Source organism: Bradyrhizobium jicamae, assembly GCF_018130215.1.
Lineage (GTDB): Bacteria > Pseudomonadota > Alphaproteobacteria > Rhizobiales > Xanthobacteraceae > Bradyrhizobium > Bradyrhizobium jicamae_A.
In genome coordinates, this window is sequence record NZ_JAFCKQ010000037.1 from 1 (window position 1) to 57,671 (window position 57,671).

At 65.2% G+C, this 57,671-nt stretch carries 43 protein-coding genes and 1 pseudogene; 23 read left to right on the plus strand and 21 right to left on the minus strand.

What is annotated here, in order from left to right; all coding sequences use genetic code 11:
* Positions 1-313: 313 nt before the first annotated feature.
* The gene (locus JQ586_RS29440; protein WP_212398134.1) at positions 314-1,549 is read right to left on the minus strand and encodes an ABC transporter substrate-binding protein; all 1,236 of its coding nucleotides are present in this window, start codon (positions 1,547-1,549) and stop codon (positions 314-316) included.
* A gap of 158 nt (positions 1,550-1,707) precedes the next feature.
* On the opposite strand from JQ586_RS29440, the gene JQ586_RS29445 reads away from it, so the two are divergent.
* Positions 1,708-3,861 carry a carbamoyltransferase C-terminal domain-containing protein gene (locus JQ586_RS29445; protein ID WP_212398135.1) on the plus strand — a complete coding sequence of 718 codons (2,154 nt, stop codon included), beginning with the start codon at positions 1,708-1,710 and terminating at the stop codon, positions 3,859-3,861.
* Here the strand turns inward: JQ586_RS29445 and JQ586_RS29450 are convergent.
* The 6 genes from JQ586_RS29450 to JQ586_RS41630 all read right to left on the minus strand — a co-directional run bounded on the left by JQ586_RS29450 (position 3,821) and on the right by JQ586_RS41630 (position 12,319).
* The gene (locus JQ586_RS29450; protein ID WP_212398136.1) at positions 3,821-4,756 is read right to left on the minus strand and encodes a DMT family transporter; all 936 of its coding nucleotides are present in this window, start codon (positions 4,754-4,756) and stop codon (positions 3,821-3,823) included. The genes JQ586_RS29445 and JQ586_RS29450 overlap by 41 nt on opposite strands.
* Positions 4,757-4,840: 84 nt before the next feature.
* Positions 4,841-5,710, minus strand: coding sequence for an NAD(P)-dependent oxidoreductase (locus JQ586_RS29455; protein WP_212398137.1), 870 nt, complete (start codon positions 5,708-5,710; stop codon positions 4,841-4,843).
* 3 nt (positions 5,711-5,713) lie between these two features.
* Positions 5,714-6,845, minus strand: a protein-coding gene (gene prfB / locus JQ586_RS29460) for a peptide chain release factor 2 (RefSeq protein WP_212398138.1) whose coding sequence is annotated in 2 segments (ribosomal slippage) — positions 5,714-6,775 and positions 6,777-6,845 — 1,131 coding nt in all. Because the reading frame shifts where the segments join, the coding sequence is not laid out codon by codon here.
* Positions 6,846-6,951: 106 nt separating this feature from the next.
* Entirely contained in the window at positions 6,952-9,435 is a 2,484-nt protein-coding gene (locus JQ586_RS29465; protein WP_212398139.1) for a penicillin-binding protein 1A, read from the minus strand.
* A 243-nt stretch (positions 9,436-9,678) separates the two neighbouring features.
* A complete protein-coding gene (locus JQ586_RS29470) occupies positions 9,679-10,971 on the minus strand; it encodes an N-acetylmuramoyl-L-alanine amidase (protein WP_212398140.1) in 1,293 nt (430 codons plus the stop codon).
* 613 nt (positions 10,972-11,584) lie between these two features.
* A complete protein-coding gene (locus tag JQ586_RS41630; protein WP_409411027.1) occupies positions 11,585-12,319 on the minus strand; it encodes a hypothetical protein in 735 nt (244 codons plus the stop codon).
* A gap of 33 nt (positions 12,320-12,352) precedes the next feature.
* On the opposite strand from JQ586_RS41630, the gene JQ586_RS29475 reads away from it, so the two are divergent.
* Positions 12,353-14,860 (plus strand): ribonuclease E/G, encoded by a 2,508-nt coding sequence (locus tag JQ586_RS29475; RefSeq protein WP_409411028.1) that lies wholly within the window; start codon positions 12,353-12,355, stop codon positions 14,858-14,860.
* 59 nt (positions 14,861-14,919) lie between these two features.
* Here JQ586_RS29475 and JQ586_RS29480 read toward each other — a convergent pair whose 3' ends face one another.
* Entirely contained in the window at positions 14,920-15,579 is a 660-nt protein-coding gene (locus JQ586_RS29480) for a helix-turn-helix domain-containing protein (protein ID WP_212398142.1), read from the minus strand.
* Positions 15,580-15,783: 204 nt separating this feature from the next.
* On the opposite strand from JQ586_RS29480, the pseudogene JQ586_RS29485 reads away from it, so the two are divergent.
* From JQ586_RS29485 to JQ586_RS29495, 3 genes and pseudogenes are all read left to right on the plus strand, one after another.
* A pseudogene (locus JQ586_RS29485) lies at positions 15,784-17,279 on the plus strand (amidase).
* A gap of 58 nt (positions 17,280-17,337) precedes the next feature.
* Positions 17,338-18,558, plus strand: coding sequence for an MFS transporter (locus tag JQ586_RS29490; protein ID WP_212398144.1), 1,221 nt, complete (start codon positions 17,338-17,340; stop codon positions 18,556-18,558).
* A 15-nt stretch (positions 18,559-18,573) separates the two neighbouring features.
* A complete protein-coding gene (locus JQ586_RS29495; protein ID WP_212398145.1) occupies positions 18,574-19,806 on the plus strand; it encodes an FAD-binding oxidoreductase in 1,233 nt (410 codons plus the stop codon).
* Between the two features lie 11 nt (positions 19,807-19,817).
* On the opposite strand, the gene JQ586_RS29500 is transcribed toward JQ586_RS29495, so the two are convergent.
* Entirely contained in the window at positions 19,818-21,152 is a 1,335-nt protein-coding gene (locus JQ586_RS29500; protein WP_212398146.1) for a dicarboxylate/amino acid:cation symporter, read from the minus strand.
* Positions 21,153-21,282: 130 nt separating this feature from the next.
* Positions 21,283-22,470, minus strand: coding sequence for a pyridoxal phosphate-dependent aminotransferase (locus JQ586_RS29505; RefSeq protein ID WP_212398147.1), 1,188 nt, complete (start codon positions 22,468-22,470; stop codon positions 21,283-21,285).
* A 226-nt stretch (positions 22,471-22,696) separates the two neighbouring features.
* On the opposite strand from JQ586_RS29505, the gene JQ586_RS29510 reads away from it, so the two are divergent.
* The 9 genes from JQ586_RS29510 to JQ586_RS29550 all read left to right on the plus strand — a co-directional run bounded on the left by JQ586_RS29510 (position 22,697) and on the right by JQ586_RS29550 (position 32,070).
* Positions 22,697-24,103, plus strand: coding sequence for a M48 family metalloprotease (locus tag JQ586_RS29510; protein WP_212398148.1), 1,407 nt, complete (start codon positions 22,697-22,699; stop codon positions 24,101-24,103).
* An 87-nt stretch (positions 24,104-24,190) separates the two neighbouring features.
* Positions 24,191-24,958, plus strand: coding sequence for a DsbA family protein (locus JQ586_RS29515; RefSeq protein WP_212398149.1), 768 nt, complete (start codon positions 24,191-24,193; stop codon positions 24,956-24,958).
* 328 nt (positions 24,959-25,286) lie between these two features.
* Positions 25,287-26,183, plus strand: a complete 897-nt coding sequence (locus JQ586_RS29520) for a DUF1236 domain-containing protein (RefSeq protein ID WP_212398150.1) — start codon at positions 25,287-25,289, stop codon at positions 26,181-26,183.
* A gap of 292 nt (positions 26,184-26,475) precedes the next feature.
* A complete protein-coding gene (gene aroQ, locus JQ586_RS29525; protein WP_212398151.1) occupies positions 26,476-26,937 on the plus strand; it encodes a type II 3-dehydroquinate dehydratase in 462 nt (153 codons plus the stop codon).
* A 51-nt stretch (positions 26,938-26,988) separates the two neighbouring features.
* The gene (gene accB, locus JQ586_RS29530; protein ID WP_212398152.1) at positions 26,989-27,501 is read left to right on the plus strand and encodes an acetyl-CoA carboxylase biotin carboxyl carrier protein; all 513 of its coding nucleotides are present in this window, start codon (positions 26,989-26,991) and stop codon (positions 27,499-27,501) included.
* A gap of 67 nt (positions 27,502-27,568) precedes the next feature.
* Positions 27,569-28,927 (plus strand): acetyl-CoA carboxylase biotin carboxylase subunit, encoded by a 1,359-nt coding sequence (accC, locus tag JQ586_RS29535; protein ID WP_212398153.1) that lies wholly within the window; start codon positions 27,569-27,571, stop codon positions 28,925-28,927.
* 127 nt (positions 28,928-29,054) lie between these two features.
* Positions 29,055-30,551 (plus strand): sensor histidine kinase, encoded by a 1,497-nt coding sequence (locus JQ586_RS29540; protein ID WP_249148307.1) that lies wholly within the window; start codon positions 29,055-29,057, stop codon positions 30,549-30,551.
* A complete protein-coding gene (locus JQ586_RS29545; protein WP_212398155.1) occupies positions 30,548-30,988 on the plus strand; it encodes a response regulator in 441 nt (146 codons plus the stop codon). The genes JQ586_RS29540 and JQ586_RS29545 overlap by 4 nt, the downstream gene beginning before the upstream one ends.
* Positions 30,985-32,070, plus strand: coding sequence for a sensor histidine kinase (locus JQ586_RS29550; RefSeq protein ID WP_212398156.1), 1,086 nt, complete (start codon positions 30,985-30,987; stop codon positions 32,068-32,070). Before JQ586_RS29545 ends, JQ586_RS29550 begins: the two co-directional genes overlap by 4 nt.
* Positions 32,071-32,087: 17 nt before the next feature.
* Here the strand turns inward: JQ586_RS29550 and JQ586_RS29555 are convergent, their stop codons facing one another.
* The 7 genes from JQ586_RS29555 to JQ586_RS29585 form a co-directional block, all read right to left on the minus strand.
* Entirely contained in the window at positions 32,088-32,414 is a 327-nt protein-coding gene (locus JQ586_RS29555) for a BA14K family protein (protein WP_249148312.1), read from the minus strand.
* An 11-nt stretch (positions 32,415-32,425) separates the two neighbouring features.
* Complete coding sequence (locus JQ586_RS29560; protein WP_249148315.1) at positions 32,426-32,776, minus strand: hypothetical protein; 351 nt, start codon at positions 32,774-32,776, stop codon at positions 32,426-32,428.
* Positions 32,777-32,784: 8 nt separating this feature from the next.
* On the minus strand, positions 32,785-34,221 hold the full coding sequence (locus JQ586_RS29565) for an efflux transporter outer membrane subunit (protein WP_212398158.1): 1,437 nt from the start codon (positions 34,219-34,221) through the stop codon (positions 32,785-32,787).
* Positions 34,222-34,290: 69 nt separating this feature from the next.
* Entirely contained in the window at positions 34,291-37,581 is a 3,291-nt protein-coding gene (locus tag JQ586_RS29570) for an efflux RND transporter permease subunit (protein ID WP_212398159.1), read from the minus strand.
* A gap of 3 nt (positions 37,582-37,584) precedes the next feature.
* Entirely contained in the window at positions 37,585-40,692 is a 3,108-nt protein-coding gene (locus JQ586_RS29575) for an MdtB/MuxB family multidrug efflux RND transporter permease subunit (RefSeq protein ID WP_212398160.1), read from the minus strand.
* Positions 40,689-41,993 carry an MdtA/MuxA family multidrug efflux RND transporter periplasmic adaptor subunit gene (locus JQ586_RS29580; protein WP_212398161.1) on the minus strand — a complete coding sequence of 435 codons (1,305 nt, stop codon included), beginning with the start codon at positions 41,991-41,993 and terminating at the stop codon, positions 40,689-40,691. The genes JQ586_RS29575 and JQ586_RS29580 overlap by 4 nt, the downstream gene beginning before the upstream one ends.
* Before the next feature lie 182 nt (positions 41,994-42,175).
* On the minus strand, positions 42,176-43,621 hold the full coding sequence (locus JQ586_RS29585; RefSeq protein WP_212398162.1) for a DASS family sodium-coupled anion symporter: 1,446 nt from the start codon (positions 43,619-43,621) through the stop codon (positions 42,176-42,178).
* Positions 43,622-43,826: 205 nt separating this feature from the next.
* Here JQ586_RS29585 and aat point away from each other — a divergent pair, with 205 nt between their 5' ends.
* A complete protein-coding gene (aat, locus tag JQ586_RS29590; protein WP_212398191.1) occupies positions 43,827-44,507 on the plus strand; it encodes a leucyl/phenylalanyl-tRNA--protein transferase in 681 nt (226 codons plus the stop codon).
* A 51-nt stretch (positions 44,508-44,558) separates the two neighbouring features.
* Here the strand turns inward: aat and JQ586_RS29595 are convergent, their stop codons facing one another.
* A complete protein-coding gene (locus JQ586_RS29595; RefSeq protein WP_212398163.1) occupies positions 44,559-45,533 on the minus strand; it encodes a DUF2155 domain-containing protein in 975 nt (324 codons plus the stop codon).
* A gap of 235 nt (positions 45,534-45,768) precedes the next feature.
* Here JQ586_RS29595 and JQ586_RS29600 point away from each other — a divergent pair, with 235 nt between their 5' ends.
* The 4 genes from JQ586_RS29600 (at position 45,769) to JQ586_RS29615 (ending at position 49,446) form a co-directional block, all read left to right on the plus strand.
* A complete protein-coding gene (locus JQ586_RS29600) occupies positions 45,769-46,548 on the plus strand; it encodes an SDR family NAD(P)-dependent oxidoreductase (protein ID WP_212398164.1) in 780 nt (259 codons plus the stop codon).
* Positions 46,549-46,582: 34 nt separating this feature from the next.
* Entirely contained in the window at positions 46,583-47,524 is a 942-nt protein-coding gene (locus JQ586_RS29605) for an alpha/beta hydrolase (RefSeq protein WP_212398165.1), read from the plus strand.
* 119 nt (positions 47,525-47,643) lie between these two features.
* Positions 47,644-48,867 carry an SLC13 family permease gene (locus tag JQ586_RS29610; RefSeq protein WP_212398166.1) on the plus strand — a complete coding sequence of 408 codons (1,224 nt, stop codon included), beginning with the start codon at positions 47,644-47,646 and terminating at the stop codon, positions 48,865-48,867.
* A 135-nt stretch (positions 48,868-49,002) separates the two neighbouring features.
* The gene (locus tag JQ586_RS29615; RefSeq protein ID WP_249148320.1) at positions 49,003-49,446 is read left to right on the plus strand and encodes a hypothetical protein; all 444 of its coding nucleotides are present in this window, start codon (positions 49,003-49,005) and stop codon (positions 49,444-49,446) included.
* A 123-nt stretch (positions 49,447-49,569) separates the two neighbouring features.
* On the opposite strand, the gene JQ586_RS29620 is transcribed toward JQ586_RS29615, so the two are convergent.
* Positions 49,570-50,508, minus strand: a complete 939-nt coding sequence (locus JQ586_RS29620) for a GlxA family transcriptional regulator (protein WP_212398167.1) — start codon at positions 50,506-50,508, stop codon at positions 49,570-49,572.
* A gap of 110 nt (positions 50,509-50,618) precedes the next feature.
* Here JQ586_RS29620 and JQ586_RS29625 point away from each other — a divergent pair, with 110 nt between their 5' ends.
* Positions 50,619-51,305: a DJ-1/PfpI family protein gene (locus JQ586_RS29625; RefSeq protein WP_212398168.1), complete on the plus strand. Its 687-nt coding sequence runs from the start codon at positions 50,619-50,621 to the stop codon at positions 51,303-51,305.
* 386 nt (positions 51,306-51,691) lie between these two features.
* Here JQ586_RS29625 and JQ586_RS29630 read toward each other — a convergent pair whose 3' ends face one another.
* Entirely contained in the window at positions 51,692-52,102 is a 411-nt protein-coding gene (locus JQ586_RS29630; RefSeq protein WP_212398169.1) for an NADH:ubiquinone oxidoreductase subunit NDUFA12, read from the minus strand.
* 266 nt (positions 52,103-52,368) lie between these two features.
* On the opposite strand from JQ586_RS29630, the gene JQ586_RS29635 reads away from it, so the two are divergent.
* The 3 genes from JQ586_RS29635 to JQ586_RS29645 all read left to right on the plus strand — a co-directional run bounded on the left by JQ586_RS29635 (position 52,369) and on the right by JQ586_RS29645 (position 56,070).
* Positions 52,369-52,917, plus strand: a complete 549-nt coding sequence (locus JQ586_RS29635; protein WP_212398170.1) for a BA14K family protein — start codon at positions 52,369-52,371, stop codon at positions 52,915-52,917.
* Positions 52,918-53,384: 467 nt separating this feature from the next.
* Positions 53,385-53,789 carry a response regulator gene (locus tag JQ586_RS29640; protein ID WP_212398171.1) on the plus strand — a complete coding sequence of 135 codons (405 nt, stop codon included), beginning with the start codon at positions 53,385-53,387 and terminating at the stop codon, positions 53,787-53,789.
* Positions 53,790-53,823: 34 nt separating this feature from the next.
* Positions 53,824-56,070 carry a CHASE3 domain-containing protein gene (locus JQ586_RS29645; RefSeq protein ID WP_212398172.1) on the plus strand — a complete coding sequence of 749 codons (2,247 nt, stop codon included), beginning with the start codon at positions 53,824-53,826 and terminating at the stop codon, positions 56,068-56,070.
* 39 nt (positions 56,071-56,109) lie between these two features.
* Here the strand turns inward: JQ586_RS29645 and JQ586_RS29650 are convergent, their stop codons facing one another.
* Positions 56,110-57,003 carry a DMT family transporter gene (locus tag JQ586_RS29650; RefSeq protein ID WP_212398173.1) on the minus strand — a complete coding sequence of 298 codons (894 nt, stop codon included), beginning with the start codon at positions 57,001-57,003 and terminating at the stop codon, positions 56,110-56,112.
* Positions 57,004-57,671: the final 668 nt, after the last annotated feature.

Genomic DNA, 57,671 nt, shown 5'->3' on the forward strand with positions numbered 1-57,671 from the left:
ATAAGCCGTAACCCATCGCGCAGGGAAAGCCGGGTTGTTTCCGGTTACACCTGTGGTCCTACCCCCGTGCTTTCTACCTTGCACGGGGCCCATGGGTGCGATCGGCACCCGGCTTTCCCTGCGCCCTCCGTTCAAGGAGAGGGCGAAGCGAGATGAAGACCTCGGACAAATGATGTCGCGAGGATGCGAACGCATGCTCCACAAGCGGCGCCACGGAATTCGGTGTCGTCCCGGCCTGGTGCGCAATTGGGCTCGGAGCGGGACGACAGCGGAGCGTTGGCGCGAGCCCGGAGCACCTGACCGACGAAAGGCCCTACCTCGTCGCGTCGTGACCGACCTCGCCGGTGATGACGTCGCCGAACAGCTCCCACGCCTCGCCGTTGAACTTCATCAGCTGCATCTGTTCGATCGGATAATAATCGTCCGGGGAGGTGTTGACCTTGATGCCGGGCAGCATCAGGTCGGAGTGGAAGTTCTTCAGATTGGCGGCCTGCTTCATGACGTTCTCGCGCGTGAGATTGTCGCCGCACTGCTTCAGCACCTGCACCATCGCCTCCGCCTCGACATAGCCGTAGATGTTGTTGGCGTTGGCCTTGTCGCCGTCGGGATAGTACTTGTCCATGAAGGCGCGCCAGTTCACCACCGCGGGATCCTTGTCCCAGGTCGGATCAGTCGGGTCCTTCAGATAGGCCGTCGAGATGATGCCCTTGGAATATTCGAGGCCGGCCGGCTTCAGCACCGAGGCGACCGAGGTCGCGGTGTTGGCGAGGAAGAATTTCGGCTTCCAGCCGAGTTCGCCGACCTTGCGGATCGCCTGCGCAGAGCCCTTCGGGGCGGCCCAGGAGAAGAAGATGTCGGCGCCGGAATCATGCAGCGCGACGATCTGGGAATCGATCGAGGGGTCGCTGACCTCGTAGGACTTGTCGGCGATGATCATGTTGGCCTTGTCGCCGAGCCCGTCCTTCAGGCCCTTGAACTGGTCCTTGCCGGCGTCGTCGTTCTGCCAGAACACCGCGATCTTGCCGTTGGGGAAATTGTCGCGGATGTACTTGGCGTAGATGCGCCCCTCGCTCTGGTAGTTCGGCTGGAAGCCCATCGTCCATGGGAAGTCCCTCGGATCGCCGAATTTCGTGCCGCCGGAAGCGACGAAGAGCTGCGGCACCTTCTTGGCATTCATGTATTTCATGATCGCCGAATTGGACGGCGTGCCGAGCGCCTGGAAGATCAGCAGCACCTCGTCGCTCTCGACCAGCTTGCGCGCCTGCTCGATCGCCTTCGGCGGCGAATAGGCATCATCGTAGCTGATGAAGTTGATCTTGCGGCCGTTGATCCCGCCCTGCTCGTTGATCATCCGGAAAAAGGCGGCTTCGGTCTTGCCGATCACCCCGTAGGACGAGGCCGGGCCGCTATAGGGCATGATGTTGCCGATCTTGATCTCGGAATCATCAGCGCCGGGGTCATATTTCTTCTGCGCGAGGGCCGCATTCGCGATCAATACCGCACTTGCGAAGGCCACAATCGCGCCGATATATGCTTGACGAGCCGGCATCGTTTCCTCCCGATTTTTGTCGTTGGTTTTGCGACAAGTCTCGCAAGTCGCGGAAGTGCTGGCAAGCGCCGGGTTTTTCCGTTGGGCGAAACGGCATTGTTGCCTGGCGCTATATATGTTTGGTGGATGTTTGGGGATTCACGAGTCGAGGCGGTCTGTTGCTAAAGCCGAAGGTACGTATCGGTCCGCGCCATCCGCGCTTGGCGGCGTGGGGCTACGAACTCACGCGCCGCCTTGGCGAGGCGTCGCTGGCGCGTCGCGGCCTGCACAAGGTGAGCGGCGAAGTCGGACAGCGCGCGATCGCAAGAGTCCGCGAACGGCTGCAGCGCGGCGAGACCATCTACATCGCAGGCCTCGCCTGCCCCGGCACCCACAACACCGGAGTCGCGCTGGTCGAGGTCTCCCAGAAGGACGGACCGCGCCTGATCGTCAACAACGAGGAAGAGCGCTTCTCCGGCAACAAGCACACCAACGAATTTCCGCAGCGCGCGCTCGACGACATGCGCAACGTGCTGCAGCGGATGGGCCGCGACATCGGCGACATCGCGGCCTTCGTCACGACCTGGGATTACCCGGCGCTGCTGGCGATGCTGATCCGCACCTCGCTCGAGGAAGCGCCGGCCAGCCTCAAACTGCTGCGCGCGCCGATCGCGCCAGCGATCAATCTGCGGCAGATGGATCAGGTGCGCCGGCTGTCGCGCAAGCTCGGGCGGATGTACGGGCTCGGTGAGCAAGTGCCGCTGATCTGCATGCCGCATCACGACAATCACGCCTGGTACTCGTTCACCGCCTCGCCGTTCGCGCAGACGCGCGAGCCCGTTGCGATCGCGGTGCTCGACGGCACCGGCGACGTCGGCTCGGTCTCGCTCTACGTCGCCAAGAACGGCGAGATGAAGCAGCTCTATTGCAACGAGAGCCTGTTTGACTCGCTAGGCGCCTTCTACACCGTGGTGTCGTCAAGCCAGGGCGGCTGGACCTGGCTCTCCAGCGAGGGGCGCTATATGGGCGCCGCCGCCTGGGGCGACATGAACCGCGCGACCAATCCGTATTATGCGCGGCTGAAGAACGTGCTGCAGCTCGGGCCCAACGGCACCGTGCAGCTCAATCGCGCGATGGCCAATTGGTATGCCGATCCCGCCGACCACCCCTATCACGCGGCCCTGATCGATGTTCTCGGGCCGCCGTTGCGGCCCGACCAGCTCTGGAATCCCGACGCCGTGCTGCGCGTCGAGGACATCAACCACCGCCCCGACACCAAGGACCGGCTCGACAAGGCGGCCGCGACACAGCTGGTGTTCGAGGATGCGATGGTCCATGTCATCGATCATCTGCTTCGCGTTACCGGCACCGATCGCCTGGTGCTGACCGGCGGCGTGGCGCTGAACGCGCTCGGCAACATGCGGCTGCTGGAGCATTTCAACGAGGCGTGGTTCGAACGCGCACAGCAGCGCAGGACCCGACTGCACATGTGGATACCGCCGGTACCCGGCGATCCCGGCGTGCCGATCGGCGCCGCCTGGCTGTTCGCGCATATGGCCGGCGCCCCGCGCGGCGCTCCACTGTCGCACGCCTTTTATTGTGGCCTGGCACCGTCGCATGCGGATATCGCGGCGGCGCTGCAGAGCGACGGCGTCGCCTCCACCGGGATCGGCAACGTCGCGACACCTGCAGGCCGCGATGCGATCGCGGATTTGATGGCCCATGCGGTGGCGCAGGGCGGCGTGATCGCGATCTACCAGGGCGCGGCGGAGACGGGTCCGCGCGCGCTCGGGCATCGCTCGATCCTCGCCAATCCCTGCGATCCCGACGTGCGCGAGCGGCTCAACGAGCGCGTCAAGTACCGCGAGGCGATCCGCCCGCTGGCGCCGATGGCGACGCTGGAAGCCGCGCGCGAGTATTTTGCGCTGGAGGACGGCGCCTCCGACGACGACTACAACGCCTACAACTACATGGTACTGACGGCGCATTCGAGGCCGCAGGCGCGCGACAGGATTCCCGCGGTAGTGCATGCCGACGGCACCGGCCGCATCCAGATCGTGCGCGAGAACGACGATCCCCTCACCTACGCTTATCTGAAGGCGCTCGGCCGTCGCATCGGCGTCGAGATGTCGGTCAACACCTCGTTCAATGTCGCAGGCCCCATTGCCCAGACGCCGGCACAGGCGATGGACACGCTGCGCCGCTCCAGGGGCCTCGACGCTGTGGTGCTGGTGGCCGACGACGGCACGGCCTATGCCGCCTGGCATGGCGGCGAGCGCGACAGCGGTCGCTTCACGAATTGGTACGCGGAGTGGAAGAAGGCGCGCGGCTGATCCAGGTGAGCACGCGTCCGTCGATCAGGAGCAGTGCGCTGGCGATGACCAATGCACCCAATACCTCTCGCAGCGAGATCGGCTCGCCGAGCACGAGATACCCGAGCAGGAGCGCGGTCATCGGGACGAGCAGCGTCACCAGCATCACATTGGTCGCGCCGGAGCGCTGCAGGATCTGAAAGAACACGATGTAAGCCAGCGCCGTCGACAGCGCCGCGAGACCAAGGACAGCCAGCCACGTGGTCATGCCGGGCATCGGCAATTGCCAGGGACGGTCGACGATGCCGGCGACGACCAGCATCATCGCGGCGGAGGCGATCATCTGGAACGTCGCCGTCCCCAGTGGCGGCACGCGGGTGGGCAGCCGTCGCGCCACCAGGGCCGCAAGGCCATAGCTGAAGGCACCGGCCAGGCACAGCAGGATGCCGATCCCCTGCCTGGTCTCGAAGCCGAGCGCATCGCCGTGCAGGATCGCGACCCCGATCACGCCCGCAATGACGCCCGCGACGCGGCGCGGCTGCGCGCGTTCCTCACCGGCGACGGCCATCACCACGACGGCGAACAGCGGCGTGGTGGCGTTGAGGATCGAGGCCAACCCGCTCGTGATGTAGGTCTGCCCGAACACGATCAGCGAGAACGGCAGGACGTTGTTGAACAGGCCCATCGCAAAGAATGGCGCCCATCCCGAAAGCCCCTTCGGCAGTGCGATCCGGTAGGTGCGCAGCAACGGCAGCAGGATGACCGCGCCCAGCGCGACCCGCAGCAGGACCACGGTCAGCGGCGGCAGTTCCCGCACGATCACGCCGTTGAAGAAGAACGAGCCGCCCCACAACACCGAGAGCACGCCCAGCAGCGACCAGTCGCGGCGATCGATCGTATTGTCGGAGGAAGGCATGACGGGCTCGCATCTGGATCGGGATGGATGGCTAGTCCGCCCTGCCCGCGAATTCCACCCGATTTCCGTGCAGCGCCGGATCGGCTATTTCGGCCGCGAGACGATCTCGATCATCTGGCCCTCGTCGCCGTCGGGCGCGTGCGACTTCGCCGCGTGGTAGGCGGCGAGCGCGGCACGGCTGACCGGCACGTCCGGCAGCAGCGTCTCGGCGAGCCGCACGGCATAGGCGGCGTCCTTGTGGCGCAGCGCGGCGGTGAAGGACGCGCCGGAGAAGTCGCGATCGATCATGCGCCGGGAATGACGGATCACCTGCGGGCTCGCCACCGCACCGGTCGCAAGCGCTTCAGCCACCAGTTGCATGTCGAGGCCCGCCTGCTCGGCCATCGCGACGCCCTCGGCAAGAGCAGCGATCTGCACCGCGCCGATCAAATTGTTGATCAGCTTGAACACGGTTCCGGTGCCGACCGGCCCGAAATGCCGGATCGTGCTGCCGATCGGCGCAAGGAACGGTCGTGCCTTGTCGAGATCGGCTGGATCGGCACCAACCAGCAGCGTCAGCTTGCCCGCGGCCGCGGCCTCCGGCAGGCCGGTGACCGGGCAATCGATGTAGATCAGGCCGCGGCTGCGCATCTCGTGCGCCATGTCGATTGTGTGCCGATACGACACCGTCGAGCACTCGATCGCAACCGTGCCGGCCTTCATCGTGGCAGCGGCGCCGTCCCTGGTGAGCCAGACGTCGCGCGAGGCCTCGTCGTCGGCGACCATGGTCACGACCGCATCGGCGTCGATCGCGGCATCCTCGGGCGAGGTCGCCCACTGGGCGCCGCGTGCGATCAGATCCCCGGCCTTGGCCTTGCTGCGATTCCATACCGCCACCGCGAAGCCGGCATCGAGATAGCGGCCGGCCATTCCGTGGCCCATCCGTCCCAATCCGATGAAGGCGACGCGCGGCATGGGCTAATCCACGTCCTCGACCGAGCCGGGCCCGGTGCCGAAGGCCCGCTGCGCCAATGTTGCCGCCATGAACTCGTCGAGGTCGCCGTCGAGCACGCCCGACGTGTCCGAGGTCTGCACGCCGGTGCGCAGGTCCTTCACCATCTGATAGGGCTGCAGCACGTAGGAACGGATCTGGTGGCCCCAGCCGATGTCGGTCTTGGCGGCCTGGTCGGCGGCGGCCTGCTCCTCGCGCTTCTTCAGCTCGATCTCGTAGAGCCGCGCGCGCAGCATGTCCCAGGCCTGCGCCCGGTTCTTGTGCTGCGAGCGGCCGGCCTGGCAGACCACCGCGATACCGGTCGGAATGTGCGTGAGGCGCACCGCGGATTCGGTCTTGTTGACGTGCTGGCCGCCAGCGCCGCCGGACCGCATCGTGTCGGTGCGGACGTCGGCCTCCTTGATCTCGATCTTGATCGAGTCGTCGATGACGGGGAAAATCTGCACCGACGAAAACGAGGTGTGCCGCCGCGCGTTCGAATCGAACGGCGAGATGCGCACCAGGCGATGCACGCCGGCCTCCGTCTTCAGCCAGCCATAGGCATTGTGGCCGCTGATCTGGATGGTGGCGGACTTGATACCCGCCTCCTCGCCCTGCGACTCCTCAAGATACTCGATCTTGAAACCGTGCTTCTCGGCCCAGCGCGTGTACATGCGCAGCAGCATCTGCGCCCAGTCCTGGCTCTCGGTACCGCCCGCACCGGCATGGACCTCGAGATAGGAGTCGAACTTGTCGGCCTCGCCCGAAAGCAACGCCTCGAGCTCGCGCCGGGCGACTTCCTTCTTCAGGTCCTTCAGCGCCTTCTCGGCATCGGCGACCACGCCTTCATCGTTCTCGGCCTCGCCGAGCTCGATCATGCCGATGTTGTCCTCGAGCTCGCGCTCGACCTTGCCGATGCCCGAGAGCGCGTCCTCCAATGAGGTGCGCTCCTGCATCAGCCTCTGGGCCTTCTGGGGGTCGTTCCAGAGATTGGAATCTTCTGCGAGCTTGTTCAGCTCGGCGAGGCGTGCCGTCGATTGTTCGACGTCAAAGATGCCTCCTCAGCAGCCCGACAGACTGCTTGATCTCTTCAACGAGGCGTTCGATTTCCGCGCGCATGGTCTTTCAGGAGTTGGGAAAAAAGTGTTGGAGGGATGTAGCGAGCGCCGCGGCAAAGCGCAATCGGCTTGGCCGCGCTGTCCCGATGATTTGGGCGAATCAGGCGCTAGTACAGCCCACCGGTTCCCGGGCGCATGAACAGGCCTGTGTCAGGCTGCTGCCCCTGCGACGGCTGGGGTCCACGGCCATCGGCGTCGGCGACGCTGGAGGAATAGCCTTCAGGCGGCGCCGTGCCCGGCTTGAACGCCTCCAGGATCGTATTGCCGCCCCCGCCCGGGCCCACCCGCGTGCCGGTCTTGGAATCGACTCGGATCAGCTTGATCCCGGCCGGAATCTTGAATGGCGTGGCCGGTTTGTCGGCGAGCGCCAGCTTCATGAAATCGCGCGCGATCGGAGCCGCGGTGTGGCCGGCCTGCGCCGTCCTGCCCAGCGAGCGAGGCTTGTCATAGCCGAGATAGAGGCCAACGACGAGATCAGACGAAAAGCCGACGAACCAGAGGTCCTTCGCGTCATTGGTGGTGCCGGTCTTGCCCGCGATCGGCTTGCCGACGTCACGCATCACGGTCGCCGTGCCGCGCTGAACCACGCCCTCCATCATCGAGGTGATCTGGTAGGCGGTCATGGGGTCGAGCACCTGCTCGCGGCGATCGATCAATTGCGGCTCAGGCTGGTTCTTCCATCCTTCCGGCGCATCGCAGCCGCGGCATTCGCGCGCGTCGTGCTTGAAGATGGTGTGGCCGTAGCGATCCTGGATGCGATCGATCAGGGTCGGCTTCACGCGGCGGCCGCCATTGGCGAACATCGAATAGGCCGTGACCATGCGCATCACGGTGGTTTCGCCGGCGCCGAGCGCGTAGGACAGATAGTTCGGCAATTCGTCATAAACACCGAAGCGCTTGGCATACTCGCCGATCAAAGGCATGCCGATGTCCTGCGCGAGCCGGACCGTCACCGTGTTGAGCGAGTGCGTCAGCGCATTGCGAAGCGTGGTCGGTCCGTAATAGTGACCGGTGGAGAAGTTCTCCGGGCGCCACACGCCGCCGCCCTGCCCCTGGTCGATTTCGATCGGCCCGTCGACGATGATGCTCGACGGCGTATAGCCATTGTCCAGCGCCGCCGAATAGACCAGCGGCTTGAACGACGAGCCCGGCTGCCGGTAGGCCTGGGTCGCGCGATTGAACTGGCTCTGATCGAACGAGAAGCCGCCGACCATCGCCAGCACGCGGCCGGTCCATGGATCCATCGCAATCATGGCGCCGGAGATTTCGGGCAATTGCCGCAGACGATACTGGCCGTCGACCGCGGCGCCGTCCTTGTTCACCAGCGGATCGGCATAGATCACGTCGCCCGGCTGCAACACCTGCGAAACGGCGGTCGGCGTCTTGCCCTTGCTCCGCGCCCAGCGCACGCCGTCGATCGTGATGATCCCGGTCTGCCGCTCCTTGCTGACCGCGCCGCCGAGTTCGCGGCCGGGCTGGAAGCCGATCCTGGCCGAGTCGTTGCTGGTCTCCAGCACCACCGCCATCCGCCACGGCGAGATGTCGGACAGCGACTTGACGTCGGCGAGCTTGACACCCCAGTCACCGGAGATGTCGAGCTTCTGCATCGCGCCCCGCCAGCCCTGCGCCTCGTCATAGTTGACGAGACCGGCCGCCATGGTCTTGCGCGCCATCACCTGGATCTTCGGGTCGAGCGTGGTGCGGACCGAGAGGCCGCCCTCGTAGAGCTTCTTTTCCCCGTAGCGTTCGAAAATGTCGCGACGGACCTCTTCGGCGAAATACTCGCCGGCGAAGATGTGGGCGCCGTTGGAGCGGTTGGTGACGACGAGCGGATCCTTGCGCGCCTTGTCGGCGTCGGCCTGCTTGATCCAGCCGTTCTCCAGCAGCCGGTCGATCACATAGTTGCGGCGCTCGATGGCGCGATCGCGGTTGCGCACCGGATGCAGCGCCGCGGGTGCCTTCGGCAGCGAGGCGAGATAGGACGCTTCCGCGATCGTCAGCTCGTTGACCGACTTGTCGAAATAGACCAGCGACGCCGCTGCGATGCCGTAGGCGCCGAGCCCGAGATAGATTTCGTTGAGATAGAGCTCGAGGATGCGGTCCTTGGAATAGGCGCGCTCGATGCGCATCGCCAGCAAGGCTTCCTTGATCTTGCGGGAGAACGACACCTCGTTGGTCAGGAGGAAGTTCTTGGCGACCTGCTGGGTGATCGTCGACGCACCCTGTGGCCTGCGGTTGGAACCGTAATTCTGCGCATAGAGGATCGCAGCCCGCAGCATGCCCTGGTAGTCGATGCCGCCATGCTCGTAGAAATTCTTGTCTTCGGCGGCGAGGAACGCGTTGATCACGAGCTTCGGCACCGCCTGGATCGGCAGATACAGCCGTCGTTCCTTGGAGTATTCGCCGAGCAGCGCGCCGTCGGACGCATGCACGCGCGTCATCACCGGCGGCTCATAGTCCTGCAGCTGCGAATAGTCCGGAAGGTCCTTGGAGAAGTGCCAGATCGCCCCGGCGACGCCGGCAACGCCGACCAGGAACAGCACGGTTCCGGCGGCGAACAAGAATCCCATGAACCGCACAAGCAGGCGCATTATCGAAGTTCCGCTCCAACCCTCCGGCGCCCTTCTGCTCTGAAGCGCCCGTCCAAAGTGCGGCAGTGTCTCACGCAACCGAGCCTGGGCCCAGAGGGCCACCGTAGCGCACGCCCAATATACAAAAACCGCCGGAAAATATGGCCGATTCCGAAAGCTCTGCGGCCCTTTAGTCTATACCGCCGCTGCTGTGGCCAAACTAGGGCCTCCCCGCAACAGTCCGGGCCTTTCAACCGGCCGATTTCACTTGGCTGGCCCGACCGTTGCGAGCCGCTTGGCGAAATACGTATCGATCGCCTGGGCCATCGAGCCGACGGTCTTGCTGCGCCAGTTCTCCGAGACCAGGTGCTCGAGGTCGCCCTTGTTGGAGACGTAGCCGAGCTCGACCAGGACGGAGGGGACGTCGGGCGCCTTGAGCACCCGGAACCCGGCCGACTTCAGCGGATTCTTGTGCATCCGGACCGAGGTCTTCATCTCCGTCATCAGCAGATGGGCGAAGCGGTTGGAGAAGGTCTTGGTCTCGCGCTGCGCAAGGTCGATCAGGATATCGGCAACCTCGGTCGGCTCGTCGGTCAGGTTCACGCCGCCAATGGCATCGGCCTTGTTTTCGGTCTCGGCCAGCCGCTCGGCCTCGGCGTCCGACGCCTTGTCCGACAACGTATAGATCGTGGCGCCCTGGGCATCGCCCTCGCGTCGCGGCAGGGCGTCGGCGTGGATCGAAACGAACAGGGCCGCAGACTGCGTGCGCGCCACCTTCACCCGGTCGTTGAGCGGAATGAAGGTGTCATCGGTGCGGGTCATCACGACGCGGTATTTGCCCGACTTCTCGATGCGGTCGCGCAACGCGAGGCCAAATGCCAGCACGAGGTTCTTCTCCATCTCGCTGCCGGACTGGGTACCGTTGTCGATGCCGCCGTGGCCGGGATCGATCACGATCAGAGGGCGCGCATCCGAAGCCGCCGTCGTTGCCGGCGCGTCGATCGCAGCGTGGGCATCGGCGATCGTCGGCTTGAGTTCCGGGCGGTCCTGCGGCGCGAGCGACTGCACGAAGGCGGTGCGGTCGATTTCCTCGAACTCCAGGACCAGCCGGGGCGGCTGGTCGTTGGCGGCGTCGAGCACGTAGGAATTGGCGATCTTCGCCGGCCCCGTCAGGTCGAACACGATCCGCGAGCCGCCAGGCATCACGAGGCCATAGCGGAATGCCTTCACCAATCCGCGGCTTGCCGAGCCGATTCCTGCCGCAAGCTGGAAATTGACCTGCGGAAGATCGACGACGACCCGATAGGGATCAGCCAGGGGGAAGGCGCGAAACTCGACCTTCCGATCGAGATCGAGGATGAATCGGGTCTGCTTGGCGTCACCGGCGAGGCGTGCGTCGGATGCAACCGGGAAACTCGCGGTGGCGGCGACCGGACCGGACGGACTGGCCTGCGGCTGCTCCGCGGCGCTCGGCCCCCCCATTTCGACAGATGCCAATGTTGCGGCGCACAACAGGCCGCACGCCAGCAGAACACGGTGATTTGCGCGAAATGCCACCGATTCGGTGCCTCCAAGCAGCTTCATACCGCATTAGGACCGCACGGTTAATCGCAGCCTAATGACACGGACGCGAAAAGGATTCCAGTGTTGCAGCCCCGCGACGCTTCCCTTGCGCGGGGCCGGCAATCCACGTATGTACGGGATGCTGACGGCTAGTACTCCCGGTTGTGTCGCGTTCAGCCTCCCGGTGCAGCGGTGGAACCTTCTCAGCGGAAGGTTCCAGCGTGTTTTTCCGATCCCCTCCGCAGCCAGCGCCGCGCGCGGCTGACATGGAGGGGCGGTTTCGAGCCCGAGCGGCGTCCGGTCCCAGGCACATCTCGCCAGAGGGACGGTTTGAGACACGGCATAACTGATTATCCGGCCCCTCGGGGCCTCGATATGCGATGGCCGGCGAGCGCTTCGGCGCCGCGCCGGGCTTTCAGCAAAAGATACGGCGGTAATTCTCGCCGCCAACATGTTTAGACGGGCCGACGCTTAATGCGCCAGACTGTATTGCCGACCTGGATCGCCGAGACGATCGCGCTGACGCGAGGTGAAAACTTCGCCCGACGCATCATCCCGGTGGGCTCCCGCTCGGCGCTGCGCTTCGAGACGCGTTTTGGCCTTCCCCTCACCCCCGAATCAGGTGGACCGTCGCGTCACCGGGCGGCGCAATTTGCGCGCGCCATGCACCGCGCCCGCCGCCTTCAAGAGCTCCAAAATGCCCAACAAGATGTTGATCGATGCCACCCACCCGGAAGAGACCCGGGTCGTCGTGGTCCGTGGCAATCGCGTCGAAGAGTTTGATTTCGAGACCGCCCAGCGCAAGCAACTGCGCGGCAATATCTATCTCGCCAAGGTCACGCGCGTAGAGCCGTCGTTGCAGGCCGCCTTCATCGAATATGGCGGCAACCGGCACGGCTTCCTGGCCTTCAGCGAAATCCATCCCGACTACTACCAGATTCCGGTCGCCGACCGTCAGGCCCTGATCGAGGCTGATGAGCGCGCGCATCGCGAGGCCGAGGAAGAGCATGAGAATCGCGGCCATCGCCGCCGGTCGCGCCATCGCAATGCCCGCCGCCGCGGCCATGGCGACCGCGTACAGAGCGAGGTGGTCGAGGGGGCAATCGACCCGCAGGCTCAGGCGCATGAGGCGCTCGAGCATCCGCTCGATGCCGCGCACCACGATCACGAGGTGGCGGCCCACGAAGGTCATGCCCATGAGGCGCATGATCATGGGCATGAAGATCATGGGCATGAGGATCACGGCCACGATCATCATGATCATGACCACCACGATCATGACCACGAGCATCACGACCATGAGCATCACGACCACGAGCATCATGACCACGATCCTGGCCATGACCATCCCGAAGAGCACGACCACGCCCCTGCCGTGAGCGAGGCTCCGGCCGTTGACGCACAAGCCGATCCGGTCGCTGCGGCCATCGAGGCGTCCGTTGCGTCAGCCGCGCCCGAGGCCGCCGAGTTTGTCGAGGTCAATCATGAGCCTGAGCGGGCGCATGAGGAGCAGGCCGAGGAAAACATCGCGCACGCCGACGATGCGCCGATCGCGGGCCATGCCGACGAAGGCTATGTGGCCGGCGACGACGCCGTCGCCGAGCCTGGAACACCGGAAGAAGCAGTCGCGGTTCCCGTTGAGAATGGCGACGATGCCACCGACGATGAGGATGACGACGGCGAGGAAGGCGAGGAAGAGGAAGTCGTCGAGTCCGTCGGTGGCGACGACGTGCTCGAGGAGGTCCCGGAGCGCCCGTTCCGCCCGCGCCGCCAGTACAAGATCCAGGAAGTCATCAAGCGCCGCCAGGTCATGCTGGTGCAGGTCGTCAAGGAAGAGCGTGGCAACAAGGGCGCCGCGCTCACCACCTATCTGTCGCTCGCTGGCCGCTATGCCGTGCTGATGCCCAACACCGCGCGTGGCGGCGGCATCAGCCGCAAGATCACCTCGGCCCAGGATCGCTCGCGGCTGAAGGAAGTGGTGCAGGACCTCGACGTGCCCGAGGGCATGGGCATCATCCTGCGTACCGCCGGCGCCTCCCGCAGCAAGCCGGAGATCAAGCGCGACTTCGAGTACCTGATCCGCATGTGGGAAACCGTGCGCGACCTGACGCTGAAGTCGCAGGCGCCGAGCCTCGTCTACGAGGAAGGCTCGCTGATCAAGCGCTCGCTGCGCGACCTCTACAACAAGGAGATCGACGAGATCCAGGTGGCAGGCGAAGCCGGCTACCGGGAAGCGCGCGATTTCATGAAGATGCTGATGCCCGCGAATGTGCGCGCGGTGAAGCTCTATCGCGACGGGCAGCCGCTGTTCTCGCGGATGGGCGTCGAGAGCCAGCTGGATGCGATGTTCTCGCCGACCGTGCAGCTGCGCTCCGGCGGCTACATCGTCATCAATCAGACCGAGGCGCTGGTGTCGATCGACGTCAACTCGGGACGGGCGACGCGTGAGCATCACATCGAGGATACCGCGCTCAAGACCAATCTGGAGGCGGCGGAAGAAGTCGCACGCCAGCTAAGGCTGCGCGACCTCGCCGGCCTGATCGTCATCGACTTCATCGACATGGACGAGAAGCGCAACAATCGTGCGGTCGAGCGCAAATTGTCGGATTGCCTGCGCCAGGACCGCGCGCGCATCCAGGTCGGCCGCATCTCGCATTTCGGCCTCCTGGAGATGTCGCGCCAGCGCATCCGCGCCAGCGTGCTGGAAAGCTCGACCGAGCCCTGCCCGCAATGCGGCGGCTCGGGACACGTCCGCTCGGTCTCGTCGGTGGCGCTGCAGCTGCTGCGCGGCATCGAGGAGATTCTGATGAAGGGCGCGACCCACAATCTGGTGGTCCGCACCCGCACCGACGTCGCGCTCTACGTCCTCAACCACAAGCGCGGCCATCTGCGCGATCTCGAGAATGCCTTCAAGGTCTCGCTCGCGGTCGTCGCCGATGCCACGGTGAGCGGCCAGCAGTCCTACATCATCGATCGCGGCGAGCAGGTGCATACGCTCGAAGCAGCGAAGGCGCTGCTCGCAGCGCAGGCAGCCGCGGCGCCGTCGCAGGCCGAAGAGGCTGACGACGAGGAAGAGCTGTTCGAACTCGAAGCAGAGGTCGAAACCGAGGAAACCGAAGGCCTTGCCGACGACCAGGCAACGGCCGAGGAAGCCGGCGCCGAGGGCGAAGGTGACGGTCAGCGCCGCAAGCGGCGCCGCCGGCGACGCGGTCGCGGCGGCAGCGGCGAAGCCCGCGAGGGTGCTGCGCCGGCACGCGAGGACGGCGACCTCATGCATGTGATGCCCGAGGGCACGGAAGCGGTCGCAGCCGAGGATGCCGAAGTCGACGACGAGGACAGCGACGGGCAGCAGGGCTTTGCCCGCGACGATCAGGGCGGCAATGGCGAGCGTCGACCGCGCCGCCGCGGACGTCGCGGCGGCCGTCGCCGTCGCGGCGGCGGACCGGAGGAAGGTCTCGCCGGCTCGATCTCCGATGAACTCGGCCCGACATCCGCGCCCGAAGTCACTGAGGCGGTCGCCGACTTCGATGGAGGCGCTGGCGATGGTGGCGCTGTTGAACCCGCCCCGACGCAGCCCGAGCCCGCCGCACAGCTACTCGAGCCGCAGCCGGCCGAACTGCCGCCGGTCGAGCCGGCATCCGTCGAGGCCCTTGCGACGCCCGAGGAAATGCCGGCTGAAGCCGACCGTGCCGCGCGGCGACGTTCGACGGTGCGCGAGAAGGCCAGCTTTGCCGCGAGCCCCGCGCCGGAGGCATCTGCCTCGGTGCTGGTCGAGACCTCGGTGGAGGAGCCCCCCGTGACAGCCCCCGAGCCGGCGCCCGTCGCCGCGGAGGCGCCGGCCCGCAAGGGTTGGTGGTCGCGCCGCTTCGGCGGCGGCAACTAACGTCCCCACATGGAAAACGCCCGGCTCAGCCGGGCGTTTTTTAATGGTCAGGCACGTCTTCAGTCTCCAGCCGGCGAGTCACGGCTCGCGATCCGGCGCAGCTGATCGTAGAGATCAGGCGCCTCGCTCGTGCACAGGCAGACGCCCCTGGCCGGCTCGTCGCCCGCATTGAGGTAGGCGTGTCCCATCGTGCTGTCGAGATAGATTCCGTCCCCCGCATCGAGGATCTCCGGTGCGTAGAATTCGGTGTGAACCGCGACCCGCCCGCTGGTCACCAGAAAATACTCCTCGCCGGCATGGCGCAGCAGCGGACCGAATTCCTCCAGCGAGCGCGCCCGAACCTCGGCCACGATCGGCACCATGCGTTTGCCGATCAGGTCGGTGCATTGATAGGTGTAGGTGTAGAATCTGGTGGCGATCACCTGCCCCTGACCGGCACGGCTGATGCTGCGGCGCGCCGTGACGGGCCGATCCTGGTCGAGGCGGCCGACCACAGGATTGAACAGCTCGGCGATCTCCATCTGCAGCCCCGACGTGAGTTGCAGCAGCTTGTCATACGTCAGCGACATCAGGCCGTTCTCGACCTTCGACAAGGTCGAAAGCGCCATGCCGGTCCGCTCGGCGACCTGCTTCAGCGTCAGGCCCCGGGCCTGCCGGGCCGCCTTCAGGCACTGGCCCAGCTGGGAGCTGATGCCTTCAAGGGTGTTGATTTCGCTCATGGTCCCTCTCTACCACGCATTCGCAATTCGAAAAATATTTGTCGGATCAATCAAATTACGTTGGCCTTGAACCTGCTGCTCCAACGAGCTTCTGCACAAAACACGTAGCAAATGTGCAAAAATGCGGGGATTCTGGGCAATATTCATGCGCCCGACCTGTTTCCGATATGCTAAACGATTTTCAGAAACGGAAAGAGGTGACGCGTGGACGGACTCTGCGATTCGAGTGCCATCGAGCTCGGCCGGCTGTAGCCAGGCGGGCGATTTCACCGGTCGAACTGCTCGACGCCTGCCTTGCGCGCATCTCCGCGACCAACCACGCCGTCAATGCCGTCGTGACCCTCGACGAAGCCGGCGCGCGCACCGCCGCCAAGGCCGCGGAGGTGGCCGTGCTCCGCGGTGACGATCTCGGGGCCCTGCACGGACTTCCGCTGCTGATCAAGGATACCCAGGACACTGTCGGCCTGCGCACCACCTACGGCAGTCCGCTGTTCGCCAACCATGTCCCGGCCGCGGACCAGGCCTCGGTGGCGCGGCTGCGCGCGGCCGGCGCGGTCATCATCGGCAAGACCAACACGCCCGAATGGGCCGCCGGCGGCAACACCCGCAACCCCGTCCACGGCGCGACCGGCAATCCGTTCGATCCCTCGCGCTCGGCCGCGGGTTCCTCCGGCGGCTCCGCCGTGGCGCTGGCCTGCGGCATGGCCCCGCTTGCTTCGGGTTCGGACACCGGCGGCAGCCTGCGCAACCCCGCCGGCTACGCCGGCATTGTCGGGATGCGTCCCTCCTATGGTTTGGTCGCAAGCGAACGACGCGCTTTCGGCTGGTCTAACCTGTCGACCGACGGCCCGATGGCACGCAATGTCGCCGACGCCGCACTGATGCTCTCGGCGATGGCGAGCGACGACGCGCGCGATCCGCTGGCCTATACGCTGCCGGGCGAGCCCCTGCGCGGACGTCGCGAGCGCTGGAATGCGCCCCGTCCTGCGGAGCTCGCCAGGCTTCGCGTCGCCTTCACCGAAGATTTTGGTTTTGCACCGACCGAGCGCGCGATCCGGCGCGTCTTCCGCCGTCGCGTCGAGCAGCTCGCCCCGATGGTCGCCGAATGCCGCGAGGCCACGCCGGACTGCTCCGGCGCCGACGACGCGTTCGCGGTGCTGCGCGCCGCGCTGTTCCTGGCGACGCACGGCAAGACCTACAAGGAACGCCGCGACATGCTCGGCCCCAATGTGCGGGCCAATGTCGAGGAAGGCCTCGGCTACAATCTTGAGGACTACGCGCGCGCAGCGGCCGCGCAGACCCGGATCTATCGCGCCTATCAGTCCTTCTTCGAACATTGCGACGTCCTGATCAGCCCGACGATCACGCTCAGCCCACGCCCCTGGTCGGAGCTCTACCCGACCGAGATCGACGGCGCGCCGACGAAATCCTACTTCCACTGGCTTGCGCTGGCCTATGCGGTGACGCTTGCAGGGCATCCCGCCCTCAGCCTGCCGGTCGGCGTCGACGAGGCCGGCATGCCGTTCGGCCTGCAAATCGTCGGACCGCGCGGCGGCGACGCCATCGTGCTCGCCGTGGCGGCCGCGCTCGAGGCTGCGTTCGCAGCGAGAGCGGACCTGCGCCGGCCGGTCCCCGATCTCGCGCGGCTTGCCGCGGCGCCGCCGCTGTCTGCCGCGCCTGACTTCCTCGCATGGGACTAGACCGGCAACAACGCCAGCTGCATCGCGGCTAGCGGTGCGTGATCGGAGATCGACGACGATGTCTGACTTGCCGAAGCAGAACACCGGTGTCATCGGGTTCGTCCTGCTCTACCTCGCGTTCTGCATCTCCTACATCGACCGCGCCGCGATCTCGCTGGCGCTGGCGCAGATCGGCAAGGACTTCCATCTGGAGGCTTCCGATCTCGGCATCGTCATCAGCGCATTCTTCCTGGGTTACGCGGTGATGCAGGTGCCGGGCGGCTGGCTGTCCGACCGCTTCGGCTCGAAATACGTCGTCATCATCACGATCGCGATGTGGTCGCTATTCACCGCCTTCACGAGCGTCGCGTGGTCGCTGGCCTCGCTGGTCGCGATCCGCTTCATCTTCGGCATTGCCGAGGGCGGCTTTCCGCCGGCCAGCATCCGGGCCATCGCCGAGCTGTTCAGGCGGGACAGCCGGCCGAAAATGTCGGCGCTGCTGCTGTCGTCGAATTATGCCGGCAGCATGATCGCACCCATGATCATGGCGCCGCTGATCCTGTGGCTCGGCTGGCGCCATGCCTTCAATGCGATCGGCGGCGCGGGAATCCTGTTTGCGCTGGTCTATTTCATCTTCGTCCCTCACACGGGTCGCGCCGGCATCACCGGCTCGAGCGCGGCAACGGCACCACGCGCGCCGCTGCGTGAGCTGATGAAGAATCCCCTGCTCTGGCAGTTGATGCTGGTCTGGTTCGGACTGAGCTGCGTCAACAAGGGCCTGGATTCCTGGATGCCGCTCTATCTGCTGCAGCAGCGCGGGCTGGATCTCAAGGCAGTCGGCATGCTGACGCCAATCCCGTTCTTCCTGGCCACGATCGCGACCGCGATCGGCGGCTGGGTCATGACGATGTTCTTTGCCGAACGAGAGAAATATCTCCTGATCGGCAGCTCTGCCTTGACCGGCCTCTTCCTCTACGCGATGTACAAATCCGAGACGATCACGGCGCTTATCGTGTACCAGTCGCTGGTCTACTTCTTCAAAAGCTTCGTGCTGGCTTCGGTGATCGCGCTTCCCACAAAACTGCTTCGCGACGACCAGATCGGGTCGGGCGTCGGCATGGTCAATCTCGGCGGCCAGAGCGCGGGCTTCGTCGCGCCGGCAGTGATGGGCTTCATCGTGACCGGCACCGGATCGTTCGACGCCGCGTTCGGCTTCCTCGTGGCCATGACCATAATGGCCGTCATCGTCGCGGCAACCATCAAGACGGGCCGGACCAGGCTCGCGCCAGTCCCCGCCTGACGGAGAACCGATCACATGAAAAGCGCGATCGTCCTTGGCGGCGGCATGGTGGGCGTCAGCACGGCGCTGCATTTGCAGCGCCGCGGCTGGTCGGTAACGCTGGTCGACCGCAAGGAGCCCGGCCGGGAGACCAGCTACGGCAATGCCGGCATCATCCAGAGCGAAGCCGTCAGGCCCTATCCGATGCCCCGCGATCTCGCCACGCTGGCGAGGATCGCGGCCGGCCGCACCAACGACGTGCGCTATCGGCTGAGCTCGCTGCATCGGCATGCCGGTCCGCTGCTGCGATACTGGTGGCACTCCACGCCGGAGCGACACCGCGAAGCCACGCTCGCCTGGGCACGGCTGATTGCCTATGCCGCGGCGGAACACGACACGCTGATCAGCGAGGCCCATGCCGGCAACCTGATCCGCCGGGCCGGCTACCGCCTCCTGCACCGCGATCCGGTGGCGCTGGAACAGGCGATCGCGACCGCGGAAGAGAACCGGCGCGACTATGGCGTGCAGTTCCGGGTGCTCAGCGGCAGCGAGCTCGCCAAGGCTGAACCGCTTCTGCGCGACGACCTGCCCGGCGCCATTCACTGGCTCGCGCCGTGGACCGTGTCGGATCCGGGCGGCCTGGTCTCGGCCTATGCGGGACTGTTCGAGCGCCTCGGCGGAACATTGTTGCGGGGCGACGCGCAGACGTTGACGCAGGCGGCATCGGGCTGGTCGGTGCATACAGAGCAAGGCCGGCTCGATGCCGCGACCGCCGTGGTCGCGCTCGGACCGTGGTCTCCCGAGCTGCTGCGCCGGTTCGGCTACCAGATCCCGCTGGTACTCAAGCGCGGCTATCACATGCATTATCAGGGCGGCACACCGCTCGATCTGCCGCTGGTCGATGCCGCGAACGGCTATGCGATGGCGCCGATGGCGAAGGGAATCCGCATCACCACCGGCGCAGAGCTGACCAGCCCCGATGCGCCGGCGACGCCAATTCAGCTCGGCCACGCGGAAGCCGCAGCGCGAGGCCTGCTCGACATCGGCACGCGCGTCGAGCCCGAGCCCTGGTTCGGCACCCGCCCCTGCACGCCGGACATGCTGCCGGTGCTCGGGCCGGCGCCACACCATCGCGGCCTGTGGACCAATTTCGGCCACGGCCACCAGGGCTTCACACTCGGCCCGGCCACCGCGCGGCTGCTCGCCGAAATGATGAACGGCGAGGCATCGTCCGTGGACGCCTCGCCGTATCGGCCGGATCGGTTCTGACGAGGCTGCAATCAGTCCGTGGTGACCGCGGTCTCCATGTCGGTCGGATCGATCCGCTTGGCGAGGTTGGCGTTGAGCCGGTCGCGATCGAGCTCGCCCTCCCACCAGGCGACGATCACGCATGCGACGCCGTTGCCGCACAGGTTGGTCAGCGCGCGGCATTCGCTCATGAACTTGTCGATGCCGAGCACGATCGCCATGCCCGGCACCAGCCGCGGATCGACCACCGCAAGCGTCGCGGCCAGCGTGATGAAGCCCGCGCCCGTGATGCCCGATGCCCCCTTCGAGGTCAGCATCGCCACGACCAGGATCGTGAGCTGCTGGCTGAAGGTGAGGTCGTAGCCGAGCGCCTGCGCGATGAACAGCGTCGCCAGCGTCATGTAGATGTTGGTGCCGTCGAGGTTGAACGAATAGCCCGTGGGCACCACGAGGCCGACCACCGATTTCGAGCAGCCGAGCCGTTCGAGCTTCTCCATTAGGGACGGCAGCGCGCTTTCGGATGACGAGGTGCCGAGCACGATCAGCAGCTCGTCCTTGATGTAGGCAAGGAACTTGAAGATCGAGAAGCCGGCGATCCGCGCGATGATGCCGAGCACCAGAACGATGAACAGCGCAGCCGTCAGGTAGAACGTCGCGATCAGGCCCATCAGATTGAGGATCGCGCCGGTGCCGAACTTGCCGATGGTATAGGCCATCGCGCCGAAGGCGCCGATCGGCGCCGCGCGCATCACGATCGAGATGACGCCGAACACGGCGTGCGCGGCGTCGTCGATGAACGCGCGGATGGTGTGGCCGCGCTCGCCGAGCCCCATGATGGCAAAGCCGAACAGCACCGAGAACAGCAGCACCTGCAGGATCTCACCCTGCGCGAACGCGCCGACCACGGTGTCCGGAATGATGTGCAGGATGAAGTCGACGCTCTTCTGCGCCTCCGCCTGCTTGGCGTAGGTCGCGACGGCCTGCGCGTTCGCGGCAGCATTGCCGAAACCGGCGCCCGGCTTCACCACATTGCCGATGATGAGGCCGATCATGAGCGCGAAGGTCGAGACGACCTCGAAATAGACCAGCGCCTTGATGCCGATGCGGCCGACCTTCTTGGCATCCTGGATATGCGCGATGCCGGAGACGACGGTGCAGAAGATGATCGGCGCGATCACCATCTTGATCAGCTTGATGAAGCCGTCGCCGAGCGCCTTGATCCAGTCGTTGGTGGCAAGCCCCGGCCACAGCGCGCCCACGATGGCGCCGAGCACGATTGCGATCAGGACCTGGACATAGAGAATTTTATACCACGGCTTGGCGCTGGCAGAAGCCGGCGCACCGGTGGCAACGATCGTAGTCGCCATGTGTCATTCCCCCCTCAGAAAATGGCAAGGCAGCCAAGATCAACTTGGCCGCATGAGTCAAATGGAACTGGCGGGTTATCCGCGGCGATCTGCCGCGCACCGCGCGGCCGGTGGTCTTGGAGATTGGCGGCTATTTAAGCCAATGCGCGATCCGTGCAACCGCCTCCTGCATCTCGTCGGCCGAGCGTGCATAGGAAAAGCGGACGAAGGCGCGGCCGTGAACGGGATCGAAGTCGACGCCCGGAGTGGCCGCGACATGCGTCTTTTCCAGCATCTCGCTTGCGAACGCGAAACTGTCTGATGTGAAGTCGGAGACGTCGGCGTAGAGGTAAAAAGCCCCGTCCGCCGGCAGGAACTTTGTCAGTCCCGCCTTCGGCAGGCCCTCGATCAGGATGCGGCGGTTCTCCTGATAACCCCGCTTGATCGCCTCCATCTCCTCGCGGCCTTCGAATGCCGCTTCCGCCGCGATCTGCGACAGCGTCGGCACCGAGATCGAAAGGTTCTGCTGCAGCCGCTCGATCGGCCGCACCAACACCTCGGGCACCACCATCCACCCGACGCGCCAGCCGGTCATGCAGAAGTATTTCGAGAACGAGTTGATCACGAGCGCACGCGGCGACAACTCCGCTGCCGTCACCGCCGGAAACGCGTAATCGAGGCCGTGATAGATTTCGTCGGAGATGAATCGGATGCCCGCGCTGTCGGCCGCCGCCATCAGGGTGGCCAAGGCCTCGCGCGACATCATCGTGCCCGTCGGATTGGCCGGACTGCCGACCAGGACGCCCTTCAGCGGCGCCTTGCGATGCGCCGCGAGCAGCGCCTCGCCGGTCAGGGCATGGCGGGTGTCGCTGGTGGTTTCGATCAGCACCGGCTCGCAGCCGAGCGCGGTGAGAATGTGCCGATAAGGCGGATAGCCGGGAACCGTGACCGCGACGCGGTCACCCGGCTCGAACATCGCGAGGAACGCGAGGATGAATCCCCCCGACGACCCGGTGGTCACGATGATGCGCCCGGCATCCACGTCGCAGCGATATGTCTCGCGATAGTGACGGGCGATCCGCTCGCGCAAGGACGGAATCCCGAGCGCGGAGGTGTAATCGATCCGTCCGTCCTGCAAGGCAGCCTGGGCCGCCGCAATCGCCGGCTTCGGCGCCGATGCCGCGGGCTGACCGACCTCCATGTGGATGACATGGCCGCCGCCGGCCTCGATTCGTGCCGCAGCGGCCATCACGTCCATCACCATGAATGGTGGAACATCGCTCCGCCCGGACGCCGTCAACAGGCTGGTCACACGGTCTCTCGCTGTCGCGTCTTGCATGGATATCCGCTTTTTGGGCGGCTGCCGCCGAATTAAGGTTCCCGTACCGGTTACCGCCCCAGACTGGCCGTATTCGGTGGCTCCTTATAGCGGTTTCAGGACAAGTGCATACCGCTCCGTGTGACCAAAAACCGCAAAAACAAGAGACTGCGCCGCGCTTCTGATCTAATCAGGGCCGGAATCGGACTTCGCCGCTCAGCGGTCGGCCACTGCCAGTAGATTGCCCATGCTGTTCCACCATACGCTCCGCGCCACGTCGTCCAGGCTGACTGCACTTGTCACCGCGCTCGCGCTCGCGCTCGGCCCGATGGCCCGCGCGCAGGAACAGGCCGGCAAGGGACCACCGGTGCTGCGCGACACCGAGTCCGAGCAATTGCTGCGCGAATACACCCGCCCGATTCTGCGCGCCGCCGGTCTGGAGAAGCAGAACATCCAGATCGTCATCATCAACGACAGCGCGTTCAACGCGTTCGTCGCCGACGGCCACCGCATCTTCGTGAACTACGGCGCGCTGCTGCAATCGGAAACGCCGAACCAGATCATCGGCGTGCTGGCGCACGAAACCGGCCACCTCGCCGGCGGACACCTCGCCAAGATGCGCCAGCAGCTCGCGCAGGCACAGACCCAGATGATCATCGCGATGCTGCTCGGTGCCGGCGCGATTGCCGCGGGCGCGCGCAGCGGCTCCGGCAATGGCCTCGCCAACGCCGGCGCGGCCGCGATCTCGGCGCCGCAGACGGTGATCATGCGCTCGCTGCTGTCCTATCAGCGCCAGCAGGAAGAGAACGCCGACCGCGCCGGCGTCAAGTTCCTGACCGCGACCGGACAATCCCCGAAGGGCATGTACGATACCTTCAAGCGCTTCAGCGACGAAAGCCTGTTCGCCGCGCATGGTACCGACCCCTATCTGCAGTCGCATCCGATGCCGGTCGATCGGGTCGCGGCGCTCGAGGAGATAGCCCGCTCCAGCCCATATTGGGACAAGAAGGACGATCCGGCGCTGCAGCTCCGCCACGACATGATGCGCGCCAAGATCTCGGGCTTCATGGAACGGCAGGACACGGTCTATCGCCGCTATCCGCTCACCAACACCAGCCTGCCGGCGCGCTACGCGCGGGCCATCACCACCTATCTGCACGGCGATTTGCGCTCGGCGATTGCTCAGATCGACGGCCTGATCCAGGTGCAGCCGAACAATCCGTATTTCTACGAGCTGCGCGGCCAGGCCCTGCTCGAAGGCGGCCGCCCGCTGGAAGCCATCGCGCCGCTGCGCCGCGCCGTGCAGCTTTCCAGCAACGCACCGCTGATCGAGATGCTGCTCGGCCAGGCCCTCGTCGCCTCCGACAACAAGGCCTATACCGAGGAGGCGATCAACATGCTGCGCGCCGCCGTCGCGCGCGAGCCCGAGGCGCCGCTCGGCTTCACCCAGCTTGCGATGGCGTATGGCCGCAAGGGCGACTACGCCGAGGCCGACCTTGCGTCCGCGCAGGCCGCCTATCTGCGGGGCGACAACAAGACGGCCCGCGACCTGGCGTCGCGCGCCAAGACCCGGTTTGCCATCGGCACGCCGGGCTGGGTCAAAGCTGACGACATTGTGAGCGCCAAGCCCATGCCAGGGCAGAAAAACAACTAGAAATAAACCGAAGTTCCATACAACGATTGCCGAAACTCGCTCGTGGCCCTGCCGTATTTCGAGTTCCGCCGAACAAGGATTAGCCCCATGCCATCGTTCCGCTTTCTTGCCCCTGCCCTGTTCGCGCTGGCGATGTGCGCCGCGCCGCTGCCGGCCTCCGCCCAGAGCTTCTCGGACACCCAGCGCAGCGACATCGAGACCATCGTCCGCAACTACCTGGTCTCGCATCCCGAGGTGCTCGAGGAAGCGATGAACGAGCTCAGCAAGCGGCAGGCGGCGGCCGAGGCCGAGAAGCACGAGCAGAGCGTCGCCAAGAACTCCGACACGATCTTCAACTCGCCCCGCGGCGTCACGCTCGGCAACAAGGACGGCGACGTCACCTTCGTCGAGTTCTTCGATTATAATTGCGGCTACTGCAAGCGCGCGATGAGCGACATGCTCGACCTGCTGAAGTCGGACCCGAAGCTGAAGGTCGTGCTGAAGGAATTTCCGGTGCTGAGCCAGGGTTCCGTGGAAGCAGCCCAGGTCGCAGTCGCCGTCCGCATGCAGGACCCGACCGGCAAGAAGTATCTCGAGTTTCACCAGAAGCTGCTGGGTGGCCGCGGCGCTGCCGACAAGGCGCGAGCGCTGGCTGTGGCCAAGGATGTCGGTCTCGACATGGCAAGGCTCGAGAAGGACATGACGAGCCCGGAAGCGAAGGCGACCATCGAGGAGAACTTCCGCCTCGCCGAAGCCATGGGCATGAACGGCACGCCGAGCTACGTGATCGGCAAGCAGGTCGTGGTCGGCGCGGTCGGCCTCGACAACCTCAAGGAAAAGATCGGCATCGCGCGCTGCGGGAAGGCGACCTGCTGATCGACATCGCGACGCGATTCCGGCGCACCAGGAAATCCGGCTGCCACGCAGCCGGATTTTTTTTGCGGAATCCGAACTGCAGTGGACACCGAAAATACAGCGCGACCTATCGCGAGATCGAGGAACATTTCGGCGGTTTCAATTTCGGCGGCGCCAATGCTCAGCTTGATCGCGCCAGCATGGAGTTCGCCTGGGCCTGCGGTTGAAGCGCAACGCGTTCATCGCGCATTCACGAAACGCGCAGCGCGGAACCGGAGATCGTTAGGAACATCGCACATCCTCTTCCGTTGTCGGCGCGGGCAATGCAGACATGTGAGGAGGAACATCTATGTCGAAACGCTTTATGATTTCGGTTGCAGCAGCGGCTCTGATCGCCGGCGCGGGCTTCGCCAATGCGCAGGGCATGTCGAAGGAATCGCCAGGGGCCGGTGGCGGCGCGACCACGCAGCACAGCGCGCCGTCGGGCGGCGCAGCCTCGGGCACGATGCAGCACAATTCCGGCGGCATGAAGGGTTCCGAGCATTCCACGACCGGTCAATCCACCGGCGCGAAGGGCGCGGAGTCCGACAGGGCCGGCAGCTCCAGGGGCGCGGAGGAGAACACCCAGAAGTCGAAGGGCATGAGCTCGGAGAACGAGGGCGCGCGCGACAAGAGCATGAAGGCCGAGGGCCACGAGAAGAGCGGCAGCATGAAGGCCGAGGGCCATGAGAAGAACGGCAACATGAAGGCCGAGGGTCGCGAGAAGAACGGCAACATGAACGCGGAAAGCCGCGAAGGCCGCGAACGCACCAACGCCGCCGAAAGCCGCGAAAAGAACGGCAACATGAATGCGGAAAGCCGCGAAAAGAGTGGCGCGTCGCAGACCAACCAGAATGCCCAGACCAGAACCCCGACCGACACCAACCGGGCACAGACGAACGACACCAGCCGTTCGCAAACCACCACCGGCAACGCGGCGACCTCGGCGACGGCGGCACCGCCCGCGGAGAAGCGCACCGAGATCACGACTGCGATCAAGTCGGAGCATGTGACCGAAGTGACCAATGCGAACTTCAACATATCGGTCGGCACCCGCGTTCCGGCCGACGTGCACTTCTATCCGTTGCCGGAGCGGGTCGTGACGATCTACCCGCAATGGCGTGGCTATGATTTCATCCTGGTCCACGGACGCTACGTGATCGTGCAGCCCGAGACGCACGAGATCGTCTACATCATCGAGGGCTAGTCTGGCCTCGACGCGAGGACGGGCATCAGGCCGTCCTCGCCCGGATGCGAACCCCGCCCCCTCCGGGCGGGGTTTTGCTTCCTGTGGACCCAACCTCAGGAAGCGGGGAGCCAACGGCTCCCGGACATGCCCTCCCAAGAAATTGGTTAACCAGCAATTTCCGTGTGTTACCGAAACTATCTAACAGCCGGGTCGAGGCTGTTGAAGACCTTCCGAACTCACCTAAAGGCTTCCCCTGCGGCCGGTTGTTACCTATAACCCGGCCCACTTCACCCTTCGCCGGAACCCTGGAATGGCTGCTGCCGGAACGATTTATGTGCTGAACGGCCCGAACCTCAATTTGCTGGGGACGCGCGAGCCCGAGACCTACGGCCATGCCACCCTCGCCGATGTCGAGAAGCTGTGCGCGGACACTGCCAAGCAGTTCGGCCTCGCCGTCGACTGCCGGCAATCCAACCGCGAGGGCGAGCTGATCGACTTCATCCACGAGGCTCACGCCAAGAAGGCGGTCGGGATCATCATCAATGCCGGCGGTTATTCGCACACCTCGATCGCGCTGCACGACGCGCTGGTTGCGGTGAAGATCCCCGCCGTCGAGGTTCATGTCAGCAACATCCACGCCCGCGAGAGCTTTCGGCTTCACTCCTTCACTGCCAAGGCCGCGTTCGCGTCGCTTTGCGGCTTCGGTATCGACGGCTACCGCCTCGCGATCATGGGCCTCGCCGCCAGGATCGGCGTCAAGGCAAAGACTTAATCGCCATTCCTGACGTTCCCCGTCACCAGATACAGATTCCGGATCAAGATCATGGCGCGCCAGCCAGACGACAAATCAGCCGCAAAATCCAAGAGCGAGTCCAAGAACGAATCCAAGAGCGACGACAGCGCGCTCATTCGCGAGCTCGCGCTGCTGCTCGCCGAAACCAATCTCACCGAGATCGAGATCGAGCGCGCGGGCCTGCGCGTTCGCGTGGCGCGCAACATCAGCATTGCCGCGTCCGTGCCCGCGGGACCGATCCAGACGGCAGTCGTCGCACCGGTCGCCGCCGCACCGGCCGCTGCGCCCGCCACCGATCTCGCAAAGCATCCGGGTGTCGTTCCCTCGCCGATGGTCGGCACCGCCTATTGGTCCCCGGAGCCCGGCGCCAAGCCGTTCATTGAAGTCGGTGCGAAGGTGTCGGCCGGCCAGACGCTGCTGATCATCGAGGCGATGAAGACGATGAATCAGATTCCGTCGCCGCGCGCCGGCACCGTGACACAGATCCTCGTCGAGGACGGCCAGCCGGTCGAATTCGGCGAACCGCTCGTGATTATCGAATGAGCGAATGGGGAGTAGCGAATAGCCTCCATTCGCTATTCGCCATTCGCTGCTCGCGGCTTGGAGAGACATGTTCGACAAGATCCTCATAGCCAACCGGGGCGAGATCGCGCTCCGCGTGCTGCGCGCCTGCAAGGAGCTCGGCATCGCAACCGTCGCGGTCCACTCCACCGCCGACGCCGACGCCATGCACGTGCGGCTCGCGGACGAGAGCGTCTGCATCGGGCCGCCGCCGTCGAAGGACTCCTATCTCAACGTGCCGGCGCTGCTCGCGGCCTGCGAGATCACCGGCGCGGATGCCGTGCATCCCGGCTACGGCTTCCTGTCCGAGAATGCGCGCTTCGCCGAGATCCTGGCCGACCACAATCTGGATTTCATCGGACCGAAGGCCGAGCACATCCGCCTGATGGGCGACAAGATCGAGGCCAAGAAGACGGCGAAGCGGCTCGGCATTCCCGTGGTGCCCGGCTCCGACGGCGCGGTGACCGCGGACGACGACGCCATGGCGATCGCCAAGGCGATCGGCTTCCCGGTGCTGGTCAAGGCTGCCGCCGGCGGCGGTGGACGCGGCATGAAGGTCGCCCAGACCGAGGCCGATCTGGCGCTCGCGCTGTCGACCGCGGCCAACGAGGCCAAGTCGGCTTTCGGAGACGCCTCGGTCTATCTGGAGAAATACCTGCAGAAGCCGCGCCATATCGAGATCCAGATTCTCGGCGACGGCCGCGGCGGCGCGATCCATCTTGGAGAGCGCGACTGCTCGCTGCAGCGCCGTCACCAGAAGGTCTGGGAAGAAGGCCCCTCACCCGTGCTCGCCGCCGCCGCCCGCGCCAGGATCGGCGAGACCTGCGCCAAGGCGATGCGGGACATGAAGTATCTCGGCGTCGGCACCATCGAATTCCTCTACGAGGACGGCGAGTTCTACTTCATCGAGATGAACACGCGCATCCAGGTCGAGCATCCCGTCACCGAGAGCATCACCGACATCGACCTCGTTCTGGAGCAGATCCGGATTGCGGCCGGCGGCGAACTGCCGGCCCGCCAGGACGAGATCTCGATCATCGGCCACGCCATCGAGTGCCGCATCAATGCCGAGAACCCGCAGACTTTCCGTCCCTCGCCCGGCCGGATCACGCAATTCCATCCGCCCGGCGGCCTCGGCGTACGGATCGATTCGGCGGTCTACCAAGGCTACATGATACCGCCCTACTACGATTCGCTTGTCGGCAAGCTGATCGTGCACGGCAAGACCCGCGGCGAATGCCTGATGCGGCTGCGCCGGGCCCTCGACGAGATGGTGGTCGACGGCATCGAGACCACGCTGCCGCTGTTCCGCGCGCTGGTCCGCGAGCCCGACATCATCGAGGGCGATTATCACATCCACTGGCTCGAGCAGTATCTTGCCGGAAAGCCCGGCGACGCTGCAAAATAATGCGGCACCGTGGAACCCGGGCCTTCCCTGGACGTATACAGGCGTTAAGGGATTTCCACGGGGACGCATTGAGCTCCATTGATATGGCAAGACAGCCGTGACGCCGGTTTCGCGACGGCGCACTGCTTTGCAGATCCTCCTGCTGTCGGTGGGATTCGTCGTGCTGGTCGCGATCAGCGTGGCCTCGGTGCTGCTGGTCAACCAGGCGCGCGAAGACAACGCCTGGGTCGTCCATACCGTCGAGGTCGAGAGCCAGCTCGCCAATCTCCTGCTCGAGGTTCGCCGCGCCGAGAGCGCGACGCGCGCGTATCTCCTGACCTCGGCGCCGCAATATCTGGCGGAGTACCAGACCGCTGCTGCGGGAATCCCGGCCGCGCTCGAGCATCTCGCGAAGATCACCGCCGACAACCCGACACAGGTCAACAACGGCGCCAAGCTCAGGGCCGCGGTCGAAAAACGGCTGGCCGAATACGCGCTCGGCGTCGAGCGCGTCAAGAACAACGACGTCGCCACCGGCGTCGACCTCCTGCGCAATGCCACCTCGACCGATGCGGTGGAAGCGATCGCCCGGATCAGCAGCGACATGCGCGCCGAGGAGGATCGGCTGTTTGCAATGCGCACGGCGACTGCCGACAGGACCCAGGTCCTGGCCTCCTCGGTCACCATCGCCGGCTCCTGCATGGTGCTGGCGCTCGCCGGCTTCTCGATCGTTCTGGTCCGTCGTTCTTCGCGCGCCCGCGACGACGCCGAGGCCAGGCTGCGCGATGTCAACGTCACTCTCGAAGCGACCGTCGACGAGCGCACCGCGGACCTGCGCGAAGCCAACGAGGAGATCCAGCGCTTCGCTTACATCGTCAGCCACGATTTGCGCTCGCCGCTGGTCAACATCATGGGCTTCACCAGCGAGCTGGAGGAACTGCGCAGCGACATCTTCAAGCGCATCGCCACGCTCGGTCGCAACGCCTCGCTTCAGCCGACGTTGCCTGACGCCAATGATGCCGTAGAGCCCGAGCTCGACGAGGGCGACAAGCAGCTCTCGAACGACTTCGACGAATCACTCGGCTTCATCAAATCCTCGATCGCCAAGATGGATCGGCTGATATCCGCGATCCTCAATCTGACCCGGGAAGGCCGCCGCGAATTCAAGCCGGAACGGATCGACGTCCGCGAACTGATCGACGGCATTGTCAAGACGGTCGCCCACCAGGCCGCGGAGAGCAGCACCACCATCAAGCTCGGCGCGCTGCCGAACCTCGTCAGCGACCGCCTTGCGCTGGAGCAGATCTTCTCCAACCTGATCGACAATGCCCTGAAGTACCTCAAGGACGGCGTCCCCGGCGAGATTTCGGTCGCGGGCCGCACCAAGCTCGGCTTTGCCATCTTCGAGGTCACGGACAACGGCCGCGGCATCGACCCGAAGGATCATCAGCGTATCTTCGACCTGTTCCGCCGCGCGGGAACCCAGGACAAGCCCGGACAAGGCATCGGCCTCGCCCATGTCCGCGCACTTGTGCGCCGACTGGGAGGCACCATGTCGTTAGCGTCGGAGCTTCACAATGGCAGCACGTTCACGATAACACTGCCTATCAAATGGACAGGCAGGAACCGGGATCGAGAGTCATGAGCAATCCAGTCACCATCATCATGGTCGAGGACGATGAGGGCCATGCCCGCCTGATTGAGCGCAATATCCGGCGATCAGGTGTCAACAATGAGATCATCCCGTTCATGAACGGTACAGCGGCCGTCAATTACCTGTTCGGCAAGGATGGGACAGGCGTCGAGCGCAAGGGCGATGCACTGCTCATCCTGCTCGATCTCAATCTGCCTGACATGACCGGCATCGATATCTTGAAGCGGGTCAAGGAGAACAAGTATCTCAAATCGACGCCGGTTGTGGTGCTGACCACGACGGACGATTCCCAGGAGATCAAGCGCTGCTACGAACTCGGTTGCAACGTCTACATTACCAAGCCGGTGAATTACGAGAGCTTCGCCAACGCTATTCGCCAGCTCGGCCTGTTCTTCTCCGTGATTCAGGTACCGCCAGCTTCCGCATGACCAGCGCGACGCCGACACTGCTCTATATCGATGACGATCCGGCGCTGGCGCGCCTGGTCGACCGCGGGCTGACACGCGCGGGCTTCAAGGTCGTGCACGCCGCCGACGGGCGGCAGGGCCTCGACCGTCTCGCCCAGGGCGGCATCGACGTCATCGCGCTCGACCAGTACATGCCTGGCCTCGACGGGCTGGAGACGCTGGAACAGATCCTGAAGATCGCCGACGCGCCGCCGGTGGTGTTCGTCACCGCCTCGCAGGACTCCGCGATCGCCGTCACCGCGCTGAAGGCCGGCGCGGCGGACTACCTCGTGAAGGACGCAAGGGGTGAGTTCATCCCCCTGCTCCAGGTCGCGGTCAACACTGCAATCCGACGGGCCGCGATCCAGAAGGCGCGCGATGAGGCGGAAGCCGAGGTGCACGCCTCGCGTGACCGCTACGCGGCGCTCGCCGCCGAGCGCGAAGTGCTGCTGCGCGAGGTCAACCACCGCGTCGGCAATTCGCTGCAGATCATCGCCTCGCTGCTGCATCTGCAGGCCAACTCCACCCGCCAGAACGACGTCAAGGCGGCCCTGACCAACGCGATGGGCCGCGTCGCCGCGGTGGCCCAGGTGCATCGTCGCCTCTACACGTCCCATGACTTCAAGTCGGTGATGCTGAACCAGTATCTGGAGGCGCTGCTCGAGGATCTCCGGCGCTCGGCCGAAGGCAACCGGATGTCGCGGCTGACCCTGAAGGCCGACCCGATCGAGATCGATCCCGATCGCGCTGTTGCAATCGGCATCATCGTCAACGAGCTGGTGATGAACGCGGTGAAGTATGCCTATCCCGACGGCGCCGGCCCGATCCATGTCGAGCTGAAGCCGCAAGGCGATGATGTCCTGCTGTCGATCAGCGATGACGGCGTCGGTTTTGGCGACAATGACGATCCGCGCGGTACCGGCATGGGGCAGCGCATCGTGACGGCGATGGCCTCCAAGCTCGACGCCTTTGTCGAGCGCGATCCCAACCACAGCGGCACGAAGGTGCTGGTCCGCTTCCGCCGTATCCCCGCAGCGCCGCAGGCCTGCGCTGCGGCGAAATAGCCGGCCTCGGCGTTATCTCACTCGTGCTGCGTCCGGTGCCGCCGCGTCCTGTGCGGGCTGCAATCGCGGCACGGCGCGCCGAACACCACCTGCGACGGATAGGGTCGCGCAGAGCGCCATGGCGTCGCTCCGAACAGGCCCGCCGCCCCGAAGCCCGCGCTAAAGGGATCGGCGGCAAAGTTGCCGGGGAAATAGCCATTGGTGCGAAAATCGCGATCGTCGTCCCGGCCGTCGAAATACCAGCCGCTGGTGTAGCCGTAGCGCACCGGGCGCTCCTGCGCGGATGATGTTCCGGCACAGAGCATGACGGCGATGCCGGCAAGCAGGAGTTTTGCTGCGGTCATGGCACGGATCCTCATGGCCGGATGGTCCCCCAGTCGCCCTTCCAGGCGATCAGATGTCCCCTGCCGAACTGCAAATACAGCCCGTCGCTGCGGTTGGACAGGATGCTTCCCTTCACGTTGGACAGCGCGAGAAACAGCTCGCTGCCCGGGCGGCCGCGCACATAAGTGAGCGGCACGCCGAGCGCCTGGCTGGCCTGGTCGACGGTCATGCCGAAGGTCAGCGGAACGTTGTTGGACCCGAGCCGTTGCTGCGCACGGGTCGCACCGGGGGACCCGCCGAGCGCGACGATGAGACCGGTGGCCGCGATGGCCAGGAACCGCTGGAAGAACCGCTGCAAGAACAGCTTCAAGGACCGTTGCATGACCGACCTCATTGCAGCGCCGCCAGGGTGCCGGCCGGTGTCCAACCGCCGCCGAGTGCCTGGAACAGACTGCTGGCCGCCAGCAGCTTGTTGAGCCTGACCGTGACCAGATTGTTTTCTGCCGTGAACAACGTCTGCTGGGCCTGCAGCACCGTGATCAGGTTTACAGTACCGCCGCGCAACTGCGTCTCGGCGACCTCGAACGCCTTGCGCGAGCTCGCCACCACGTCAGCCTGAAGCCGCTCCTGCAAGGTATATTTCTGCAGCGCGATCAGCGCCTTCTCGACATCGGCGAAAGCCGACAGCACGGCCTTGCGGTAGGCCTGCAGGTATTGCAATTGCTGGCCCTTGGCGAGCTTGAGCTGGCTCTCCAGCAGGAAGCCGTCAAACAGTGGCTGCGTCAGCCCGGCCGCGAGCGTGTAGTACCAGGCGCCCGGCGCGAACAGCGAGGCGAGCGCTGCGCTCTGGACGCCTGTGGTGCCGGTGAGCTGGATCTGCGGGAAGAACGCCGCGCGCGCTGCTTCCACGCTGAAGTTGGACGCGGCCAGCTGCGCCTCCGCCTGGCGGACGTCGGGCCGCTGGTAGAGCAATTCCGACGGCAGGCCGGGTGTGACGCGCGGCACCGCAATCTGGGTGGTGCTGCCGCCGCGCACCCTGAAATTGGCCGGTGCGCGCGCCACCAGCACGGCCAGGGCGGCGGTGTTCTGCCCCACTGTCACCTCGAGCGGCGGGATCGCGGCACGCTGGGTCGCGACCAGCGCCTCCTGCTGCGACACATCGAGCTGCGAGGCGGTACCGCCGGCGAATTGCTGCTTGATCAGCGTCAGGATGCGCTCGGCAGCGGCCAGGTCGTTGCGGGTGACCTTGATCTGGTCCTGCGCCGCGAGCAGCTGGAAATAGGTGTTGGCGACGGTCGCCATCGTCGAGAGCGCGACCACCTCGCGATTGTAGCGGGAAACGGTGGCGCTCTCCTCCGACGCCGCCAGGGTCGCGCGGTTCTTGCCCCAGAAGTCCACGATGTAGCTCGCACTGAGCCCGAGATTGTACTGCGAGAACGTTCCGCTTGCGCCGCCCGTCGATGAAGTGGATCCCGACGAGATACGCTCGCGCTCCGCGTTCGCCGTCCCCGTGACGCTTGGCAGCAGCGCAGCGCCCGAGACGCCGACCTGTGCATCGGCCTGCACGATCTGGGCGATCGCAACCGCGATATCGAGATTGTAGAGCTGCGCCGATTCCATCAGCGTGGTCAGTTCGCCGGAGCGGAAGCCACGCCACCAGGCAAGCGCCGGCACCGCCGCATCGGCGTCGCCCTTGGCTGCGGTCTTGTAGCTTGCGGGCACCTCGAGATTGAGTTCGGGCCGTTCCGATCCCGGAATACAGCCCGACAAGCCAAGCCCGAAGCCCACGACCATCACGAGCGCCGGCGGCCGGGCGCGACGAGACATCCGCGCCCCCGGGCGGCGGGCAGGTTTCTGCAATACGCGAAGGCTTCGCAAGGCACTGACTATCGGCATCTACTCGCCCGGTTGAAGTGAAGAGCCTTTAGCCCGCATCGGGCCGCCCCCACGGCGATCGCGCCGGGCCCACAGGCGGAACCGGTCGAGATAGAGATAGATGACCGGGGTCGTATAGAGCGTCAGGACCTGGCTCAGGATCAGGCCGCCGACGATGGCGATGCCGAGCGGCTGCCGCAATTCGTCGCCGTCGCCCATGCCGACCGCCAGTGGCAACGCCCCGAGCAGCGCGGCCATCGTCGTCATCATGATCGGACGGAAGCGCAACAGGCAGGCCTCTCTGATGGCCTCGAGCGGCTCCAGCCCGCGCCTGCGTTCCGCCTCCAGGGCAAAATCGATCATCATGATCGCATTCTTCTTCACGATCCCGATCAGCAGGATGACGCCGATCAGCGCCATGATACTGAACTCGGTCTTGAATGCCATCAGCGCCAGCAAGGCACCCACACCTGCCGAGGGCAATGTGGACAAGATCGTCAGCGGGTGGATGTAGCTCTCATAGAGCACGCCCAGCACGATGTAGATCGTCACCAGTGCCGCCAGAATCAGGAACGGCTGGTTGTTGAGGGAATCCTGGAACGCCTTGGCCGTACCCTGGAAGGTGCCGCGGATCGTGGCCGGGACGCCGAGCCGGTTCATGGTGGCATCGATGCTGGCGACCGCCGTGCTCAGGGAGACGTTCGGCGGCAGGTTGAACGAGATGGTGTTGGCGACCAGCAGGCCCTGGTGGTTGACCGCCAGCGGGGTCGCGCCCTGCTTGAAACTGGCCACTGCCGAGAGCGGAATCATCGTCTCGCTGGTGGTACTGACCGCCGACCCGGTCGAGGCCACGCCCTTGCCGGTCGCCCCGATCGAGTTGGTGGCCTGATTGCGCGCGGCCTGGGCGTTGGCCGAGTTGGCCGAGCTCGCGGCGCCCGGCGCGACCACGGTCCCGGCGACCGCGTTGGTCGACTGCGAGCCGCCGACCGATGCGCCCGAGGTGCTGACATAGACGTCCTTCAGCGTCTCCGGATTCTGCCAATAGCGCGGCGCCACCTCCATGATGACGTGGTACTGGTTGCGCGCGACATAGATGGTCGAGACCTGGCGCTGTCCGAAGGCGTCGTAGAGCGTGTTGTCGATCTGGCTGACGTTGATCCCGAGCCGGGCCGCGGCGTCCCGGTCGATCACGAGATCGGATTCCAGGCCCTTGTTCTGCTGGTCGCTGTTGACGTCGGCGAGCTTCGGATCGCGCTGCAACGCCGCCGCGATCTTCGGCGTCCATTCATTGAGTTCCTCCAGTGTCGGTCCCTGCAGCGTGTACTGGTACTGGGCATTGGAGGCCCTGCCGCCGACTCGGATGTCCTGCACCGCCTGCAGGAACAGGCTCGCGCCCGGCACCACCGCCATCTCCCGCCGCAGCCGGGCGATCACCCCGTCGACGCTGATCTTGCGCTGATCGAGCGGGCGCAGGGAGACGAACATGAAGCCGGAGTTGGTCTGGCCGCCTCCGGTGAAGCCGACGACCGTCTCGACCGCCGGGTCGTTCTTGATGATGTTGACGAACTGCCCGAGCTTCTGCTGCATCAGCTGGAACGAGATGCTCTGGTCGGCCTGGATGATGCCGATCATTCGTCCGGTATCCTGCTGCGGGAAGAAGCCCTTCGGGATCATGTCGTAGAGGTAGAAGTTCAGGCCGAACACCGCCGCCAGGATCAGCATCACCGACAGGCGGTGCTGCAGCGCCGCAGTCAGCGTCCGCCGGTAGAAGTTCAGCATCGCCTCGAAGAAGCGCTCGCTCGCCCAATAGAGCCGTCCGTGCCCCTCCCCGGTCTCCGGCTTCAGCAGGACGGCGCACATCATCGGGGTGGTCGCCAGCGAGACCGCGAGCGAGATCAGGATCGAGATCGAGATCGTCATGGCGAATTCGCGGAACAGGCGGCCGATGATGCCGGACATCATCAGGATCGGGATGAACACCGCGATCAGCGAAATGCTCATCGACAGCACGGTGAATCCGACCTCGTTGGCGCCCTTGAGCGCCGCCTCGACCGGGGTCATCCCCTCCTCGATGTAGCGCGTGACGTTCTCCAGCACGACGATGGCGTCGTCGACCACGAAGCCGGTCGCGACCGTCAGCGCCATCAGGGACAGATTGTCCAGACTGTAGCCGATCAGATACATCGCCCCGAAGGTCGCGACCAGCGACACCGAGACCGCGACCACCGGGATGAAGGTCGCCCGCGCGCTCCGCAGGAACGCGAACACCACGATGATGACCAGCAGCACGGCGAGCATCAGGGTCCGTTCGACGTCGCGCAGCGAGGTCCGGATCGTGGTCGAGCGATCGACCGCAAGCCCGATATCGATGGCCGGCGACACCGACGCCTTGAGCTGCGGCATCAGTCCCTTCACCAGATCGACGGTCGAGATGATATTCGCGTTCGGCTGGCGGTAGAGGATGATCAGCACCGCCGGCTTGCCGTTGGCAAGACCGGCATTGCGCAGGTTCTCGACCCCGTCAGTGACCTCGCCGACATCGGAGAGATGCACCGCCGAGCCGTTGCGATAGGCCACGATCAGCGATTTGTAGTCGTCCGCCTTGTTGGCCTGGTCGTTGGAGTAGATCTGGTAGCGCTGGTCGCCGACGTCGATCCCGCCCTTCGGACTATGGGCATTGGCGTTCGACAACGCGGCGCGAACGTCTTCCAGACCGATGCCGTATTTGAAGAGTGCCTGCGGGATCAGATCGACCCGAACAGCCGGCAGCGAGCTGCCGCCGACCACAACCTCGCCGATCCCCTCGACCTGCGACAGCTTCTGCGCCAGCACCGTTGACGCCGCGTCGTAGAGGTCGCCGCGGGTCAGCGTATCAGACGTCAGCGTCAGGATCAGGATCGGCGCGTCGGCCGGGTTGACCTTGCGGTAGGTCGGATTGCTGCGCAGGCTGGTCGGCAGGTCGGCGCGCGCCGCGTTGATCGCGGCCTGCACGTCACGCGCGGCGCCGTTGATGTCGCGGTTGAGCCCGAACTGCAGCGTGATGCGGGTCGTGCCGACCGTGCTCGACGAGGTCATCTCGGTCACGTCGGCGATCTGGCCGAGATGCCGCTCCAGCGGGCTTGCGACCGTGGTGGCGACGTCCTGGGGGCTCGCGCCCGGCAACGTCGCCTGCACCGAGATGGTCGGGAAATCCACCTGCGGCAGCGGCGACACCGGCAGCTTGAAGAACGCCACCGCGCCGGCCGCCGCCAGCCCAAACGTCAACAGCGTCGTCGCGACCGGTCGCCGGATGAATGGGGTTGACGGGTCCATGGCTCAACGCGACCCGCTCGCCTCGCCGACCGCGTCCGATCGTCCGGCAAAGCGCAGCGCAAGCCGGTCGAACCAGAGATAGATCACCGGTGTCGTGAACAGGGTCAGCATCTGGCTCACCAGGAGGCCGCCGACGATCGAAATGCCGAGCGGGTGCCGCAACTCGGACCCTGCGCCGGTGCCGATCATCAGCGGCAGCGCGCCGAGCACGGCCGCCATGGTCGTCATGATGATCGGCCGGAACCGCAGCAGGCAGGCCTGGTAGATCGCCTCCCGCGGCGGCTTGCCCTCGTTGCGCTCCGCATCGAGCGCGAAGTCGATCATCATGATCGCGTTCTTCTTCACGATGCCGATCAGGAGGATGATGCCGATGATCGCGACGATGGTGAGGTCCTGCTTGGCCATCATCAGCGCCAGCAGCGCGCCGATGCCGGCCGAGGGCAGCGTCGAGAGGATCGTGACGGGATGGATGAAGCTCTCATAGAGCACGCCCAGCACGATATAGACCGTGATGATCGCAGCCAGGATCAGGAACAGCTGGTTGGAGAGCGACGACTGGAACGCCAGCGCCGCGCCCTGGAAGCTCGTGATGACGCCGAGCGGCTGGCCGATGTCGACCTGGGCCTGCTTGATCGCGGCCACGGCTTCGCCCAGCGATGCGCCCGGCGCCAGGTTGAACGACACCGTCGCCGACGGGAACTGACCGAGATGAGAGACCTGCAGCGGCGCGGTCTCGGTACGCATCTTCGCCATCACCGACAGCCGCACCGGCGTCGAGCCCACTGATGATGGAAGGTAGATCGACGACAGCGAGTCCAGCGATGTCTGCAGCGACGGATCGGCCTCCAGGATCACGCGATACTGGTTCGAGTTGGTGAAGATGGTCGAGACGATCCGCTGGCCATAGGAATCGTACAGCGCGTTGTCGATCGTCGCCGGCGTGATGCCGAACCGCGCCGCCTGGTCGCGGTCGATCTGGACAAAGACCGACAGCCCCTGCTGCGAGATGTCGCTCGCGACGTCGCTGAACTGGGGCAATTGCCGCATCTTGTCGACCAGCTTCGGCGTCCACTCGGCGAGCTGGACCGGGTCGGCGTCCTGCAGGATGAACTGGTACTGCGTCTTGCTCACCGTGCCCTCGATGGTGAGGTCCTGCACCGGCTGCATGTAGAGCGTGATGCCGGTGAGTTCCGACGTGGCCGCCTTGATCCGGTTCATCACGGTCGTGATATCGGACTTCCGCTCCTCGTGCGATTTGAGGTTGATCAGGATGCGGCCGCTGTTGAGCGTGGTGTTGGTGCCGTCGACGCCGATGAAGGACGACAGGCTGTCAACGTCGGGATCCTTCAGGATCACGCTCGCCAGCTGCTGCTGGCGTTCGGCCATCGCCGCATAGGACACCGATTGTGGCGCCTCCGAGATCGCCTGGATCACGCCGGTGTCCTGCAACGGAAAGAAGCCCTTCGGGATGGCGATATAGAGCCACGCGGTCAGGCCGAAGGTCGCGAGCGCGATCAAGAGCACGAAGGTCTGGCGATCGAGCACCCAATTCAGCATCCGGCCGTAGATCGCGATGACATAGTCGAAGCCTTCCCGGCTGAGCCGCTGGAAGGTGTTCTCATGCGCGGCATCTTCCGGCTTCAGCAGCTTGGCGCAGGCCATCGGCACCAGCGTCAGCGACACCACGGCCGAGATCAGGATCGTGACCGACAGCGTGATGGCGAATTCGCGGAACAGCCGGCCGACGACGTCGCCCATGAACAACAGCGGGATCAGCACCGCGATCAGCGACACCGTCAGCGAGATGATGGTGAAACCGATCTGCTCGGAGCCGCGCAATGCAGCCTGCAATGGCGGCTCGCCCTCCTCGATGTAGCGCGAGATATTCTCGATCACGACGATGGCGTCGTCGACCACGAAGCCCGTCGCGATCGTCAGCGCCATCAGCGACAGGTTGTTCAGGCTGAAGCCGAACAGATACATCGCCCCCAGCGTGCCGACCAGCGACAGCGGCACCGAGAGGCTCGGAATCAGGGTCGCGCGGGTCGAGCGCAGGAACACGAAGATCACCAGCACGACCAGGACCACCGCCAGCGACAGCTCGTATTCGACGTCGCGGACAGAGGCCCGGATCGTGACGGTGCGGTCGGTCAGGATGTCGAGGTCGATCGCGGCTGGCAGCGTGGCCTTCAACTGCGGCAACAGCGACTTGATACCCTCGACCACCGAGATCACGTTGGCGCCGGGCTGGCGCTGGATGTTCAGGATGATCGCCGGCGTCTCGTTCATCCAGGCGCCGAGCTTGTCGTTCTGAGCGCCGTCGATGACATCGCCGACGTCGCTGAGGCGGACCGGCGAGCCGTTCTTGTAGGCGACGATCAGCGAGCGATAATCGATGGCGTTGCGGATCTGGTCGTTGGCATTGATCGTGTAGGAGCGCATCGCGCCGTCGAAATTGCCCTTCGGCGTATTGACGTTGGCGTTGCCTAGCGTGGTGCGGAGATCGTCGATGTTGAGGCCGTAGGCCGCGAGCTTGCGGATGTCGGCCTGGATGCGCACCGCGGGCCGCTGGCCGCCGCTGATACTGACGAGGCCTACGCCGGCAAGCTGCGAGATCTTCTGTGCCAGGCGGGTGTCGACGAAATCCTCGACCTGGGTCAGCGGCATGGTCTTTGAAGTCAGGCCGAGGGTGAGGATGGGCGCGTCAGCCGGGTTGACCTTGGCGTAGATCGGCGGCGCCGGCAGGTCCGAGGGCAACAGATTGCCCGCCGCGTTGATCGCGGCCTGCACCTCCTGCTCGGCGACGTCGAGCGAGATCGACAGGCCGAATTGCAGGGTGATCACGGAGGCACCGGCCGAGCTCACCGAGCTCATCTGGTTGAGGTTCGGCATCTGGCCGAACTGCACCTCCAGCGGCGCCGTCACCGACGAGGTCATCACGTCGGGACTGGCACCGGGGTAGAAGGTCTGCACCTGGATGGTCGGGTAGTCGACCTCCGGCAGCGCCGCGACGGGCAGGAATCGGAACGCCAGCATCCCCGACAGCATGATGGCGATCATGAACAGGGTGGTCGCCACCGGCCGGAGAATGAATGGCCTTGACGGGTTCATTGCTTCTGCCCGTCCTCGGAGCGCTTGCGCTTGCCGCCTCCCGCCTTGGAATCAGCGGCACCCTCCTTCGCCGCCGCGCTAGAGGCCCCCTTGGCGGCAGCGGCCGGGTTCGCGGCATCCGCCGGATTGCGCACCACCACCTTCGCTCCCTCACGCAATTTGTCGGCGCCGTCGATCACGATGCGGTCGCCGGGCGAAAGCCCCGAGATCACCTCGACCCGATCGCCGTCGGTGACGCCGAGCTTCACCGGCCGGACCGAGACCGTGCTGTCGGCGTTGACCAGATACACGAACGTGCCGGGCACGCCGCGCTGGATGCCGGCCGTCGACATCGTCGTCACGTCCTTGTGGGTGTCGAGCAACAGGCGGATGTTGACGAACTGGTTCGGATACAGCGTACGCGGCTGGTTGTCGAACTGGGCGCGCAGCTTGATCGTGCCCGTGGTCTGATCGATCTGGCTGTCGAAGGTCTGCAACAGGCCACTGGCGAGCTTGTTGGTGCCGCTGCGGTCATACGCCGCCGTTGGCAGTACTGCGCCTTCCCTCAGCCGCTTCGCGACCGCCTGCAGATTGTCCTCCGGCAGCGTGAACAGAACGCTGATTGGCTCGAGCTGCGTGATTACGACAAGACCGGTGGCGTCTCCCGCGGTCACGTAATTGCCAAGATCGACCTGGCGCAACCCGACGCGTCCGTTGATCGGTGACACGATGTGACAATATTGCAAATTCACCTCGGCGGACTGCACCGAGGCGCGGTCGGCTTCCACTGTTCCCTGGTACTGGCCGACCAGAGCGATCTGGGTATCGAGCTGCTGGTGGGGCACCGCGTTCTGCGCCGCGAGGTTCTGATAACGCGTCAGATCGACCTGGGCGCCCTTCAGCTGCGCCTCGTCGCGCGCAAGTTGCCCCTTGGCCTGCGCCAGCGTCGCCTGATAGGGACGCGGATCGATCTCGGCGATCAGGTCGCCCTTCTTGACCTCGTCGCCCTCCTTGAAATCGATATTCTGCAGGTAGCCGCTGATCTGGCTCTTGATCGTCACTGTGGCCAGCGACGTCACCGTGCCGAGCGCGTTGAGGTTGATTCCGATATCCCCCTTGCCGACGGTCTCCGGCACGATCGACATCGGCGCGCCGTTGCGGCCGGCGCCGGCCTGTTGTGGCGCGCTTTGCTGCCGCGTCCACCAGACGATTCCCGCAAGCAGCAGCAGGATGATGAATGTCGTCAGGATGACCTTGCCGCGCGATGACCGCTTGGTCTCTTCAGGCGATGATATCGACGGGTGTTTGAGCTGCTGGTCCATAAGCTGCCTACAAGGAATCACGAATGAGCTCGCAGGGTTCGTGCGTCCCCCTGAACCCGCGCGCGCCACATTCGTAGGAGCATTTTGAACGCTTCCGACGAACAAAGCGCGTTAACAATCGGAAAGGATGATATCACCTCCGCTCCCGATCGCTCGCTCTTCACGCCGGATTGTCGTCAAGTTTACCCGATCATCTGCAGCCAGGGCAACACGATCAGCAACAATCCGACAAAGTAGATTCCGCCGAAAATCAGCCCGAACTTCCAGAAGTCGCCCTTCCCGATATAGCCGCTGCCGTAGTACATCGGCGCCGGTCCCGTGGCGTAGGGCGAGATCACGCCCATCAGCCCCAGCGAGTACACGCAGAGCAGCATCAGTGTCGGCACCGACAGGCCGGGAATGGCCGAACCGACCGCCAGCACCACCGGCAGCACGGCCGCCGTGTGAGACGTGATGCTCGAGAAGAAATAGTGGACCCAGAAGAAAAACGAGACGAGCAGAATCATCCCCGCCAGCGGCGACATGCCGGCCAGCGGCCGCGCATAACCCTCCGCCACCCACTTGATGAAGCCGATCTCGTTGAGGCCCGACGACAGCGTGAGCAGCGAGGTGAAATAGAAGAACACCTCCCAGGCGCTCTTCTCGGCGACGATGTCGTCAAAGGCGATGACGCCTGACAGCAGCATCAGCGAGATCACGACGAACACGACCGTCGTCGCGTTGATGAAGTTTGAGCCGAGCAGCGGCAGGCTGATATTCGGGTTGGAACCGCAGATCCAGAAGAACATCGCCAGCAGAACCAGCGCCACCATGATCCATTCCTGGCGCGACGGCGGCCCCATCTTGGCAAGCTCGCTCCGGCTCCAGGTCACGATCTCAGGGCTTTGCTTGATCTCGGGCCGGCACACCACATAGCTCAGCAGTGGCACCACCAGCAGGAGAAGGATGCCAAGCGGCGCAAAGCCGATGAACCATTGCGACCAGCCGACGTCGACATTCACGAGCTTCTTGGCGATCGACAACGCGGCGGCATTGGGCGCCAGCGCCGTGAGGAACATCGAACTCGTCACCGCCGTGGTCGCAAATGCCGTCCACATCACGAAAGTGCCGATCTTGCCCGCGGTCGGGCCGGGCTCGGAACCATAGATGCGCGGGATGTTGCTGACGATCGGATAGATCGTGCCGCCTGAACGCGCGGTGTTGGACGGTGTCGCCGGCGCAAGCACGAGGTCCGAGAACATCACGGCGTAGCCGAGACCGATGGTGCTGCGGCCGAGCAAGCGCACCAGAAGCAAAGCCAGCCGGCGGCCGAGCCCGCTCTTGCGATAGCCGATCGAGAACACGAAGGCGCCGACGATCAGCCACACCGTGCTTTCCGAGAAGCCGCCGAGCATCCAGCGCAACGACTTGTTCGGATCGGGCTCGACATAGCCGCCGACGCCCGCGACCGTCAGCCCGATCAGGCCGACGGCGCCGACCGGCATCGATTCGAGGATCAGGCCGACGATCACGGCGGCGAACACCGCAAAATAGTGCCACTGATTGACGTTCAGCCCCGCCGGCACCGGGATCAGATAGATCACGAGCCACACCGCGAGCGGCGCAAGCGTCCTCCATGACATCTTCATGCGGCGTGCCCCCTTTGGATGTCTGATTGTTGGGCGGCTGCCATGTCCGCGGGCAGCGCCGCCATTTTCGTTGCAACATAGCATAGCGTCGCAGCCCGGTTCGAGCGCATGCGACCTGACGGCGCGCCTTGTGGAGGAACCCGGGGTCGCCGTCAACACCGCGCGGCCATCGCAACGCCGCGCGGCATTTGCTAGTCTCGGCCGCATGACGTCACGCGACTCCGCCTCTTCCGAGATCACACCCGAGGTGCTGCTGCGCGCCTATGCCTGCGGCATCTTCCCGATGGCCGAGAGCGCCGCCGATCCGACCCTGTTCTGGGTCGAGCCGGAATTGCGCGGCGTGATTCCGCTCGACGGTTTCCGCATCGCCTCGCGGCTGGCGCGCACTGTGCGCTCGGATGCGTACAAGGTCACCGTCGACACCGCGTTCAAGGCCGTGATCGCCGGCTGCGCGGCGCCGCAAGTCGGCCGCGACGACACCTGGATCAACAAGCGCATCCGCGACCTCTATGTCGGGTTGCACATGCTCGGCCATTGCCACAGCGTCGAGGTGTGGCAGGACGACGACCTGGTCGGCGGGCTCTATGGCGTCAGTCTCGGCCGCGCCTTCTTCGGGGAGAGCATGTTCCACACCGCGCGCGACGCATCAAAGGTCGCGCTGGTGCATCTGGTGGCGCGGCTGATCGCCGGCGGGTTCGAGCTGCTCGACACGCAATATGTGACCGATCATCTCAAGACCTTCGGCGCGATCGAGATTCCGCGCCGCCGCTATCGCGCGCTGCTCGACAAGGCGATCGCAGGCGAGCCGGCCGATTTCCGCAAGCTCGACACGGCGCATCCCGTCAAGGGCGAGGACGCGCTCGCGATCGTCGCGGCGCGCAATTGAAGTGCGCATAGCCCGGATTTCGCTGCGCTCCACCCGGCTACAGGATCAACCCTAGTTCCCGAACAATCCGCCGAACAATCCTCCCGGCCGCTGCTGCGGCGGTGGAGGTGGTGGTTGCTGCTGGAATTGCGGCTGCGGAGGCGGACGCGGCGCAGCCTGTTTCGGCGCCGGCGGACGTTTCTGGGCCGGGGGCGGTGGCGGGGTCGGCTGCTTCGGCGGATCGGGCGCGGCAGTCACGATGGTCTGGTCCGGACCTTTGCAGTCGGTGAGCCAGATGTCGTAGATCGGGTGCTCGACGCCGTGCAGGCCAGGGCTTGCGGCGTACATCCAGCCCGAGAAGATCCGCTTCACCTCACCCTGCAGCGTGATCTCGTCGACCTCGACGAAGGCATCGGTGTTGGCGGCTTCGGTCGAAGGCCGCGTGTAGCAGGCATCGGTCTTCACCCGCAGCGCGCCGAACTGCACGGTCTCGCCGATATCCTCATCGAAATTGATGATGCGCCCGGTGATCTTGTCGAGGCCGGAGAAGCTCGCCTTCTTGTTGGTGATCTTGGTCGATGGCGGCTCCTGGACGACCTCGTCGCCGGGCTGCAGCGTCGCCGCGGGCGCTTGCGGGGCCCCCTTGGCATTGGCGGGCGGGCGCTGACCCGGCGCAGCGTTCTGGCCGGGCGGCGTATTGGCGCCGCCTGGCTGCGGCGGTTGCACGGCAACGGAAGGTTGGGTGCCCTGGGGAACGCCGGGCGGCGGCGCCAGCGGCTGTGATTGCACGCTGCCGGGCGGCGGCACGGCCTGGGCCGGGGGCAACGGCCGGGTCGGCGGCGGCAACAGCCGGCCCCGCGGCAATTCCGGCACTTCCTCGTCGTCGTCACCGGGAGGCGGCTGCTGACCGCGCGGGATCGAACCCGGCGGACGCGGCGCGGGATCGGAGAAAATCGTGCCGATCTGCGCGCGCGCAGGCGGTGCAAGCGCGACGGTTGAGGCGGCGATCAGGGCCGCAAAGCCAGTCAGGGCAATGGTTCGAAACATCTCGCGCGGCTTCAACAGGCGAATCGGGCTCGTCGCAGTTTACCGTTATCGGCCGCCCGCAGGACCACCGGTTAACACGCCGAATACGGCGGGGAAAGGGCGGTTCGCCCGCCCTCCCCGGCCACTGGTCAGTCACTCGAGCACATGGGATAGTTCAGGGGCTCCCGCGCGCCCCGCGCGAAAAACAGAGGAAAATCCGGCACTGAACCGGACCAGCCAGAGGAAACCAAGCAACATGCCCGATCGTATCAGGCTCGATGGCCGGGTCGCCGTCGTCACCGGCGCTGCCGGCGTCATCGGAACCGCCACCCTCAACCTGCTGGCCGCGCGCGGTGCGCGGATTGTCGCAGTCGATCGCAGGGCCTCCGACCTGGAAACGGCGATCAAGGACCTGCCCGCCTCGGCGGAGGCCCTCGCAATCGCCGCCGACGTCACACAGGAGGACGAGGTCGAGGACTACGTCCGATCGGCCGTGGATCGATTCGGCACCATCGACGCCTTCTTCAACAACGCCGGCATCGAGGGCGACATCAAGCCCATCCCGGAGTACTCGCTGGAGAGTTTTCGCCGCGTGCTCGACGTCAACGTCGTCGGCGTATTCCTCGGCATGAAGCATGTGCTGCCCGTCATGCTGAAGCAGAACAAGGGCAGCATCATCAACACCGCCTCGATCGCGGGCCTGATGGGGTCGCCGATGATCGCGGTCTACAGCGCAAGCAAGCACGCCGTGATCGGGCTCACCAAGAGCGCGGCCTGGGAATGCACGGGCACAGGCGTCCGCGTCAATTGCGTCTGCCCGGGCATGATCGACAGCCGGATGCTGAGCACGATCCTGCAGGGCCGCAGCGGCGGCAACGCGCCACCGCCGGTCGACAGGATCGTCGACCGCATCCCGGCACGCCGGCTCGGCCTCGCCAGCGAGGTCGCCTCGATCGTCGCCTTCCTCGCTTCCGACGAGGCGAGTTATGTCTCCGGCTCCGCCTATACCGTGGACGGCGGCCGCACCGCCGCCTGACGTCTCACATCACAAGCAAGAGAAGGTCTGAGCAATGCCCGTTGTCCTCGATGCCGATGCCGCCGCCGTCTACAAGGCGTTCCAGGAGGCCGGGCGCCCGGCCTATGAAACGCTGACCGCACCGGAAGCGCGCGAATATTATCGCGCCGCCCGCGTTGTCGCTAACCCCGAACCGCCCGAGCTCGAATCCAGCAAGCCGCTCGCGATCCCGGCGCCGCACGGCACGATCCCGGCCCGCATCTATACGCCGAAGACGCTGCGCAGGACGAACGGGCTGGCGCCCTGCCTGGTGTTCTTCCATGGCGGCGGCTGGGTGATCGGCGACCTCGATACCCACGAGGTGGTCTGCCAGAAGATGGCGCATGAGGGCGAGTTGATCGTGATCTCGGTCGACTACCGTCTGGCGCCCGAGCACCATTTCCCCGCCGCGGTCGACGATGCCGTCACGGCGACACAGTGGGTTGCGGCCAACGCCAGGGACCTCGGCGTCGACGCATCGCGCCTGGTCGTCGGCGGCGATAGCGCCGGTGGCAATCTCGCGGCCGTCGTCGCACTCACCGCCCGCGAGGGCGGACCGAAACTCGCCGGTCAATTGCTGGTGTATCCGGCAACCGATTTCGCACGGAAGCATCCCTCGCACCGCGAGCCCGAGACCAGCATCCTGTTGACCCATTCGGTGATCGGCTGGTTCGCCAACCACTATCTCGGCGGCGCGGACTCGAGCGACTGGCGTGCCTCGCCCGCGCGCGCGAAAAACTTTGCCGGCCTGCCGCCGGCCTATGTGTTGACCGCAGGAGCCGATCCGCTGCGCGACGAGGGCGACGAATATGCCAAATTCCTCAAGGAGGCCGGCGTGCCCGTAACTTACAGACATTTCCCCGGCCAATTCCACGGCTTCTTCACCATGGGCAAGCTGCTCAACCAGGCCAATGTCGCGGTGTCAGAAATCAGCGCGTGGCTGAAGACGCTCGGCTGAGTTGCCGACTACGGGCGTCAGACTTGCGACGATAGTGCGCCTTGAAGTTCCTGCCGGCCTCACGATAGTGCGCGTCAACGCCTATCGTGTGGCCTGCCCCGTCAGCCGTCGAGATCGCCTTGCTCACGCCCATCGCCGTCTGCGGCATTCCGCTTGATTTCATTCTGTTCGGGCTGACGCTGCTGGGTGTGGCGCTGTTCCATCGTCACACACTTGCAGCGGCGTTGACGGGACTTGCCGCAGTTGTCGGCTACAAGCTGGCGTTCACCGGCTTTGCGACATTCGGCCCTGGCCTGCCCGGCCTCGTGCACCACATGCGGCACGAATGGGTCACGCTCGCCAATTTGTTCCTGCTGCTGATGGGATTCGCGCTGCTGTCGCGCCATTTCGAGGACAGCCGCATCCCCGATCGCATGCCGGCATTGCTGCCTGACGACTGGACGGGCGGCGTGCTGCTGCTCGTGCTGGTCTTCGTGCTGTCGGCCTTCCTCGACAATATCGCGGCGGCGCTGGTCGGCGGCACGGTCGCCCGTCATGTGTTCCGCGGCCGGGTCCACATCGGCTATCTCGCTGCGATCGTCGCGTCCGCCAACGCCGGCGGCGCGGGCAGCGTCGTCGGCGACACCACGACGACCATGATGTGGATCGACGGCATCAGCCCGCTGACGGTGGTGGATGCCTATGTTGCGGCTGCCGTCGCAATGCTGGTGCTGGCGGTGCCGGCCTCGCTCCAGCAACAGCGCTATTCGCCGATCGTGAAGAAAGCGCTGTCCGGCACACGCATCGACTGGACGCGCGTCGTGATCGTGGCGGCGATCCTGCTGGCCGCGATGGCCGCCAACGTCACCGCCAATCTCAAATTCCCCGCACTGCTCGATACCTTTCCAGTACTCGGGGCCGCGGTCTGGCTCGCCATCCTGCTGACGTCATTGTTGCGGCGTCCGGACTGGTCGGTGATGCCGGAAGCCGGTCAGGGAACAGCGTTCCTGCTCGCGCTGGTGACGGCGGCTTCGATGATGCCGGTGGAGAAACTGCCCGCCGCATCCTGGCAGACCGCGCTCGGCCTCGGCTTCATCTCGTCGGTGTTCGACAACATTCCCCTGACCGCGCTGGCGCTCAAGCAAGGCGGCTACGACTGGGGGCTGCTTGCCTACACCGTCGGCTTCGGCGGCTCAATGATCTGGTTCGGATCGTCCGCGGGTGTCGCGGTCTCCAACCTGTATCCGGAGACCAGATCCGTGGCGCGATGGATCGTCTATGGCTGGCCGATCATCCTGGCCTATGTCGTCGGATTCTTCGTGATGCTCGCCTTGCTCGGCTGGCATCCCGACGCGCCGCACTGAGGCCGGGTCTGGCATATCGGGGGGCTCGCCACGCTGCAGTGCACAATTTTACTGCATAAAAGTTGTTGAAAAACGAGACAAATCCGTTGACTTTGCTAAACTCGTTTCGTCGTAACAACTTATGGAGCGTTCCGCATGAGCGTTAGTGTCGAAGTCCTCACCCGCGCCCCGTTGGAGTTGGAACAGATGATCGAGGGCGAACTCAACACGGTGAGTTCGTATCGATCACGCAGCAACATCCACCCTCTCTCGCCGATGCCGGACTATGTCGAACACCGCAACGGCGTCAACGAGGTCGGCAAGCTGTCGGCCGAAGCGGTCGTGCGCGAATACGAAGCGGCGGTCAAAGAGATCGAGGCCCTTGGAACAGAATTGCAATTGGCCGCCAAGAAGTGCGAGACGATGGTGGCCGGCGTCCATGACATGATCGCGGAAATCAAGGAATTCGCTGCCGGTTATCGCGATCAGGGCAAGCGTTTCTTCCTGCAGATCGAGGCCGTTTCGTTGATGACCTCGGAGGTCCGGGATACCTGCGAAGTGCTTAAGAAGAAAATCGCGTCAGACACATTGACCGAGTGATCTTTGGACCGTTTAGTTCGATTGAATACCAATTCGTTCAACATATTGCCCCGCTTCGGCGGGGCTTTTTTGTCGAAAGCGAGCAGCCTGTCGAAAGACGGGCGCAATTCTCGGGCCTACAAACTATCCCACCCTCGCCGCGCGGCGCAGCGATTGTGGCGGCTGGCCAAAGGCACGGATGAAGGCACGGCGCATCCGCTCGGGATCGCGGAAGCCGGTGATCTCGGCAACCCGCTCGATCGCCTCGCCCGACGACTGCACGCGCTGCCGCGCGACCTCGATGCGCAGGCGTTCGACTGCCTTCGACGGCGTCGACCCTGTCTCCGCGATGAAGGCGCGCGTGAAATGCCGGGAGCTCATGCCAGCCTTCTCGGCGAGATCCTCGACCGTCAGCGGCGCGTCGAGATTTTCCCGCGCCCAGGCGAGCAGCGGCCCGAAACGGCCGTTCGGCGTCTTCAATTCGAGCAGCGACGAGAATTGCGACTGTCCGCCGCTGCGCCGGTGATACAGCACGAGCTGGCGCGCGGTCTTCTGCGCAACTTCATCGCCATAGTCTTCCGTGATCATCGCCAGCGCCAGGTCGATACCGGCGCTGATCCCCGCCGAACTCCAGATGTTGCCGTCGCGGACGAAGATCTGGTCGGGCTCGAGCCTGACCTTCGGATAGGTCTTCACGAAATCCGGCGTGCGCTGCCAATGCGTGGTGGCGCGGCGACCGTCGAGCAGGCCGGCCTCGGCGAGCACATAGGCGCCCGAACAGACGCTGGCGACGCGGATACCGCGGCCTGCCATGCGCCTGACGAAGGCCAGCGTGGTCGGGCAGCTCGCCGGAGCCTTCACGCCGTTGCCGCCCGCGATGATCAGCATCGTGATCGCCGCCGATGGCTTCAGCCCTCGCGCCAGCATCTCGACCCCGGAGGAGCTGCGCACCGGCCCGGCCGTTACCGCGAGCGTCTTGATATCCGGCACATTGCCGGCGAAGCGCGCGGCAATTTCGAACGCAGCGATCGGGCCGGCGGCGTCGAGCAGCTGGAAGTCGGGAAAGATCAGGATGCCGATCATCGTCGATCCTCACATGCAGGCGTATGTCCTGAATTGAGGGAAATACGCCATTTTGGACGGAATGCCAAGGTGGCAACATGGTGCCGTCTCGCACAATTTGGAGGATTGCGATGTCCGAAGCCCTGCAGATTGGACTGCTCGTCTTTCCGAAGGTGACCCAGCTCGACCTCACCGGACCGCTGCAGGTGTTCTCGTCGGTCCCCGGCGCAAGCGTGCACCTGATCTGGAAATGCATCGAGCCGGTGCCGAGCGATTCGGTAATGGTGCTGACGCCGACCACGACCTTTGCCGGCTGCCCGCAGCTCGATGTGATCTGCGTACCCGGCGGGGCCGGCACCGACGACATGGTCGGCGACGAGGAGATGCTCGCCTTCCTGCGCAATCAGGCGGCCGGCGCGAAATATGTCACCTCGGTCTGCACGGGATCGCTGGTGCTCGGCGCGGCCGGTCTCCTGAAGGGCTATCGTGCCACCACGCATTGGAGCGCGATCGATTTCCTCGCCGGCTTTGGCGCGATCCCGACCAGGACGCGCGTCTGCGCCGACCGCAACCGCTTCACCGGCGGCGGCGTCACCGCTGGAATCGATTTTGCGCTGACGCTGGTTTCGGAGCTCGTCGATCGCAAGACCGCGGAAGCCATCCAGCTCCGGCTGGAATACAATCCGGCGCCGCCGTTCAATGCGGGCTCGCCCGACACCGCGCCGGCCGACGTGCTGGCGCTGATGAAGGAGCGTGGCGGAGCCGCGCAGGCGCGCCGCAGCGAAAAAATGGGCCGCGCGGCGGCACGGCTTTCCTAGCCACGAGACCCGATACCCGGCTCCCTCTCCCGAAAAGCCGAGTGGTCGCCGCACAACAGAAAAAGGCCGCCTGGTTTCCCTGGCGGCCTTTCCTGTCTCACGGTGGCCTCACATTAGCGGGCGATTTCAGGATGCCTGAACCGGGGGCCTATCTCCCGGCCGCATCCTACTCGGAAGCCGCTGCACATCGGGACAGTCGCGATCTGGAGCCCGATCCGACGCGATGGTCTCCCATCTCCGTAAGATGGCCCCATTGAGCCGCGATCCTGCGAATGCCGCAAGCCCGCAAGCGCTCGGCGCGTGGCGCCATCCCCGCTGTCACCGTTGTTCACAGACACGCGTGCGCTGCACGCGCACAAAAACGTTTCAGGAGCCGGATCGGAAGATCAACTGCCGGGGGTCCAGGCGTGGTAGTCGCCCGTTGCCTTGGGGCGCCGGCCGCTCGCCAGCGTCGAGCCGGACGGACGGTAAGCGTTCGGCGTGCCGGTCATGTTCGGCAGATGCGGCTTCTCCCATTCCCGGGCCGTATAGGTCTGCTCGGTCGGGGGCACATCCACGGTGTGGTGCAGCCAGCCGTGCCAGCCCGCCGGGATGCGCGAGGCCTCGGCGTAGCCGTTATAGACCACCCAGCGGCGCTCGAAATGCAGCGTCGGGTCGATCTCGCCGCCCTTGGTGCGATAGTAGCGATTGCCCTGCTCGTCGGTGCCGACCAGTTCGCCGAACCGCGAGGTCCACAATTGCGTGCCAAAGGTCTGGCCATTCCACCAGGTGAAGAATTTCAGCAGGAATTGTTTCATGCGCGGCCGGTCGTCGGTTCGAGGCAGTGGGGCTCTGATGCCACCTGAATCCCCAAATGTCCAGCCGCCGGCCGAACAGCCCCGCCGGCGAGCAAAAACGGCCCGGAATACCCTTTCGGCGACCAAATGACGCGGCGGAACAATCTCGCGTTCAGCCGCCATACATACGTGGTCTGGCAAGCAAGGATGACGCGCAATCAATGTGCGGCACTGGAACGTCCAACCTGGGAAAAGGTTAGACATCATCCGGTTTCATGGAGTTGAAAATGATCAATGTGAAGATTTTGAGCACTGCTGCGGCCCTGGCGCTTGCGCTGCCCCTGGTGCTGCCGACCGAAGGCTTCGCCCAGGGCCTGCAGAGGGGCGGCCATGGGGGCGGTGCTGCGGTCGCAAGGCCCGCCGGTGGCGGCGGCTTCCGTGGCGCAGTCGGACCGAGCGGCGGAATTCACGTCGGCGGCGTGCCCGCTGGCGGAGCTGTTGCGGGTGGTCCCCGCGTTGGCTGGAACGGTGGCGGCGGGGGCTGGCATGGTGGCGGATACCACCATGGCGGCGGCTTCTGGCCCGGCGCGGTGGCGGGTGCAGTCGTCGGCGGCGCGATCGCGGCCAACAGCTATTACGGCCCCGGCTATGGCTATGGCTATGGCCCCGGTTACTATGACGACAGCTACGGCTATTACGACGACAGCAGTGCGCCTGTCGCAGTCGAAGTGGCGCCGGGCGGCGATGCAAGCTACTGCGCTCAGCGCTACAGGTCCTACGACCCGGCCTCCGGCACCTATCTCGGCTATGACGGCCAGCGTCACCCCTGCCCGTAGGCGCGGCCTGATTCGTGATTGCCAAAGGGCGGCGGCAACGCCGCCCTTTTTCATGCGCGCAAGGCAACGCACGCAGCTGTTGCAAATGTCGCCAGCCACGCGGCGATGACGTGCAATCGTCACGACCGCCGGTCATGCTGCAGAGGTGCCGCTCGATCACGTGGAATTTCGTGCTCGGGAAAATTGAGTCCTTCCAACGCAGTTTCGAATTGCAGTTTCGAAATGCAGTTTCGAACGGCAACATCGAAAGGCAGCCGATGACCGGAACCAGGTTAGGGATTTGTAATTCGGAGCTGCAATGAACGGGTGGACAAATGCGAGTGATGTGTCACGACTAGCCGGGATTATGCTTGTCATCGAACAACATATGCACTCTATCTTACAGACTATCTGTTCCGGTTCCGCCTTAATTCAGCAACGGGCCAAGCGAGTCGTCGGCACGCGAAGCCCCTGTGAGAGGATGCAACGTGCCGCGCGTTCTCGTCGTCGATGACGATCCGATGGTGTGCGTCGCCATCGAGGTTTGTCTGCAGCGCCAGGGTTTCGAGGTCACCGTCGCCGACGGCGGCGAAGCGGGCATGCGCGCGCTGGAGAATGCAAGCTTCGACGTGATGCTCGTCGACGTCTTCATGCCGCATATGCGCGGCTTCGAGGCCATCCGCGTCTTCCACGAGCGCGCGCCTGAAATCCCCGTGATCGCGATGTCCGGCTATGCCTTCGCCAATGCCGACCGCGGACCGGATTTCCTGCGCATGACGATCGAGCTCGGCGCGGCCGCATGCCTGCGCAAGCCGTTCACGCCTCAGGCGCTGATCGCCGCCATCAACGAGTGCCTTGCCAAATCCACCTCGTCCGCCCGCCTTTCGAGATAATTCTTCGTACCAAGCGGCTTCGTACCAAGCTTCAATGGCTACCCAGCGTCTCATTCTCGGCAGCGGCCTCGCGATCCTGCTCGCCATCAGTGCGGCATCGATCGGGCTCGACGTCAGGGCACGCAACGAGGTCGACTCGGTCGATCGCACGCTCGGCATCCTCAAGAAGATCTCCGACATGCGGCCGCTCCTGCGCGGCAGCGAGAGCGCCGCACGCGGCTTCGCGCTGACCGGCGACGCATCCTTTACCGATGAGTATCGCGAGCAGAGCACCGCGCTCACCACGGCGTTCGACGACCTGATCGCGGCCGTGCAGAGCGACCCGGACGAAGCGCGATTGCTTGCCGACGCGAAAACCCAGGTCGACCGCGGCGTCGCGCTCGGCGCCGAGCTGATCAGGTTGCGCAATGCCGGCGACGCGGCCGGCATCGCGGCGCTGATCTCCGGGAGCGAGAGCCGCACAGTGATGGACAAGATCGGCTCCGCGCTCGAGCGGATCGTCGCCGAGGAGCGACGGCTGCTCGCGGTCCGCAGCGAGCAGTCGAAAAACAACGGACGCCTGCTGCTGGCAATCGATCTTGCGGGCGTCGCACTGATCCTGGTGCTGGCAACCGTGATGACGCTGACGACCCGGCGGTCGCGACGGGAGCTGCAGGACTCGCTGACCGCAACCCAGGCCACCAACGTATCGCTCGAGGCCAAGGTGGCCGAGCGCACCAAGGATCTCGCCGCGGCGCTCGAAGAGGCGCGCCGCTCGACCGCCGTGATGGAAACCACCTTCCACAGCATGGCGGAGGCGGTGCTGGTGATCGACGGCACCGGCACCGTGCTGCTCTCCAATCCCGCCGCCGAGAAGATGCTGCGCTACAAGCCCGGCATGACATTGCAAAACCTGCGCGGGCTGAGCACGGTGTTCACCGCCGACGGGGTCACGCTGATGGCGCTCGAAGACATGCCGTCGGCGCGGGCCTTGCGCGGCGAGGAGTATGACGGCCTGGAGTTCATCGCGCGGCCGGTGCGCGGCGGCCGCCAGATCCATATCGTGGTCTCCGGCCGTCCGCTGCGCGATGCCGAGGGCCAGATCACCGGCGCGGCGCTGGTCTATCACGACATCACCGCCTCGCGCGAAATCGAGCACCAGCTGCAGCAATCGCAGAAGCTCGACGCGATCGGCAAGCTGACCGGCGGCGTCGCGCATGACTTCAACAACATGCTCACCATCATCACCGGCACCACCGAGACGCTGGTCGAGAGCCTGCGCGACGAGCCGCAACTGGCGCGCACAGCGGAGCTGATCGACCGCGCCGCCGAGCGGTGCCGCGAGCTGATCCAGCATCTGCTCGCCTTCGCGCGTCGCCAGCCGCTGGAGCCGCGCACCGTCGACATCAACGGCACCGTGCTCGACATCGCCAAGCTGCTGCGCCCCACCCTCGGCGAGCAGATCGAGATCAATTCGGCGCTCTCGGCCGATGTCGCCAATGTCCATATCGATCCGTCGCAGCTTGCCAACTCGCTGCTCAACATGGCGATCAACGCCCGCGACGCGATGCCTGACGGCGGCAAGCTGCTGTTCGAGACCAGCAACATCGATCTCGACGAGGCCTATGCCACGGCCAACCCCGGCGTCGCTCCCGGCCGCTACGTGCTGCTCGCGGTCAGCGACACCGGCTCGGGCATGTCGCAGGCGGTGCAGGACAAGGTGTTCGAGCCGTTCTTCACCACCAAGGAAGTCGGCAAGGGCTCGGGCCTCGGCATGAGCATGGTCTACGGCTTCGTCAAGCAATCCGGCGGCCACATCAAGATCTACAGCGAGCAAGGCCACGGCACCACGATCAAGCTCTATCTGCCGCCGGCCCGCGGCCAGGTCGTGGCCGAGGCCGCCGCAACCGCGCCGGTGCCGCGCGGCAGCGAGACCATTCTCGTCGTGGAGGACGACGCGCTGGTGCGCAATTACGTCACCGCGCAGCTCGCGAGCCTCGGCTACAAGACCATCGCCGCCCCGGACAGCCGCGCTGCGCTCGCGATCGTCGACAAGGGCGAGAAATTCGATCTGCTGTTCACCGACGTCATCATGCCCGGCGGCATGAACGGCCGGCAGCTCGCCGACGAGGTCGCCAAGCGGCGGCCCGGCGTCCGGGTGCTCTACACTTCGGGCTATACCGAGAATGCGATCGTGCATCACGGCCGCCTCGACGAGGGCGTGCTGCTGCTCGCCAAACCCTATCGCAAGGCGCTGCTCGCCAAGATGATCCAGCAGGCGCTGGGCTCCGGGCCCGGCTGAGTCCCTGTCGCAATGCCGCGGTAAACATCGGCGGCCGATTCACCGCGTCGCCAGCACGACCCCGAACAGCGTGAAGATCAGCGCCACGATCTGCGCCGGCCCCAGCGGCTCGTGCAGCGCCATCGCCGAGGCGACCACGCCGATCACGGGCACCGCCATGGTGCCGATCGCCGCCACCGAGGCCGGCAGGCGGGCGAGCGCGGCGAACCAGCTGACATAGGCGACGCAGAACTGGATCACGGTCGAATAGACCAGCAGCCACCAGCCGATGGTGGTGACGCGGTCGAGATGCGTGGTCTCGATCGCAAAGCCCGCGATCGCGACCGGCAGGCAGCCGAGCCCGATCTGCCACGCCGCAGCCGGGATCGGCGGCATCAGGATCGGAAATTTCTTCGCCAGCACCGTGCCGAGCGCAAAGCCCATGGCGCCGCCGAGTGCCATGATGATGCCCGGGAGCTTCTCCTCGCTCGCGGAGATGCCGTTGCCGCCCATGATCGCGGCAAGCCCGGCGAAGGCCATCACCAGCGCGATGGTCCGCAACAGCGTCGGCCGCTCGCCGAGCACCGGCCAGGCCAGGAGCGAGGCCCAGACCGGCATCGTGTAGGCGATCAGCGCCGCCTCGCTCGCCGGCAGCCAGAGCAGCGCGAGCCCCATCAGCACCATCCAGCCGGTGACGTTGAGCAGGGCATAGAGCACGAGCCGCGGCCACAGCCGCGCCTCGACGGCCAGCGACTGCGACCTGATCAGCGCCAGCACGGCCAGCAGCACCGCGCCGATCACCCCGGTGGTTCCGCGGAGCGTCAGCGGCGGCAGCTCGCCGAGCAGGAATTTGGTCACCGGCCAGTTGAATCCCCAGCCCACCGAGGTGATGGCGAGGAACATCAGGCCGGCGGGCGCAAGGCGCGCCCGTCGAGGGGCTTTCGAATCTGTCATGGAACCCGGCAGGGCGAAGTGGCGCTTGGGATCTGGAATCGCTGACCACCTTGCCCGCGAATTCGTCGCCCGACCATCACGCCCCTGACATGCCTGATCCGTAGTTTGCCCGTAGGCCTACGTGAGTCCCAAAAATTCAATCCGGACCTCCGAATAAATAGTTCGCCTGTGAACATCGGGGCGAAGCTCCGATCCACAGCCCGGACGATTTTTTTTGGCTTGGGAATCCCTGAGGACTCACCGATAGTTGGCCCGATCACAGGTGCGGCACCGACCCCTGTTATCCCCCTCTTTCCACCATATTTAGTGTTTGATTCAGAAACTCGTACTAGTCCTTGACGGGCGTCACGGACTTGGCCTAGCTTTCAGCCTGTTCGGCGCGAGTGTGTTTGGGTCCCGCCGGTCGCTCCCAAAAGGGTTCCAAAATGACCACTCCGCCAGGCCCTCGGGGCCGCGGGAGAAGGGCTTGTCTGCCCTGATTTTGGACCATCGCCGGGGCGCCAAACGGGCCGGAAAGGCTCGACAAACAGAGGCCGGAAACCGGCCCGACAAGAAGCGTGCGCGTTGCGAAGTCGCGTGAGCGTTGGGGCGTTGAATGCATGAACCGGGTCTCCCCGAAACGGGTTGGCTTGGGGGGTGCCGCCGCCGGGCCGGTGCTGAGCCGAGCC

What these genes read in the sequence shown, in the direction of transcription:
- JQ586_RS29570 (WP_212398159.1), bottom strand. Translation starts at nt 37,581, where the DNA reads ATGGACCCGTCAACCCCATTCATCCGGCGACCGGTCGCGACGACGCTG.
- JQ586_RS29505 (WP_212398147.1), bottom strand. Translation starts at nt 22,470, where the DNA reads ATGCAAGACGCGACAGCGAGAGACCGTGTGACCAGCCTGTTGACGGCG.
- JQ586_RS29480 (WP_212398142.1), bottom strand. Translation starts at nt 15,579, where the DNA reads ATGAGCGAAATCAACACCCTTGAAGGCATCAGCTCCCAGCTGGGCCAG.
- JQ586_RS29600 (WP_212398164.1), top strand. Translation starts at nt 45,769, where the DNA reads ATGCCCGATCGTATCAGGCTCGATGGCCGGGTCGCCGTCGTCACCGGC.
- JQ586_RS29510 (WP_212398148.1), top strand. Translation starts at nt 22,697, where the DNA reads ATGCTGTTCCACCATACGCTCCGCGCCACGTCGTCCAGGCTGACTGCA.
- JQ586_RS29500 (WP_212398146.1), bottom strand. Translation starts at nt 21,152, where the DNA reads ATGGCGACTACGATCGTTGCCACCGGTGCGCCGGCTTCTGCCAGCGCC.
- JQ586_RS29495 (WP_212398145.1), top strand. Translation starts at nt 18,574, where the DNA reads ATGAAAAGCGCGATCGTCCTTGGCGGCGGCATGGTGGGCGTCAGCACG.
- JQ586_RS29595 (WP_212398163.1), bottom strand. Translation starts at nt 45,533, where the DNA reads ATGTTTCGAACCATTGCCCTGACTGGCTTTGCGGCCCTGATCGCCGCC.
- JQ586_RS29550 (WP_212398156.1), top strand. Translation starts at nt 30,985, where the DNA reads ATGACCAGCGCGACGCCGACACTGCTCTATATCGATGACGATCCGGCG.
- JQ586_RS29645 (WP_212398172.1), top strand. Translation starts at nt 53,824, where the DNA reads ATGGCTACCCAGCGTCTCATTCTCGGCAGCGGCCTCGCGATCCTGCTC.
- JQ586_RS29490 (WP_212398144.1), top strand. Translation starts at nt 17,338, where the DNA reads ATGTCTGACTTGCCGAAGCAGAACACCGGTGTCATCGGGTTCGTCCTG.
- JQ586_RS29450 (WP_212398136.1), bottom strand. Translation starts at nt 4,756, where the DNA reads ATGCCTTCCTCCGACAATACGATCGATCGCCGCGACTGGTCGCTGCTG.
- JQ586_RS29580 (WP_212398161.1), bottom strand. Translation starts at nt 41,993, where the DNA reads ATGGACCAGCAGCTCAAACACCCGTCGATATCATCGCCTGAAGAGACC.
- JQ586_RS29615 (WP_249148320.1), top strand. Translation starts at nt 49,003, where the DNA reads ATGAGCGTTAGTGTCGAAGTCCTCACCCGCGCCCCGTTGGAGTTGGAA.
- JQ586_RS29635 (WP_212398170.1), top strand. Translation starts at nt 52,369, where the DNA reads ATGATCAATGTGAAGATTTTGAGCACTGCTGCGGCCCTGGCGCTTGCG.
- aroQ (WP_212398151.1), top strand. Translation starts at nt 26,476, where the DNA reads ATGGCTGCTGCCGGAACGATTTATGTGCTGAACGGCCCGAACCTCAAT.
- JQ586_RS41630 (WP_409411027.1), bottom strand. Translation starts at nt 12,319, where the DNA reads ATGGCCAGGATCGTGGTCATGATGCTCGTGGTCGTGATGCTCATGGTC.
- JQ586_RS29650 (WP_212398173.1), bottom strand. Translation starts at nt 57,003, where the DNA reads ATGACAGATTCGAAAGCCCCTCGACGGGCGCGCCTTGCGCCCGCCGGC.
- JQ586_RS29455 (WP_212398137.1), bottom strand. Translation starts at nt 5,710, where the DNA reads ATGCCGCGCGTCGCCTTCATCGGATTGGGACGGATGGGCCACGGAATG.
- JQ586_RS29560 (WP_249148315.1), bottom strand. Translation starts at nt 32,776, where the DNA reads ATGCAACGGTCCTTGAAGCTGTTCTTGCAGCGGTTCTTCCAGCGGTTC.
- JQ586_RS29575 (WP_212398160.1), bottom strand. Translation starts at nt 40,692, where the DNA reads ATGAACCCGTCAAGGCCATTCATTCTCCGGCCGGTGGCGACCACCCTG.
- JQ586_RS29625 (WP_212398168.1), top strand. Translation starts at nt 50,619, where the DNA reads ATGTCCGAAGCCCTGCAGATTGGACTGCTCGTCTTTCCGAAGGTGACC.
- JQ586_RS29565 (WP_212398158.1), bottom strand. Translation starts at nt 34,221, where the DNA reads ATGTCTCGTCGCGCCCGGCCGCCGGCGCTCGTGATGGTCGTGGGCTTC.
- JQ586_RS29465 (WP_212398139.1), bottom strand. Translation starts at nt 9,435, where the DNA reads ATGCGCCTGCTTGTGCGGTTCATGGGATTCTTGTTCGCCGCCGGAACC.
- JQ586_RS29555 (WP_249148312.1), bottom strand. Translation starts at nt 32,414, where the DNA reads ATGACCGCAGCAAAACTCCTGCTTGCCGGCATCGCCGTCATGCTCTGT.
- JQ586_RS29515 (WP_212398149.1), top strand. Translation starts at nt 24,191, where the DNA reads ATGCCATCGTTCCGCTTTCTTGCCCCTGCCCTGTTCGCGCTGGCGATG.
- JQ586_RS29585 (WP_212398162.1), bottom strand. Translation starts at nt 43,621, where the DNA reads ATGAAGATGTCATGGAGGACGCTTGCGCCGCTCGCGGTGTGGCTCGTG.
- aat (WP_212398191.1), top strand. Translation starts at nt 43,827, where the DNA reads ATGACGTCACGCGACTCCGCCTCTTCCGAGATCACACCCGAGGTGCTG.
- accB (WP_212398152.1), top strand. Translation starts at nt 26,989, where the DNA reads ATGGCGCGCCAGCCAGACGACAAATCAGCCGCAAAATCCAAGAGCGAG.
- JQ586_RS29545 (WP_212398155.1), top strand. Translation starts at nt 30,548, where the DNA reads ATGAGCAATCCAGTCACCATCATCATGGTCGAGGACGATGAGGGCCAT.
- JQ586_RS29605 (WP_212398165.1), top strand. Translation starts at nt 46,583, where the DNA reads ATGCCCGTTGTCCTCGATGCCGATGCCGCCGCCGTCTACAAGGCGTTC.
- JQ586_RS29520 (WP_212398150.1), top strand. Translation starts at nt 25,287, where the DNA reads ATGTCGAAACGCTTTATGATTTCGGTTGCAGCAGCGGCTCTGATCGCC.
- JQ586_RS29440 (WP_212398134.1), bottom strand. Translation starts at nt 1,549, where the DNA reads ATGCCGGCTCGTCAAGCATATATCGGCGCGATTGTGGCCTTCGCAAGT.
- JQ586_RS29630 (WP_212398169.1), bottom strand. Translation starts at nt 52,102, where the DNA reads ATGAAACAATTCCTGCTGAAATTCTTCACCTGGTGGAATGGCCAGACC.
- accC (WP_212398153.1), top strand. Translation starts at nt 27,569, where the DNA reads ATGTTCGACAAGATCCTCATAGCCAACCGGGGCGAGATCGCGCTCCGC.
- JQ586_RS29620 (WP_212398167.1), bottom strand. Translation starts at nt 50,508, where the DNA reads ATGATCGGCATCCTGATCTTTCCCGACTTCCAGCTGCTCGACGCCGCC.